Source organism: Streptomyces sp. NPDC001443, assembly GCF_053597355.1.
This window is the reverse complement of sequence record NZ_JBSFIA010000031.1, coordinates 1-56,434: the sequence shown is the minus strand read 5'-3', so window position 1 is coordinate 56,434 and position 56,434 is coordinate 1. Positions and strand designations below refer to the sequence as shown.

Sequence of the window (56,434 nt, the reverse complement as noted above, 5' to 3'; positions counted from 1 at the left end):
CATCGTACGTTCATGCGCCATTACGACGGTTACGACGGTTGTGGCAGTCGCGTCGGTCGCGTCGGCCGCCTCAGTCGCGCAGCGTCAGCACGATCTCGGCGATCTCCTCGCCGCGCGCGTGGGCGAAACCGGTGGCCCGGACGCTGTCGCGGAAGCCGCACTTGCGCAGGACCCGCAGCGACCCCTCGTTGTCGGCCGCGGCTCGCGCGTACAGCGGGCGCTCGCCGACCTCGGCGAGCAGGATCCGCAGCGCGGCCGTGGCGATCCCGCGCCCCCAGTAGGCGCGGTCCACCCAGTACGTCACCTCGCGCTCGCCCGGTTCGCCGTACACCGCGGCGTTGCCGACGACGTCCCCGTCGACCAGGACCGTACGGACCAGGGCGGTGGCCCGGATCTGCTTCCAGCGGGCGTCGAAGCCGTCGCGGTCGGCGGGGTCCTCCGGCGTGAACGCGGCCATCCGCAGTGACTCGGGGTCGTTCAACTGCCGGTAGAAGACCGCCAGATCGCTGTCGTGCACCTTGCGCAGGGCGACTTCCATCGTGGTCAGAGCCTCCGGGTGGCGAGCGTCAGCCGGTCGCGGGCGTCGAACAGGGCGTCCTTCACGAGCTGCTCGTGGGCCGGGGTGAGCCGGGCCACCGGGACCGAGCAGCTGATCGCGTCCCGGGCCGGGGTGCGGTAGGGGATGGCGACGCCGAAACAGCGCAGGCCGAGGGTGTTCTCCTCCCGGTCCACGGCGAAGCCCTGCTCCCGGACCTGGTGCAGTTCCTCGATCAGCTTCTCACGGTCCGTGATCGTGTGCTCGGTCAGCGCCGGGAGCGACTCGGGCAGCAGCTTGCGGACCTGCTCGTCCGTGTACGTGCTCAGCAACGCCTTGCCCAGGGAGGTGGAGTGGGCGGGCAGCCGGCGGCCGACCCGGGTGAAGGGGCGCAGGTAGTGCTGGGACTGACGGGTGGCGAGGTAGACGACGTTCGTGCCGTCCAGGCGGGCCAGGTGGATGGTCTCGGTGGTGTCGTCCGAGAGCCGGTCCAGGGTCGGGCGGGCCGCCGCGACCACCTCGTCGCCGTCGATGTAGGAGGTGCCGACGAGCAGCGCGCGCACCCCGATGCCGTACCGCGTGCCCGTCGCGTCCGTCTCCACCCAGCCCAGTTCCACCAGCGTGCGCAGCAGCATGTACAGGCTGGACTTGGGGTAGCCGACGGCCTCCTGGACCGACGCGAGGGAGTGCATACCGGGCCGTCCGGCGAAGTATTCCAGCAGCTCAACCGTCCGCACCGCGGACTTGACCTGCGCTCCGCCCCCCGTCTCGCCTGCCGACATCGCCCTTGACCCCTTCGTTCGACGGGAAATAGTCTCCGACAGCATATTCATCATCCGAGACGGTGTTCAGTATATCGAACGCCCTGGTGGATGACGTACAAACTGCGGCATTGCATGCGGCATTCGATGTGGAGGGACCCGCGGTGGCAGCAGCACCAGTCTGGAGTGTCGACCCCCGAACCGGGAAGCAGCGTGAACAGGTTGCGGTGGCGGCCACGGCCCAGGAGGTGGACGCGGCCGTCCGCGCGGCACACGACGCGCGCGGCGCGCTCGCCGACCGCACCGTACGCGCGGCCTTCCTGCGCGCCGCCGCCGCGCACCTGGAGGCGGCCCGGGACCAGCTCGTCGAGGCCGCCGACGCCGAGAGCGCGCTCGGCCCGGTCCGGCTGACCGGGGAACTCGCCCGCACCTGCTTCCAGCTGCGGGCCTTCGCGGACATCGTCGACGAGGGCGCCTTCCTCGACGTGGTCATCAACCACCCCGACGACACCGCCACCCCGCCGATCCCGGACCTGCGCCGCTACAAGGTGCCGCTGGGCGTCGTCGCCGTCTACTCGGCGTCCAACTTCCCCTTCGCCTTCTCCGTCGCGGGCGGCGACACCGCGAGTGCGCTGGGCGCGGGCTGCCCGGTCGTGGTCAAGGCCCACCCCGACCACCCGGCGCTGTCCGAACTGGTCGCCAAGGTGGTCCGCCGGGCCGCCGCGGAGCACGGCATCCCGGACGGTGTGCTGGGCCTGGTGCACGGCTTCGAGGCCGGCGTCGAGCTCATCGAGCACCCGCTGGTGTCCGCCGCGGGCTTCACCGGTTCGGTCCGGGGCGGGCGCGCGCTGTTCGACGCGGCGGCCGCCCGGCCGGTGCCGATCCCGTTCCACGGCGAGCTCGGCTCGCTGAACCCGGTCGTGGTGACCGAGGCCGCGGCCGCGGAGCGCGCCGAGGCCATCGGGGCCGGGCTCGCCGGGTCCATGACGCTCGGCGTCGGGCAGTTCTGCGTGAAGCCGGGGCTGGTGCTGGTGCCGGCCGGCGCGGCGGGCGACGGACTGGTCAAGTCCCTCACCGACGCCGTCAGCGCCACCGAGGCCGGGGTCCTCCTCGACCACCGGATGCGCGACAACTTCATCGCCGGGGTGGCCGAGCGGGCCGGGCTGGCGGACGTGGACTCCCCGGTGACCCCCGGCGCGGGCGGCGAGCACACGGTGAGCGCGGGCTTCCTGACCGTACCGGCGGGCAGGCTGACCGCCGAGGGCGAGTACGACCTGCTGCTGGAGGAGTGCTTCGGACCGGTCACCGTGGTGGCCCGCTACGAGGACGACGCCGAGGTGCGCGGAGTGCTGTCGCGGCTGCCGGGCAACCTGACCGCGACGGTCCAGCTTTCCGAGGGCGAGGCGGCGGGCGAGGGGCGCGGCGCGGAGATCCTCGCCGAACTGACCCCGCTCGCCGGTCGCGTCCTGGTCAACGGCTGGCCGACCGGGGTCGCGGTGGCGCCCGCCCAGCACCACGGCGGCCCGTACCCGGCGACGACCTCGACGTCGACGTCGGTCGGCGGCACGGCGATCGAGCGCTGGCTGCGGCCCGTCGCCTACCAGAACGCGCCGGAGGCACTGCTGCCGCCGGAGCTGAAGGACGACAACCCGCTGGGGCTGCCGCGCCGCTTCGACGGACGGCTGGAGCGGTAACGGGGTCCCCTTTTTTCGGGTTCTCCAGTTTCTCTAGTTTCTCCAGTTTTTCCAGGTCCCGCACGGCCGCCGAGGGGGACCGCGTGCCCCCTCGGCGGCCGTCCGGCCCTCGCCGCACGGCCGCCCGCCGGCACGGAGCCGGAACCCCCCTCCGGTTCCTCCGGAGTACCTGAGAGAATCCGCCGATGGACGTCGAACTCCCCGAACTCCCTTTCTCCTTGCGCACCTACGGCCCCGACGGGCACTGGGCCTACGAGGACGGAATGCTCAGCGGATGGGCCGGACCCCGGCAGGACCGGTTCGTGTCGCCCACCGGCGAGGCGCTCGATCCCGCCACCGACGCACCCCGGCTGCTGGGCGCGCCCGAGGGCGACTTCCAGCTGATCGCCCGGGTCACGGTGGGCTTCGCCGCGGCCTTCGACGCCGGGGTGCTCTACGTCCACGTCGGCGAGCGGGCCTGGGCCAAGCTCTGCCTGGAGTACTCCCCGGACGTGCCCACCGTGTGCACGGTGGTCACCCAGGGGCACTCCGACGACGCCAACTCCTTCACTGTGGAAGGCAGTTCGGTCTGGCTGCGGGTGAGCAGGACCGGCCGCGCCTTCGCCTTCCACGCCTCCCGGGACGGCAAGCGCTGGACCTTCGTCCGGCTGTTCACCCTCGGCGGGGAGAAGGAGACGGGTGCCGCCCTGGTCGGCTTCATGTCGCAGTCTCCGATAGGGGAGGGCTGTGTCGTCACCTACGACCACATCGAGTTCCGGCCCGCCTGGCCGGACGACCTGCGGGACGGCAGCTGAGTCCGGTTCCGGCAGTCCGGCCGTCCGGGGATCCGGGCAGCCGGAATCCGGCCGTCCGGGGCGTGCGGGAATAGCGTGGGCTGTTTGAACGTTCACGCATTCGGCGGAGGGAGTCTCCGTACCCGTACGACCCGGAGAGAGCCGAAGACATGCGCGTCGAGATCTGGAGCGACATCGCCTGCCCGTGGTGTTATGTCGGAAAAGCCCGTTTCGAGAAGGCGCTCGCGGCCTTCCCGCACCGTGACCAGGTCGAGGTCGTGCACCGCTCCTTCGAGCTGGACCCCGGACGCGCCAAGGGCGACACCGTGGACGTGCTCACGATGCTCACCAAGAAGTACGGCATGAGCCAGGCCCAGGCCCAGGCCGGGGAGGACAACCTCGGCACCCAGGCCGCCGCCGAGGGACTGGCGTACCGCACCCGGGACCGCGACCACGGCAGCACCTTCGACATGCACCGGCTGCTGCACTTCGCCAAGGAGCAGGGACGCCAGGACGAACTGCTCCAGATCCTGTACCGGGCCAACTTCGCCGAGGAGCGCTCCGTGTACTCCGAGGGCGACGAGCGGCTGGTCGAGCTGGCCGTCGAGGCCGGACTGGACGGCGACGCGGCCCGCGAGGTGCTGGCGGACCCGGACCGCTACGCCGACGAGGTCCGCGCCGACTCGCGCGAGGCCGCCGAGCTCGGCGCGAACGGCGTACCGTTCTTCGTCCTCGACCGCACCTACGGGGTCTCCGGCGCCCAGCCCGCGGAGGTCTTCACCCAGGCGCTGGCCCAGGCGTGGGGCGAGCGTCCGGTGCTGAAGCCGGTCGGCGGCGCCGCCGACACCGACGACGCACAGGCCTGCGGACCCGACGGGTGCGCGCTGCCGCAGTGACGAAAGCCCAGCTCGGGGCCCATCCATAAGCGTTCGTTGGCGGAACCGTCCAAGAACGCGCAATGGACGGTGACTTCACGGGACCGCAGAGTGGTCCCATGGAGAACTTCGAGAGCGTCGTCCGGGCCGAGTTCGAACCGAAGAACACCTTCCTCAACACCGCGAGCAGCGGGCTGCTCCCGGCCCGCACCGTGGCCGCCCTGGCCGAGGCGGCCCGCGTCCGGGCCGAGGGCAGACCGCTGACCTCGCTGCACACGGACGTGGAGGAGTCCCGGGCCGCGTTCGCCCGGCTGGCCGGTGTCCCGGTCACCCGGGTGGCCGCCGGACCTTCGGTCGCCGCGCACACCGCGCTGGTCGCCGCCTCGCTGCCGGCCGGCGCCGAGGTGCTCACCGCCGAGGACGACTTTGCCTCCGTGGTGAACCCCTTCCACGTCCGCGGCGACCTCAAGGTGCGAGCCGTGCCGCTGGAGCGGCTCGCCGAGTCCGTCCGTCCGGGCACCGCGCTCGTCGCGGTCAGCGCCGCCCAGTCCGCCGACGGGCGGATCGCCGACCTGGGCGCGGTCGCCGAGGCGGCCCGGACACACGGGGCACGCACCTGCGTCGACTGGTCCCAGGCCGCCGGCTGGCTCCCGCTGGCCGCCGACGACTTCGACTACAGCGTCTCCATCTGCTTCAAGTGGCTGCTCGGTCCGCACGGGGCGGCGTTCCTCGTCGTGCCGGAGGACTTCGGCGGACTCACCCCGCTGCTGGCCGGCTGGGTCGCGGGGGAGCGGCCCTGGGACAGCTGCTACGGCCCGGTCGCCGAACTCGCCCACTCCGCCCGCCGGTTCGACGTCAGCCCCGCCCTGTTCAGCTACGCGGGACTGCGCCGGTCGCTGGCCCTCGTCGAGGAGCTCGGCGTGGACGCCGTGCACGCCCATGACCTCGCCCTCGCCGACCGCTTCCGCGCGGGTCTCGCCTCACTCGGCCGCGAACCGCTGCCAGCCCCCGGCTCGGCCATCGTGTCCGTGCCCGGACTGGGCCACATGCAAGGCGAGTTGAGCCGCGCGGGCATCGAGGTGTCCGACCGCGCGGGCAACCTGCGAGCGTCCTTCCACCTGTACAACACCACCGCGGATGTGGACCGGCTGCTGGACGTCCTGTCCGGCTGAACCTCCGGAACCGGCCCGGGGCTCGGGACGCCACGTCGGCGCCCCGAGCCCCGGGCCGGGCTCCCGCAGGAGGTGGCTCACCGGACCGGCGTGAAGTCCCGCGCCCCGATGTACTCGGGCCGTCGTACCGGAGCCGCGAACGGTTCCACCGCGGCGTTCTCCACGCTGTTGAACACGATGAAGACGTTGCTGCGCGGGAACGGCGTGATGTTGTCGCCGGAGCCGTGCATGCAGTTGCAGTCGAACCAGGTCGCCGAACCGGCCCGGCCCGTGAACAGCCGGATGCCGTGCCGGTCCGCCAGCGAGGTCAGAGCCTCGTCCGACGGGGTGCCCGCGTCCTGCATCTGGAGGGACTTCTTGTAGTTGTCCCGCGGGGTGGCCCCCGCGCAGCCGAGGAACGTGCGGTGCGAGCCCGGCATGATCATGAGGCCGCCGTTGGTGTCGTGGTTCTCGGTCAGCGCGATCGAGACGGACACCGTGCGCATGTTCGGCAGACCGTCCTCGGCGTGCCAGGTCTCGAAGTCGGAGTGCCAGTAGAAGCCGCCGGCCCCGAACCCCGGTTTGACGTTGATGCGGGACTGGTGGACGTAGACGTCCGAGCCGAGGATCTGCCGGGCCCGGCCGACCACGCGCTCGTCGCGGACGAGCCGCGCGAAGACCTCGCTGATGCGGTGGACCTCGAAGACGGACCGGATCTCCCCGGAGTTCGGCTCCCTGACGGAGCGCGGGTCGGCGCGCACGGCCGGGTCGGCGACCAGCCGCTCCAGCTCCTGCCGGTAGACGGCCACCTCGTCATCGCCGACGAGCCGGTCGACGGTGAGGAAGCCGTCGCGCTCGTAGGCCTGGAGGTCGGCCGTCGGGACCGGTCCCGGGGTGTCCGGGGCGCCCCAGACGACCGGGTCCTGGCGCGGGACGGCGACCTCGCTCGTGCCGCGGCTGGGGTACAGGTCGGTGATCACGGTCATGGACGTCACGCATCCTCGGGCTCGGTGAGCAGGGGGTACACACCGTTCTCGTCGTGGTCCTCCCGGCCCGTGACGGGCGGGTTGAACACGCAGACGCAGTGGAAGTCCTCCTTGACGCGCAGCGTGTGCCGCTCGTGGCCGTCGAGGAGGTACATGGTGCCGGGCGTGATCGTGTAGGTCCGGTCGGCCTCGTGGTCGGTCAGCTCGGCCTCGCCCCTGGTGCAGACGACGGCCTCGATGTGGTTGGCGTACCACATCGACGTCTCGGTCCCGGCGTACAGGATGGTCTCGTGCACCGAGAAGCCGACCCGTTCCTCGGCGAGGACGATCCGCTTGCTCTCCCAGGTGCCGGACTTCGACCTGATGTGCCGGTCGGTTCCTTCGATGTCCTTGAACGATCGGACGATCATGAGTGGTGTGTCTCCTCCTCGTCAGACGGTTTCCCGGACGGCGCGGGCCAGGACGCGCAGGCCCTCGTCGAGTTCCTCGGGGGTGACGGTGAGGGCGGGCAGCAGCTTCACCACCTCGCCCTCCGGGCCGGACGTCTCGATGAGCAGCCCGAGTTCGAAGGCCCGCCGGGCGACCCGCTCGGCGCGGCCCTTGTCGTGGAACTCCAGGCCCCACACGAGTCCCCGGCCCCGGTACTCGCGGACGTCGGCGAGGTTCTCCTCGGTGATCGAGACGAGCGCCTGCTCCACCTGTTCGCCGCGGGTGCGGGTCTGCTTCTCCATGGCGGCCCCGTCGGCCCAGTACGTCTCCAGCGCGGCCGTCGCCGTCACGAACGCCGGGTTGTTGCCGCGGAAGGTGCCGTTGTGCTCGCCGGGCTCCCACACGTCGAGTTCCGGCTTGAACAGGCACAGCGACATCGGCATCCCGTAGCCGCTGATGGACTTCGAGACGGTGACGATGTCGGGGGTGATCCCGGCCTCCTCGAAGGAGAAGAAGGCCCCGGTGCGTCCGCACCCCATCTGGATGTCGTCGACGATCAGCAGCATGTCCTGGCGCTCGCACAGCGCGGCGAGCGCGCGCAGCCACTCCGGGCGGGCGACGTTGATGCCGCCCTCGCCCTGCACGGTCTCCACGATCACGGCGGCGGGCTTGTCCAGACCGGAGCCCTGGTCCTCCAGCAGCCGCTCGAACCACAGGAAGTCCGGCACCCGGCCGTCGAAGTAGTTGTCGAACGGCATGGGCGTGCCGTGCACCAGCGGTATGCCGGCGCCCGCCCGCTTGAACGCGTTGCCGGTCACGGCGAGCGACCCGAGCGACATCCCGTGGAAGGCGTTGGTGAAGGACACGATGGCCTCGCGGCCCTTCACCTTGCGCGCCAGCTTCAGCGCGGACTCGACGGCGTTGGTGCCGGTCGGCCCCGGGAACATGACCTTGTACGGCAGGTCGCGCGGGCGCAGCACCAGGTCCTGGAAGGTCCGCAGGAACGACCGCTTGGCGACGGTCGACATGTCGAGCCCGTGGGTGACCCCGTCGCGCAGCAGATAGTCGATCAACGCCCGTTTGAGTACGGGGTTGTTGTGGCCGTAGTTGAGTGATCCGGCGCCGGCGAAGAAGTCGAGGTGACGGCGGCCGTCCTCGTCGTACATGTGGCTGCCCTGCGCGCGGTCGAAGACGACCGGCCAGCCGCGGCAGTAGCTGCGCACCTCGGACTCCAGGGTCTCGAAGACGCTCAGGTCGGGCTGGGTGATGGTCACGGCGAAACGCTCCTCGGTGCGACGGGTGTCGGTGCGACGGATCTCGGTGCGACGGGTGTCAGTACGACGGGTGGGTCAACGGGCCGATGCGGTAAAGGACTTCGGGCGCGTGCGGACCGTCCGGGAAGTGGTCCGCGGCGAACAGCACCTCACGGGTGACACCCGCCCCGTGCCGGGCCGCGTACGAGGTGAACAGGCGCTCGGAGGCGGTGTTGTCCGGCGTGATGGTGGTCTCGACGCAGGTGAGCGGGTGCTCGGCGGAGATCCGGGCGGTCAGCCCGTCGAGCAGTGCGGCGGCGAGGCCGCGGCCGCGGTGGGCACGGTCGACCGCCACCTGCCAGACGAGCAGGGTGTGCGGGCGCTCGGGCCGGACGTACCCGGTGACGAACCCGACGGGCCGCCCGTCCCCTCCGCGTGCCACCGCCGATGTCCCGGCGAAGTCGCGGCACCACAGCAGATAGCTGTAGGAGGAGTTCAGGTCGAGTGTCCCGGAGTCCTTGGCGATACGCCAGAGATCGGCCCCGTCCGACACCGACGGGCGGTCGATGAGCAGGTCTGCTTGTGCGGCGGTCATGCAAATTCAATTTACCGATGGAAATTGAAAAATGCATGGCTGGCCGGGCTTACTTCCGAGCTCGTGCCGTGTTATCGCGCGGGGGCGCACAGGAGGGAAGAGGTGTGCGGAATGTACGGTTTTAAGCGCCAGAAAAGCCGCAAATCGGGCGCCCTGTGGAACGGGTCACACGAGTGTCGCCTTCACGGAATCCCCGCTGAACACCCGCCCGGATGCACTCGAAATCTTTGCGTTTACCTACGTGATCGGCGGGCAGGAGAATGCGGGGAGCTGCCCGGGATCTGAATTCCAAAAATCCCCGGATCCAGGGATCGGATCCGGGGATTTTCGAATGGCCGCGAATTCGGAATTGTCAGGCGGTGAGCCCTGCGGCTGGATCCGCCGGACAGGTCCTAGCGCCAGGCGTTCTCCACGGCCTGCCGGGCCGCCTCGGGGTCCACGGCCAGGCCCTGCTCGGCCAGTGCGGCGCCCAGGGCCGCCAGGCTCGCGCGCACGGCCTCCGGCGTCGCGTCGGCCCCGTAGTGGTTGACCCGGATCATCTCCTTCGCCAGCGCGCCCCCGCCCGCGGCCAGCGGCAGCGCGGGGTCGGCCGCCAGTGCCCGCGCCACCAGCTCCGACGCCACCACGCCCGAGGTCGTCCGCAGCGTCGTGGCGACCGGCGCCGCGTCCCGCTCCTCGTACACGTACGGCTCCAGACCGCCGCCCAGCGCCACCGCCCCCGCCCGGGTGGCCAGCGCGGCGCTGCGGTGCCGGGCCATCACCGTGTCCAGGCCCACCGTCTCGATCCGCTCCACGCACGCCTCCAGCGCCAGCATCTCCAGCTGGGCCGGCGCGTGCAGCAGCGCCTTGCGGCCGCCGTCGACCCAGCGCTGCTTCCAGTCCAGCAGCGACAGGTACGACCGGCGCGGCGCCCCGGGGTTGGCGGCCATCCGGGCCCAGGCCCGCTCGCTCACCGACACCGCCGACACGCCGGCCGGACCGCCCATCGCCTTCTGCGCGCCGATCACGCACAGGTCGACGCCCCAGGCGTCCGGCAGCACCGGCTCGGCCCCGACGGAGGCGACGGCGTCCAGGTAGAACAGGGCGCCGTGGGCCCGTACCGCTTCGCCGATCTCCGCGACCGGGTTGGTGTTGCCGGTCGCCGCCTCGGCGTGCACCAGCGACACGAAGTCGATCTCCGGGTGCTCGGCGAGGGCCGCGCGCACCTGGTCGGCGGTGACGGCCGTGTGGAAGGGCACGGCCAGGTCGATCACCTTCGCCCCGCAGTCGCGCAGCCAGTCGCCGAAGGTCTGCCCGTACGGGCCGGTGATCACGTTCAGCGCCGTCGTGCCGGGACCGGCGGTCCCGCGGATCGCGCCCTCCAGCGGCAGCAGCGCCTCGCCCTGCATGATCACGACGTCCTGGCGGGTGCCGAGGAGCCGGGCCACCCGGTCCTCGATCGAGGCGAAGCGTGCGGCGCTCAGCGGGGGCAGGTCGAGGAACGGGTGGGTCACGGCGGTGCTCTCTTCGCTCTCTGTCACTCACGGGTGGCCGACCGCTCACGAGTGGTCGACGCTGACGAGGGTATCCGGCGAACGCCGTCCCTCGACGATCGGCGACTTCTTAGGCTGTACGGCCGCTTGGCCATCGGTTTGATTTGGGTAACTCAAACATCTCCTTATAATCGGAACCCACAGCTCACTCACAGCCCCCCATACCCCCCATGGACCCCTTCAGGAGGTCACCCCGTGAACACCCCTCTCGGACGCCGGGCCCGCGTCCTGGCCGCCACCGCGGCGACGGCCGGACTGGTGCTCGCGGCCGGATGCTCCTCCGGCGGCAGCGGCTCCGGCGCCTCGAAGACGGCGGCCGGCGGGGTCGAACTCGTCAAGGCCGGGCAGCTCACCACCTGCACCCACCTGCCGTACCCGCCCTTCCAGTCGGAGATCGACGGCAAGGTGCAGGGCTTCGACGTGTCGATGATCGACCTCGTCGCCAAGAACCTCGGCGTGAAGCAGGCGATCGTCGACACGCCGTTCGAGAACTTCAAGACGGGCGCGTTCCTCAACTCCGAGCAGTGCGACCTCGCCGCCGCCGGTATGACGATCACCGAGGAGCGCAAGAAGAACGTCGACTTCTCCGACCCGTACTTCGACGCCACCCAGGCCGTCCTGGTCGACAGGAAGAGCGGCATCACCTCGCTCGCCGACGTCAAGGCGAAGGGCAGGAAGCTCGGCGCCCAGGCGCAGACCACCGGCGAGGAGTACGCGAAGAAGCAGGGCTTCGACCCGATCTCCTTCGAGTCCTCCGACGCGGTCCTCAACGGGTTGCGCACCGGCCAGGTGCAGGCCGTCATCATCGACTACCCGGTCGTCCAGGGCTGGCTGAAGGACCTGGCCAACGGCGAGGACTTCAAGGTGGTCGACAACCTCAACACCGGTGAGCAGTACGGCTTCACGGTGAAGAAGGGCAACACCAAGCTCCTCGCCGCCATCAACAAGGCGATCGCGGACGCCAAGGCCGACGGCACCTACAAGAAGCTCTACGAGAAGTGGATCGGCCCGTACGAGGCGTCCGCCGCCTCCCCGTCCGCCTCATGAGCGGTGCCGAGACACCCCTCCAGCCCCGCAGGACCGGCCTGAGCCGGCGCCAGAAGCGCCGGATCTCGCGCGGCGCGCAGTACGTCGTCTTCGTGGCCGCCGTGATCGCCTTCGCGGTCGCGGCGGACTGGGGCCGGCTGAAGAACCAGTTCCTCCAGTGGGACCTGGTCAGGCAGATGTTCCCGGACGTCATCACGCTGGCGCTGAAGAACACCGTCCTGTACACCACGTTCGGCTTCGTCGTCGGGCTCGTGCTGGGCATCGTCATCGCCCTGATGCGGCTGTCGTCGGTGGGTCCCTACCGCTGGGCCGCCGGTGTCTACATCGAGGTCTTCCGCGGTCTGCCCGCCCTGCTGATCTTCATCTTCGTGGGTGTCGCGGTGCCGCTCGCGTTCCCGGGCACGGAGATCCCGGGCGGGACGTACGGCAAGGTCGCCATCGCGCTCGGCCTGGTGGGGGCCGCGTACATGGCCGAGACGTTCCGCGCGGGCATCCAGGCCGTGCCCAGGGGGCAGATGGAGGCGGCCCGCTCGCTGGGCTTCTCGCACGCCCGGGCCATGGTCTCGATCATCGTCCCGCAGGCGTTCCGGATCATTCTCCCGCCGCTCACCAACGAACTCGTGACCCTCTTCAAGGACTCCTCGCTGGTGCTGTTCCTCGGTGTCACCCTGGAGGAGCGGGAGCTGTCCAAGTACGGCCGCGACCTGGCCAGCACGACCGCCAACTCCACACCGATCCTGGTCGCGGGCCTGTGCTACCTGCTCGTCACGATCCCGCTCGGTTTCGCCGTACGCCGTCTCGAAGCGAAGTCGGGGGAGGTCGCCAAGTGAGCGCACCCGAGATCCAGGTGAAGGACCTGCACAAGTCCTTCGGCGACAACCAGGTCCTGCGCGGTATCGATCTGGAGATCGGCCAGGGCGAGGTCGTCTGTGTCATCGGCCCGTCCGGCTCCGGCAAGTCGACCCTGCTGCGCTGCGTGAACCTCCTGGAGGAGCCGAGCAAGGGCCAGGTGTTCGTCGGCGGTACCGAGGTCACGCACCCCGACGTCGACATCGACGCCGTACGCCGCCGTATCGGCATGGTGTTCCAGCAGTTCAACCTCTTCCCCCATCTGTCGGTGACCGAGAACCTCACGCTGCCGCAACGCCGGGTGCTCGGCCGGGGCAAGGCGGAGGCGGCCCGGACCGCCGCCGAGAACCTCGCCCGGGTGGGTCTCGCGGAGAAGGCCGACGCCTATCCGGCCGCCCTCTCCGGCGGCCAGCAGCAGCGCGTCGCCATCGCCCGCGCCCTCGCGATGGGGCCCGAGGTGATGCTCTTCGACGAGCCGACCTCGGCACTCGACCCGGAGCTGGTGGGGGACGTCCTCGCCGTCATGCGCATGCTCGCGGACGAGGGCATGACGATGATGGTCGTCACCCACGAGATGACCTTCGCGCGCGAGGTCGCCGACCGGGTCGTCTTCATGGACGGCGGGGTGATCGTCGAGGAGGGCCGCCCGGCCGAGGTCATCGGCAGACCGCGCCACGAACGCACCCGCCACTTCCTCTCCCGCCTCCTCGACCCCGCCATGGCCGAGGTGGAGGAGGAGACCTCGGACCAGGTGGGCGGACCGTCCTGACGCCTCACTAAGGTGCGGTGCATGAGCGATCACGCGGTGCTGCACGTGAAGGGTCGGGTGCTCGTCGGCCCGGACGACACCGACGTCCGGGACGAGCTGTGGGTGGTCGGCGGACGGATTTCCTACGACCGTCCCGCCGGCGCCCGCGACGTCCGTACCGTCGAGGGCTGGGTCCTGCCGGGCCTCGTCGACGCGCACTGCCATGTGGGCCTCGGCGCGCACGGCCCGGTCGACGCGGACGTCGCGGAGAAGCAGGCGCTGACCGACAGGGAGGCGGGCACCCTGCTGATCCGGGACGCGGGTTCGCCCTCCGACACCCGCTGGGTCGACGACCGCGAGGACCTCCCGAAGATCGTCCGGGCCGGCCGGCACATCGCCCGCACCCGGCGCTACATCCGCGGCTACGCGCACGAGATCGAGCCGGACGAACTGGTCGCCTACGTCGACCGGGAGGCCCGGCGCGGCGACGGCTGGGTCAAGCTGGTCGGCGACTGGATCGACCGCGACCTCGGCGACCTGTCGGCCTGCTGGCCGCGCGAGGCGGTCGAGGCGGCGATCGCGCGGGCCCACCGGCTGGGCGCCCGGGTCACCGCCCACTGCTTCGCCGAGGACTCCCTGCGCGACCTCGTCGAGGCCGGTATCGACTGCATCGAACACGCCACCGGCCTGACGGAGGACCTGATCCCCCTGTTCGCGGAACGCGGCGTCGCGATCGTCCCGACCCTCGTCAACATCGCGACCTTCCCGCAGCTCGCCGCGGGCGGCGAGCGCAAGTACCCGCGCTGGTCGGCCCATATGCGGCGGCTGCACGAACGCCGCTACGACACCGTGCGCGCCGCCTACGACGCCGGCGTCCCGGTGTACGTCGGCACCGACGCCGGGGGCAGCCTCGCGCACGGCCTGGTGGCCGCGGAGGTCGCGGAACTGGTGACGGCCGGCCTCCCCGCGGTCGAGGCGCTCTCGGCCACCGCCTGGGGCGCGCGCGGCTGGCTGGGCCGCCCCGGCCTCACGGAGGGGGCGCCGGCGGACCTGGTGGTGTACGAGACGGACCCGCGGGCGGACGTACGGGTGCTGGCCGCTCCGCAGCGGGTGGTGCTGAACGGACACGTCGTCGGCTGAACACCTCGGCGGCCGCCACTTCGGCACACCCGGGCTCGCGCCCCCCTCGCGATGCATCCGGTTGACGACGCGTGACCGGCCGGGGCGGTGGGTCGTTGCGCCCCCTCGTGCGCGCGGTCCGGCGGTCCGTGCGCACGAGGCGTGAGGCATGAGGGTGACCGGGTGGAACGTCCGTGCCGCAAGATTCGAAAAAGTGCACGGAAATCCCACGATGGAGTGAAGTGCCCCGAGATGGCCGCCCGTTCACCCTTGGTGCGTAATCCTTGCCGGGTCCCGAGCACGTCACTTCTGGGGGTCCCACGCCTTGAACGGCAACCACTTCCGCATGCCCGCACGCCGTCTCGCCGCCGTCGCCGCGGCCACGTCCCTGGCCGCCGGTCCCGCGGCCCTCGTCGCGGCGGACACCGCCCACGCGACCGGAGGCCAGGGCCGTGCGAGCGCCGCCGTCCTGCGCACCGGACTCGACGTGGCCCTGCTGAACAAGTCCGCGGGCGTCCCCCTCGCGGTCTCGCTCAACGAGGTCGAGGCGTCGAAGCGGCAGCACGCGCAGCGGACCGCGCTCAGCGCCCGCCTCGACGGCGTCGACGGCGGCAAGCCGTTCAGCGTGCTGAGCGCCGACGTGGCGACGGCGAAGGCGACGGTCACCGACGACAAGGCGGAGGGCTTCACCGAGCTCGCCCATGTCCGGCTGCACGTGCCCGGCCTGCCCCTGCTGTCCGTCATCGAGGTCGACGGCATCACCTCGAAGGCGACCTGCGAGGCCGGGGAGACGCCGGTCGCCTCGGCGAACGTCCTGGGCGCGGTCACCGTCCTCGGCAAGCGGACCAGGCTGACCGCCGGCGGGCCCACGGACGTCAAGGTGCCCGGCGTCGGCGAGGTGCGCCTGGACCTGTCGAAGCGCGAGACCACCTCCCGCACGGCGGCCGCGACCGCGCTCGAACTCACCGTGTCCATCAACCCGTTGAAGCTGAACGTGGCCGAGGTCAAGGGCACCCTGAGTCTCGCGAAGGCGGCCTGTGAGGCCCCCGAGGCCGCCGAGGAGGCCGAGGAGGCCGAGCCCGCCTCCGAGTCGGCCGGGTCCGCCGCGCCGGAGTCCTCCGCGCCCGCGGCGGCCGCCGGGCAGGGCACCTCCGACGTGACGACCAAGGGCGCGCCCGCGCAGGCCGACCTGGCCCAGACCGGCGGGAGTTCGGTGACCCCGTACCTGGTGGGCGGCGCGGCCGCACTCCTGGTGGCGGGCGGGGGAGCGGTGGCGCTGTCCCGACGCCGGGGCTGACCACTCCGGAAGGGGCGGTGCCGCCCGCGCCGGGGCTGACCACCCCGGAAGGGGCGGGGCCGCCTCACCGGGGAACGGGGGGTCGGAACTGCCTCCCCCGGGGGACGGGAGGAGGCAGGGGGCGGGGCGGGGGCCGGGAGGAATCCCCCGCCCCGCCCCGGCCGGGTGCGAAGCTCCCATCCCCACCCCGGGCGGGTGCCGAAGCTCCCGCCTCACCACGCAGGCCCCGCCGCATCAGGCCAATGCCTGCTCCAGCGCCCCCAGGAAGGCGTCCGTCGTCTCCCGGTCCCGTACCGCGAGTCGGATCCACTCCTCGCCCAGCCCCGGGAACGTGTCCCCGCGGCGCACCGCGAACCCCAGCGTCCGCAACCTGCGCCGCACGGCACCCGCCGCCGGCATCCGTACCAGCAGGAACGGGCCCTCGGCCGGCTCCACGACCCGCACCCCCGCCGTCGCGAACCGGGCGAGTCCCGCGACCAGATGCACCCGGTCACCGGCGATCCGGCGGGCCGCCCGGTCCGCCTCCGCGAGGGCCGACGCGCTCACACACGCCTCGGCCGCGGCGAGCGCGGGCGTGGAGACCGGCCACAGCGGCTGGGCCCGCTCCAGGGCGGTGACCGTCTCCGGGGCGGCGAGCGCGTACCCGATCCGCAGCCCGGCCAGCCCCCACGTCTTGGTGAGACTGCGCAGCACCACCAGACCCGGCACGTCGGTCCGCCCGGCCAGCGCCTCCCGCTCACCCGGCACCGCGTCCATGAACGCCTCGTCGACCACCAGCGTCCGCCCGGGACGAGCGAGCCCGGCGATCGCGTCGGCCGGATGCAGCACCGAGGTGGGGTTCGTCGGATTGCCGATCACCACCAGGTCCGCCTCCTCGGGCACCGCCCCCGGAACCAGCCGGAAACCGTCCTCGGCGCGCAGCAGCACCCGGTCGACGGTGTGCCCGGCGTCGCGCAGCGCCGCCTCCGGCTCGGTGAACTGCGGATGCACGACCACCGGCCGGCGCACCTTCAGCGCCCGCGCCAGCAGGACGAACGCCTCCGCCGCACCGGCCGTCAGCAGCACCCGGTCCACCGGCAGCCCGTGCCGTGCCGCCACCGCCGCCCGCGCGGCCCGCCCGTCCGGGTAGGCGGCCAGGGCGTCCAGCGATCCGCCGATCAGCTCCCGCAGCCATGCCGGGGGCGTGTCCGCCCGTACGTTGACGGCCAGGTCGACCAGCTCCGCCCCGTCGTCGCGCACCTCCGCGTCACCGTGGTGCCGCAGATCGGGGCCGCCCCCGGGAACGTCGTCAGTGCGCATGGGAGTGGGTGTGCCCCCCGTGCTGGTGGTGCCCGTGGTGGTGACCGCCGCCGTGGCCGCCCCCGGGACCGTCGTGGTGTCCGTCGTCGTCCGGGTGGAAGTGCGGCTGCTGCGGCAGCCCCACCTTGTCCTCGAAGCCCGGCAGCGCGATGCGGTACACGCACGAGTCGCAGTTCATCCGCAGATCGCCCTTCACGGCCTCCGCGTACCGCTCCATCACCAGGTCCAGCAGCTCCGGTTCGGGCCCGATCACGTCCGCCGAGCGCACCTCGACCTCAGGATGCGCGGCCGCCCAGTCCTCGGTCTGCCGCCGCACCCGGTCCGGCAGGATGCCGGTGAACAGGAAGTACGGCAGCACCACGATCCGACGCGCGCCCAGCCGCACGCACCGGTCGAGACCGCTCGGCACGTCCGGCGCGGCCAGCGACACGAACGCCGTCTCCACACCCGCGTAACCGCGCCCCTCCCACAGCAGCCGCGCCGCCTTGTGCACCTCGGCGTTGGCGTCCGGGTCGGTGGAGCCGCGCCCGACCAGCAGCACGGTCACCTCGGCCCGGTCCCCGGGCGTGCGGCCCGCCTCGCCGAGCGTCTCGTCCAGGCGCCGTTCCAGCACGTCCAGCAGCGACGGGTGCGGGCCCAGCGGACGCCCGTAGGTGTACGAGATCCCGGGGTGGCGTTCCTTCTCCCGGGACAGGGCCGCCGGGATGTCCCCCTTGGCGTGCCCGGCGGACACCAGCATCAGCGGCACCGCGGCGAACCGGCGCACCCCCCGCTCCACCAGCTCGGCCACCGCCTCGCCCAGCGGCGGCGAGGACAGCTCGATGAAGCCGCCCGCGACGGGCAGTTCGGGATGACGGCGCCCCAACTCCCGTACGAAGTCGCGGAACGCCTCGGCTCCGGCCTCGTCCCGGGTGCCATGGCCGGCGATGAGCAGGGCGGGCGGCGGGGTGGTCACGATTGCTCCTCGGATTGCGAAATGCGGTGGTAAAGCAGGGCGTTGAGGGCGGCCGCGGCCACCGCGGAACCGCCCTTCTCGGACACGTTGCTCACGGCGGGCAGCCCGCTCCCGCGCAGCGCGGCCTTCGACTCGGCCGCCCCGACGAAACCGACGGGGAGCCCGATGACGAGCGCGGGGGAGGCGTCCAGCGTCAGCAGCTCCTCCAGGGCGGTCGGCGCACAGCCGATCACCCACAGGGCGCCGGGGCCGACCTCCTCGTACGCCAGCCGGACCGCGTGCGCCGACCGGGTCAGTCCCGGTCCGGACCGCGCGTCCCGCAGCCGGCAGACGGTCTCGCGGCGAGTGATCCCCGCGGCCACCATCTCCACGTCCACGACCACCGGCGCCCCGGCGTGCAGCGCGGTGTACGCCTTCGCCAGGTCGCCCTCGTCCAGGACGAGATCGTCGGCGTAGTCGAGGTCGGCGGCGGAGTGGATCACCCGCTCCACCACCGCCCGTGACAGCGGCGGGAAGTGCGAGGTGTCCAGACGGGCGCGCAGCCGCCGGAAGGACTCCTGCTCGATCGGATGGACGACACGATTCACCGGGCACCCTCCTGCGGGTCTCGCTGCGGGTCCTGCTGCGTCGATTCCTGAGTCCGCGTGTGGGGGACGGTCCGCGGGTTCTCCTGCGGGGTTGCCCCCGGGTCCTGCTGCCAGCGGTAGCCGCGCGGGGTCACCATCCGTCCCGCGATCCGCCGGGTCGCCGTGTTGCCCACGGTCACGACCGTCATCATGTCCACCGTCGCCGGATCCAGCGCGGCCAGCGTCGTCACCCGGCTGGACTCGTCGGCGCGCGAGGCGTTGCGCACGACACCGACCGGCGTCGCCGGCTCCCGGTGCTCCGCGAGGACCGCGAGGGCCTTCGGCAGCTGCCAGTCGCGGCCCCGGCTGCGCGGGTTGTAGAACGTCACGACGAGGTCCGCCTCGGCCGCGGCCCGTACCCGCCGCTCGATGACCTCCCACGGCGTGTGCAGGTCGGACAGGCTGATCGAGACATGGTCGTGGCCCAGCGGCGCGCCCAGGATCGCCCCGGCCGCGAGCGCCGCCGTCACCCCGGGCACCCCGACCACGTCGATGTCGTCGGACGCCTCGGCCAGCGCGGGCGAGGCCATCGCGTACACCCCCGCGTCCCCGCTCCCGATGAGCGCGACCGCCGCGCCGCGCCGCGCCTCGGCGACCGCGGTGCGGGCCCGCTCCTCCTCCGCGCCGAGCCCCGACTCCAGGATCCAGGTGCCGGGCCGCAGCAGATCGCGGATCTGGTCGACGTACTGGTCGAGCCCGACGAGCACCGACGCCCGGCGCAACTCCGCCTCGGCGCGCGGCGTCAGCAGGTCCCGGGCACCGGGCCCGAGCCCGACCACCGCGAGCCGCCCGCGCCCGGGCCGCCGGACGACCGCGCAGGTCGCCATCGCAGGCCGGCCGTCCGCCCGCTGCGACTTCCGCTTGGGGACGAGGAGTTCACCACCGCGTACCAGCGCGGCGGCCTCCGCGACGGACGGGGTGCCGACCGCGGCGAGCGGCGCGCCGGACGGGTTCGGCACCTCCACAGCCGCCAACTCCTCGGCGGAGTACGTCACCAGGGGCACCCCCAGCCGCTCGGCGGCGGCGACGATGCCGGGCTCGTCGGACTTGGCGTCGACGGTGGCCAGTTCGGCGACGGACGCGGCGCTGAGCCCGGCGTCCCGCAGCGCGGCCTCGACCAGCCCCAGCACCTCGTCGGCCGGAGCACCCTTGGACGCGCCGACGCCGACCACCAACGACGGCGGGCGCAACAGAACTTCGCGCTCGGCCTGTTCCACGGCCCGGTCGGTCAGCCGGACCGTGTACGCGCCCCGCGTCCCGAGCGGCAGCGCGGGCAACGGCCAGGGCACCTCCGCGGCCAGCGCGACCGGCTCCCCGTCCAGCAGGGCGCGGGTCACCCCGGCGACATCACCCTCCACGGGCAGACCGAGCGTATCGAGGCCGGGCACGCCCACCGCGTCCGTCGCCGTGGTCACCACCGGCTCCGCACCCAGCAACGCGCCCACCGCACGGGCCAGTTCATTGGCGCCGCCGCCGTGCCCGCCGACCAGTGACACGGCGAACCGGCCGGCCTCGTCGACGCACACCACACCGGGGTCGGTCCGCTTGTCGCCCAGCAGCGGCGCGACCAGCCGTACCACCGCCCCGGCCGCCAGGAAGCACACCAGCTGGCCGCACTCCGCGAACGCCCGCGGTACGGCGTCCGCCACGGGTCCGTCGTACACCCGCGTGCGGTCCGGCCAGGCCGCGGCCAGCCGGTCGCGCGCCGCAGCCCCCGCCGCGGTGGCGGAAATGAGGCCGATCACAGGGCAACTCCTTCGGTACGCGCCGCGGGACGGGTGCCCCACAGCAGGAAAACGGGATTGGTCGCGGCCGGCCGGGTCACGTCCCCCGGCAGCGGGACCAGCCGCGACGACTGCAGCAGCACTCCGTCGCAGTCGAGCCCGGCGCCGATCAGCGCCGCACGTGCCGCCGGCACCCGGTCCAGGGCGGCCATCGCGACGACCACGCTCCGCCGGGCCCGCCGCGCGCACGCGTCGACGATCCCGGGCAGCTCACGGCCCCCGCCACCGACGAACACGGCGTCGGGATCGTCGAGCTGCGCCAGCGCGTCCGGCGCCTCGCCGTGCACCACGTGCACGTCGACGCCGTGCTGAGCGGCGTTGGTACGGATCCGGCCGACCCCGTCCGGGGTCTTCTCCACGGCGCTCACGGCGGCCCCCAGCCGCGCGCACTCCACCGCCACCGACCCGGAGCCCGCGCCGACGTCCCACACCAGGTCGCCGGGGCGCGGACCGAGACGGGCCAGCGCCAGCGCCCGCACCTCGAACTTGGTGATCATCGAGTCGCGGTGCGCGAACGCGGACTCCGCGAGCGCCCAGCCCGCGGGCCCCGGCGCCGCACCGGCCACCGTCCGCGCCCCGCCGCGCGCCGTCCGGGACTCGTCCAGGCACAGCACCACGCTCACCGCCGAACCCCAGTCCCGGGCGGCGGCCTGCGCCGGTGTCACCCGCTCGACGCGTTCGCGCACCGGATCGCCCAGCGCCGAGGCCACCACCAGGACCCGTTCGGCCGAGGCCCGCACGAGCGCCGCGCCCAGCTCGGCGGGACCCGCGCCCGGCCCGGTCAGCACCGCCGTCTTCGGATACGCGCGGCACACATGCACCGCGGTGCGCAGCTCCCGCCCGTGCGCGCTGACCACCACGGCGTCGTCCCAGGTCAGCCCGGTCCTGGCGAACGCGGCCGCGACGGAGGACACGCCGGGCCGTACATCGAGCGCCGCCGCTCCGAACCGCTCCGACAGCACCCGCACGATCCCGAAGAACCCCGGATCCCCAGAGGCCAGCACCAGCACCCGCCGTCCCTTGCCGACGTACTCCGCGACCGTGTCCAGGGCGGGCGCCAGCGCACCCAGGACCACCAGCTCGGCGGTCCCGGGCAGCAGCGGCCGTACGGCGTCCAGGTGCCGCCGGCCGCCCACGACGAGCTCCGCCCCCGCGAGGACGTCCCCCGGCGGCGGCGCACCGGTCCCCGTACCGACGACCGTGATCACGTGCCGGCGCCCCGGGCGCGCAGGGCCTTGCGGGCCTCGGGGTCGGCCTTGCGATAGCCGTGGAAGTGCCCCGGGTGGTACAGGTGCGAGCGCGTCCCGCCGGCGTCCAGCGCCGGGCCGACCAGGAACAGCGTGTGCTTCCAGAGCCTGTGCTCCTTGACCGTCTCCTCCAGCGTGCCGATCGTGCACTTCACGATCAGTTCCTCCGGCCAGGTCGCCTGGTAGGCGACGACGACCGGCGTGGTCGTCGGATAGCCGCCCTCCAGCAGCTCCCGCACCAGCTGGCCGCTGCGCGCCGCCGACAGGAACAGCGCCATGGTCGTGCCGTGCCGGGCGAACTCGCGCACCTCCTCGCCGGGCGGCATCGGCGTCTTGCCGCCGCCGAGCCGGGTCAGGATCACCGACTGCGCGACCTCGGGAATGGTCAGCTCGCGCCCCGCGAGCGCGGCGACCGCCGAGAAGGACGAGACACCGGGCACGATCTCCGTCTCGATGCCGAGCTCGTCGCACCGGTCGAGCTGCTCCTGCGTGCCGCCCCACAGCGCGGGGTCGCCGGAGTGGATCCGGGCGACCCGCAGCCCCTCGGCGCGGGCCCGCCGGTACACGGCCACCACGTCCTCCAGGGACATCGTCGCCGAGTCGAGGATCTCCGCGTCCGCGCGCGCGTGCTCGAGCACCTCGGCCTGGACCAGGCTGGCGGCCCAGATCACGACGTCGGCCTCGGCGATGGCCCGCGCGGCCCGGAACGTCAGCAGGTCGGCGGCGCCGGGGCCGGCACCGACGAAGGTCACCTTGCCGGTGGGGGCATCGGCCATGGGTACGGGTCCTCTCGTACGGATCTTCACTGGGCGGGGGGTCGGAGGTGCGCGACCCGGGTTCGATCGGATAGCAAGGTCACATGGCGGTCCTCGTCGCGCTCGGCGCGTTCCTGATGACGCTGGCCGGCGGCTGGACGGCACAGCGGGTCACCGACCGCCGCCATCTGGTCCTCGGCCTGGCCGGCGGCCTGATGCTCGGCGTGGTCGGCCTGGACCTGCTGCCCGAGGCACTGGAGGTGGCGGGCACCGAGGTCTTCGGCGTACCGGCCGCGCTGCTGCTGTTCGTGGCCGGCTTCCTGCTGGCCCATATGGCCGAACGGCTGCTGGCCGATCTGCCCAGGGACCCCCACTCCGCCCGGACGGAGGAGATCCCCACGGTCGCGCACGGCACCGGGGCGCCCGACGGCCGGGTGCCCGAGGTGGGCCTGACGGCGGCCGCCGCGATGGTCGGCCACAGCGCGATGGACGGCGTGGCGATCGGCGCGGCCTTCCAGGTGGGCGGCGGCATGGGCGCGTCCGTCGCGCTGGCCGTCGTCGCCCACGACTTCGCGGACGGCTTCAACACGTACACGATCACCAGCCTGTACGGGAACGCCCGGCGCAGGGCGGTCGCCATGCTGTTCGCGGACGCGGCGGCACCGGTTCTCGGCGCGGCCTCGACCCTGTTCTTCGTCCTGCCCGAGACGCTGCTCGGCGGCTATCTCGGCCTCTTCGGCGGAGTGCTCCTCTACCTCGCGGCCGCCGAGATCCTGCCCGAGGCCCACCACGAGCACCCCGCCCGCCCGACCCTGCTGTGCACGGTCGCGGGCGCCGCGTTCATCTGGCTGGTGGTGGGCCTGGCCGGCTGAGCGCCCGTACGGCCCGCGGGGCGTCACAGCTTGCCGCCGCGCCCGCCGTCGCGCGGCGCGGGCGCGATCAGCGTCGACAGGTAGGGCAGCGGGCCGTCGCCGAGATCGGCGGCCGGCCGGATCGACTCCTGCGCGAGCCCCAGCGCCGAACCCCACACCGCGGCCTCCAGCCGCCCGGTCTCCCGCAGCGCCTCGGCGACCTCCGCGGCCTGCCGCCCGAACTTGTACGCCACGACCGTGCCCGGTCCGCTCAGCGCGTCCTTGAGCGCGGCGGCCCCCGCGGTGACCGGCACCAGGGTGAGGGGTTCGGTCCCCTCGGTCAGGACCGCCCCGGAGCGCGCCGCGAGCTCCTGCATCGCGGTGATGCCCGGCACCGTCTCGACGACGACACCCGGCACCGACTCGGCCACGGTCTGCGCCAGATAGGTGAACGTCGAGTACACGTTCGGGTCCCCGATGGTCGCGAAGGCGACACAGGCGTGCGCGCCGAGCAGCGCCGCCACCCGCGCCCCCGCCGCGTCCCAGGCGGCCTCGCGCCGGGCCCGGTCGCTGCGCTCGTTGAGCGCGAACACCACCCGGACGACCTTCTCCCGCGGCACGTAGTGCAGCACGGTCGCCTCGGCCCGCCCCGGCTCGCCGCCGTCCGCCCCGTCCGCCGCGGCCATCACGGGCACCACGACGACGTCCGCGGCGCGCAGGGCGTTGACGCCCTTGACGGTCACCAGCTCGGGGTCGCCGGGGCCCACCCCGACACCGATCAGCTTGCTGCTCATGACGTCAGGCACCTCTCGACGAACCGACGGGCCACGCCGGGCTCGGACGCCCAGTGCGTGTGCAGATAACTCGCGTGCACGCCCCGCTGCACGAAACCTTCGACGCGCCGCTCGGGGGCGCGCATCCCCCAGGCGGGAGACGCCCCGGCGCCGGGCTCCACGACCGTCCGGTGGAACTCGTGCCCGCGCATCCGGGTGCCGGCCGCGGCGAGCACGCTGTCGCCGAGCGCCACGGCGTCCCGGTAGCCGAGGGTGAGCCGCTCGTCCATCCGGGCCACGGCGTCGATCACCCCGCACATGGGCCTGCCGTCGAGCTCCCGCGCCAGATACAGCAGTCCGGCGCACTCGGCCGCCACCGGCGCCCCGGCCGACGCCAGCTCCGCCACCGCCCTGCGCAGTGGCTCGTTGGCGGACAGCTCGGGCGCGTAAACCTCGGGGAACCCGCCGCCGATCACCAACCCGTCCGTCCTCTCGGGAAGTCGCTCGTCACGCAGCGGATCGAAGGTGACGACCTCGGCCCCGGCGGCGGCGAGCAGCTCGGCGTGCTCGGCATAGGAGAAGGTGAACGCGGGCCCCCCGGCGACGGTGACCACCGGCACTGTCCGATCCCGGCCGACAACGCCCAGCCCGTCCGGCGCTTGAGGACGAGGCCGTTCGGGCCGAAGCGGGGGGCCGGGGACGGCAGCCCCCAGGGCCTCGGCCGCGTCCCAGGCCGCACCCGACAACACACCGGCACTGCGCGCCAGCGCCGCCAGCGCGTCCAGGTCGCAACCGCCGGAGACCTGCGCCGCCATCGCGGCGACCGCCGCGACCGCCTCGGCCCGCCGCTCGGCGACCGGCACCAGACCGAGGTGCCGGGACGGCGTGTCCACCTGCGGCGCCCGGCGCAGCACCCCGAGCACCGGCACCCCGGCGGAGTCCAGCGCGTCGCGCAGCAGCTCCTCGTGCCGGTCCGAGGCGACCTTGTTCAGGATCACGCCCCCGATCCGCACCTCGGGATCCCACGAGGCGAACCCGTGCACCAGCGCCGCCACCGACCGCGACTGCGACGACGCGTCGACGACCAGCACCACCGGCGCCCGCAGCAGCTTCGCCACGTGGGCCGTGGAGGCGAGCTCCCCCTCGCCCGCCGCCCCGTCGTACAGCCCCATCACGCCCTCGACGACCGCGATGTCGCACCCCCGCGCGCCGTGCGCGAACAGCGGACCGACCAGGTCGGGCCCGCACAGGTACGCGTCGAGGTTGCGGCCTGTGCGCCCGGTGGCGAGCGCGTGGTACCCGGGGTCGATGTAGTCGGGCCCGACCTTGTGCGGGGACACCCGCAGCCCGCGCCCCGCGAACGCGGCCATCAGCCCCGTGGCGACGGTGGTCTTGCCGCTGCCCGAAGAGGGCGCGGCGACGACCAGCCGGGGAACGGACGACATCACCACTCGATGCCCCTCTGGCCCTTCTGGCCCGCGTCCATCGGGTGCTTGACCTTGGACATGTCGGTGACGAGATCGGCGAGGTCGACCAGTTTCTCCGGGGCGTTGCGCCCGGTGATCACGACGTGCTGGGTGCCCGGCCGGTCCCGCAGCACCGCGACGACCTCGTCCGTGTCGATCCAGCCCCAGTGCATCGGGTACGCGAACTCGTCGAGCACGTACAGCTTGTACGTCTCGGCCGCCAGATCCCGCTTGACCTGCTCCCAGCCCTCCCGGGCCTTCTCCTCGTTGGTCGAGTTGTCACCCTGGATGTCGCGCTGGACCCACGACCAGCCCTCGCCCATCTTGTGCCAGTCGACGGACCCGCCCTCGCCGGAGGCGCCCAGCACCCGCAGCGCGTTCTCCTCGCCGACCTTCCACTTCGCCGACTTGACGAACTGGAACACCCCGATGGGCCACCCCTGGTTCCAGGCGCGCAGCGCCAGCCCGAACGCGGCGGTGGACTTCCCCTTGCCGACGCCCGTGTGCACGACGACCAGCGGCCGATTACGTCGCTGACGAGTCGTCAGCCCGTCGTCCGGTACGACACTCGGCTGTCCCTGCGGCACTACGCGGCCCTCCTCTGCGCGTCCTTCACCACGTCCTTCACCAGTCCGGCGATGCTGTCCGCGCGAAGCTCGTCCAACGTCACCGCCGTACCGCCCAGTTCACCCGCGAGCTTCCCGGCCAGCCCCAGCCGCACCGGCCCGGACTCGCAGTCCACGACGACCGAGGCGACCTGCTCGGCCGCGAACAGCCCGGCCGCCCGGGACGCGAGCATCAGCGGCTCGGGACCCCCGGTGGCCCGTCCGTCCGTCACCACGACCACCAGCGGCCGCCGCGCCGCGTCCCGCAGCCGTTCCACCCGCAGCACCTCGTGCGCCTTCAGCAGCCCGGCCGCGAGCGGGGTGCGCCCACCCGTCGGCAGCGACTCCAGCCGCGCCGCCGCCGCGTCCACCGAGGAGGTGGGCGGCAGCGCGACCTCGGCGGCCGACCCGCGGAAGGTCACCAGCCCCACCTTGTCCCGCCGCTGGTACGCGTCGAGCAGCAACGACAGCACGGCACCCTTCACGGCGCCCATCCGCTGCCGGGCCGCCATCGACCCCGAGGCGTCCACGACGAACAGCACGAGGTTGGACTCGCGCCCCTCCCGCACCGCCTGCCGCAGATCGTCCCGGCGCACCAGCAGTCCCGGCCCCGACCGCCCGCGCGCCCGCTGGTGCGGGGCAGCGGCCTGCACGGTCGCGGCGAGATGCAGCTTCGTCAGCGTGCCGCGCGGCCGTCGGGCCCCGGTCGTGCGTCCGTGCTCGGTCCGTGCCCGCGAACGCCGTCCGGCGGCACCCTGGCCGATCCCGGGCACGCTCAGCGCCTTGGCGCGGAACGGTTCGGCGGCCCGCACGGCGGACTGCTCCGCGCTTCCGGAGGCCTGCGGCTCCCCGCCCTCGCCGGCCTCGGGCCGGGCGGACGTGTCACCGTCCTGCGGACCGCTGTCGGGCGTGGGCTGCCCACCGCCGCCACCGGGTCCGTCGGGGTCGGGGTCCTCGTCCTCGGCGGAGCCCCCGAACTCCTCCAGCGTCTCGTCCAGCCTGTCCTCGTCGAGACCGGGCGCGTCGAACGGGTTCCGCCTGCGCCGGTGCGGCAGCGCAAGGAGCGCCGCCTGTCGCACGTCCTCGGCGAGCACCTCGGTACGCCCAGCCCAGGCGGCGAGCGCGGTCGCGGTCCGCGCCATCACGATGTCGGCCCGCATGCCGTCCACCTCGAAGGCCGCGCAGGTCGCCGCGATCTGCCGCAGCGCGCCGTCGCCCAGCCGCACGGCGGGCAGCAACTCGCGTGCCGCGACGATGCGTCGACGTACGGCCGTCTCCTCACCGGCCCAGCGCGCCGCGAAGCCCGCCGGGTCGTCGTCGTACGCGAGCCGCCGCCGTACGACCTCCACCCGCTGGTCGGGCTCCCGCGAGGCGGCCACCTCGACGGTCAGCCCGAACCGGTCCAGCAACTGCGGCCGCAGCTCGCCCTCTTCGGGGTTCATCGTGCCCACGAGCAGGAACCGCGCCGCGTGCCGTACGGAGACGCCCTCGCGCTCCACGTACGAGGCGCCCATCGCGGCCGCGTCCAGCAGCAGGTCGACGAGATGGTCATGGAGGAGGTTGACCTCGTCGACGTACAGGATGCCGCGGTGCGCGTCGGCCAGCAGGCCGGGCTCGAAGGCCTTCACGCCCTCCGCGAGCGCCCGCTCGATGTCCAGGGCGCCCACCAGCCGGTCCTCGGACGCGCCGACGGGCAGCTCGACCATCCGGGCGGGGCGCGGCGCACCCGCCCCCGCCTCGTGCGGCCCGTCCGGGCAGCCGGGGTCGGGGGAGCCGGGGTCGCAGGAGAACCGGCAGCCGGAGACGACGTCGACCTCGGGCAGCAGCGCGGAGAGGGCGCGTACGGCCGTGCTCTTCGCGGTGCCCTTCTCGCCGCGCACCAGCACACCGCCGACCGCCGGCGACACGGCGTTCAGCAGCAGCGCGAGCCGCAGGTCGTCCTGGCCGACGACGGCCGTGAACGGGAACGGGGTACTCACTGGTCGTCGCCCTCCAAGTCGCCTTCGAGCTCCAGATAGGTGGCGCGCAGCCGCTCCAGCGTGTCCGCGTCCGGCTCCGCCCACAGCCCGCGGTCCGCCGCCTCCAGCAGGCGCTCGGTGATGCCGCGCAGGGCCCACGGGTTGGACTTCTTCATGAAGTCCCGGTTCTCCGCGTCGAAGACGTACTCCGCGCTGAGCTTCTCGTACATCCAGTCGTCCACGACCCCGGCCGTGGCGTCGTAGCCGAAGAGGTAGTCGACCGTCGCCGCCATCTCGAAGGCGCCCTTGTAGCCGTGCCGGCGCATCGCCGCCATCCAGCGCGGGTTGACCACCCGGGCCCGGAAGACCCGGTGCGTCTCCTCGCCCAGCGTGCGGGTCTTCACCTGGTCCGGTACGGCGGAGTCGCCGACGTACGCCTCGGGGGAGGCGCCGGTGAGATGGCGGACCATCGCGACCATGCCGCCGTGGTACTGAAAGTAGTCGTCCGCGTCGACGAGGTCGTGCTCGCGCGTGTCGACGTTCTTGGCGGCGACCGCGATCCGCTTGAACGCGGTCTCCATGTCGCCGCGCGCCGCCCGGCCGTCGAGCCCGCGCCCGTAGGCGTAGCCGCCCCAGACGGCGTACACCTCGGCGAGGTCGGCGTCCGAGCGCCAGTTGCGGGCGTCGATCAGCGGCAGCAGACCGGCGCCGTACGCGCCCGGCTTGGAGCCGAAGATGCGGGAGGTGGCGCGCCGCCGGTCGCCGTGCTCGGCGGTGTCCTCGTCGGCGTGCGCGCGGACGAAGTTGCGGTCCGCCGGCTCGTCCAGCTCGGCGACCGCCCGCACCGCGTCGTCGATCAGCCCGACCACGTGCGGGAACGCGTCCCGGAAGAAGCCGGAGATGCGGACCGTGACGTCGATGCGGGGGCGGCCCAGTTCCGCCAGGGGCACGATCTCGAAACCGGTGACCCGGCGCGAGGCGTCGTCCCACACCGGGCGGCAGCCGAGCAGCGCGAGGATCTCCGCGATGTCGTCGCCCTGGGTGCGCATGGCGGACGTGCCCCAGACCGTCAGTCCGACGGACGTCGGGTAGCCGCCGGTGTCCTGGAGGTAGCGCTGGACGAGGGAGTCGGCGAGGGACTGTCCGACCTCCCAACTCAGGCGGGAGGGAATGGCCTTGGGGTCGACGGAGTAGAAGTTGCGGCCGGTCGGCAGGACGTTGACGAGCCCGCGCGTGGGCGAGCCCGACGGGCCCGCCGGGACGTAACCGCCGTCCAGGGCCTTGAGGATGTGCCCGATCTCGTCCGTCGTCCGCGCCAGCCGCGGGACCACCTCGCGGCAGGCGAACTCCAGCACCGCCACGGCGTCGGGGAGTTCGGTGCCGAGGAGGTCCCGTACGAGCGTCGGCACGGCCGCCGCGTCCCAGCCGTGCTCCTCCATGCCGAGGGCCGCCCGGCGGCAGAGCTGCTCCAGCAGGTCGATCGCGTCGGCCGCCGTCCGGGCCGGGCCCTCGACGAGGTCGGTCAGCTCGACCGGGACCTTCACGGGCACGCCCGGTTCGGCGAGCAACTCCTTCTCGACCAGGCCGAAATGTTCGGCGAGGGCGGCGCGCAGACCGGGCAGCGCGTTCGCCGCGCCGCCCCACACCTGCGAGGCGCGCAGCACGGCGAGCACGAGGTTCACCCGCGGCTCGGCCTCCGGTCCGCCGCCCAGGACGTGCAGCCCGTCGCGGATCTGCACGTCCTTGATCTCGCAGAGGTAGCCGTCGATGTGCATCACGAACTCGTCGAAGTCGCCGTCGTCCGGCTGCTCGTCGACGTGCAGGTCGTGGTGGAGCTCGGCGGCCTTGACCAGCGTCCAGATCTGGGCGCGGACGGCCGGGGCCTTGGCCGGGTCCAGGTCGGACACGAGCGCGTACTCGTCGAGGAGCTGCTCCAGCTTGGCGAGGTCGCCGTAGGTGTCGGCGCGGGCCATCGGCGGTACGAGGTGGTCGACGACGGTGGCGTGGCCGCGCCGCTTGGCCTGGGTGCCCTCGCCGGGGTCGTTGACGATGAACGGGTAGACCAGGGGGAGTTCGCCGAGGACGGCGTCGGGCGCGCAACCGCCGCTCAGTCCGAGGCCCTTGCCCGGCAGCCATTCCATCGTGCCGTGCTTGCCCATGTGGACGATCGCGTCGGCGCCGAAACCCCCCTCCGATGTCGCAGCCTCCAGCCAGCGGTAGGCGGCCAGGTAGTGGTGCGACGGGGGCATGTCGGGGTCGTGGTAGATCGCGATCGGGTTCTCGCCGAAGCCGCGCGGCGGCTGGATCATCACGACGACGTTCCCGAACCGGAGGGAGGCGAGGACGATGTCGTCGCCGTCGACGTACAGCGAGCCCGGCGGCTCGCCCCAGGCCTCCAGCATCCCGTCCCTGAGCGCGGGGTCGAGCCGGTCGAACCAGGCCCGGTAGTCGGCCAGCGGCACCCGGGCGGGTGCCGCGGCCAACTGCTCCTCGGTCAGCCACTCGACGTCGTGGCCGCCGGCCGCGATCAGCCGGTGGATCAGCTCGTCGCCGTTGTCGGGGTGCCCCTCGACCGTGTATCCCGCGTCCCTGAGCGCGTCCAGGACCCGGACGGCCGAGGCGGGCGTGTCCAGCCCGACCGCGTTGCCGACCCGCGAGTGCTTGGTGGGGTAGGCGGTGAAGACCAGCGCGAGCTTCTTCTGCGCGTTCGGCTTGTACTTCAGCCGGGCGTGCCGTACGGCGATCCCGGCCACCCGCGCGGCCCGCTCGGGGTCGGCGACGTAGACGGGCACGTCGTCCGGGCCCTGCTCCTTGAAGGAGAACGGCACGGTGATCAGGCGACCGTCGAACTCCGGGATGGCGACCTGCATGGCCGCGTCCATGGGGGAGAGGGCGGCGTCGGACCCGCTCCAGGCGGCGCGCGAGGAGGTCAGACACAGGCCCTGGAGGACGGGTACGTCGAGGGCGGCGAGGGCCCCGATGTCCCACGCCTCCTCGTCCCCGCCCGCGGACGCCCGCGAGGCGTGGGTGCCGCCCGCCGCGAGTACGGTGGCGACGATCGCGTCGGTCCGGCCGAGGATCCCGTACAGCCCGGGGTCGGCGTCGCGCAGCGAACCGCAGTACACGGCGAGCGCGTTGGCGCCGCGTGCCTCGATCGCGTCGCACAGGGTGTCCACGAAGGCGGTGTTGCCGCTGAGTTCGTGGGCGCGGTAGAAGAGCACGCCGACCGTGGGCCGGCCCTCGACGAAGGCACGTTCGCCGTGGACGCCGTACTCGGGCATCTTCCGCGGTCCGTCGAAGCCCTCCCCGGTCAGCAGCACGGTGTCGGACAGGAACCGGGCCAGCTCGGTGAGGTTCGCGGGGCCGCCCTCGACGAGGTAGCGCAGGGCCTCCGCGACCACACCGGCAGGCACCGACGACTCGGCCATCAGCTCGGCGTCCGGCACGGACTCCCCGCCCAGCAGCACGGTCGGGATCCCGGACGCCTTCAGCACGGCCAGCCCGTCCTCCCAGGCCCGCTTCCCGCCCAGCAGTCGTACGACGGCGATGTCCGCGCCCCGGATCAGTGCGGGCAGCTCCTCGGCGACGTCGACCCGGGTCGGGTTGCCGATCCGGTAGGGGGCGTCGCAGGCGCGGGCCGCCAGCAGATCGGTGTCGGCGGTCGACAACAACAACACTGTGCTCATGCGGGCGCTCCCGGGGGGATGAAGGGCAGTCCTTGCGGCGCGCCGGACTCGATGAGCCGCCACAGCGCGTCCGTGTCCGCGTGCTGTTCGATCAGGTCGCCGAGCAGGTCGAGCTGCTCCTCGCGCAGCGCGGCGAACGAGGTGTCGGGGGCCGGTACGAACCGGCGGCCCGCGGCGGCCGCCACCTCGCGCAGGAACGCCCGCCGGAATCCGTCCGACTCCAGCGAGCCGTGCCAGTGGGTGCCCCAGACGGCGCCGACCCGGCAGCCGTCGAGGGGGTGCCCCCCGCCGTCGGAGAAGAACGGCTCGCCGCCGGTGACGTCGGCGACCCCGTGATGGATCTCGTACCCCTCGACGGGCTCGCCGAGGGCCTGGCCGACGGGCCGGGTGAGCGTCTTCTCGCGGGCGAAGCGCACCCGTACGGGCAGCAGGCCGAGCCCGTCGACGTGCCCCGCGCGGCTCTCGACCTCGTCCTCGATGTGCTCGCCGAGGAGCTGGAAGCCGCCGCAGACGCCGAGCACCGGCCGGCCCTCGGCGGCCCGGCGCGCGACGGCGTCCGCGAGGCCGCGCTGCCGCAGCCACTCCAGGGCCTTCACCGTCCCGCGGGTTCCGGGGATCACCACGAGGTCGGCGTCGGCGAGCTCCTCGGGCCGGTCCACGAACCGCACGACGACGCCCGGCTCGGCGGCGAGCGCGTCCACATCCGTGAAGTTGGACATGAGCGGGACCGCGCAGACGGCGACCCGCAGGACGTCCTCGCCGACGGGGGCGGCGACGGCCGACTCCCGGACGGCACCGCGCAGGGAGACGCGCAGTCCGTCCTCCTCGTCGATGCCGAGGCCGTGCCGGAAGGGCAGTACGCCGTACGTCCGCCGCCCGGTGAGGCCGTGCAGCATGTCGAGTCCGGGTTCGAGCAGGGAGACGTCGCCCCGGAACTTGTTGACGAGGAACCCGGCGACCAGTTCCTGGTCCTCGGGCGAGAGCAGGGCGACCGTGCCGAAGAAGGAGGCGAAGACACCGCCGCGGTCGATGTCGCCGACGACGAGGACGGGCAGCCGCGCGTTGCGGGCGACGCCCATGTTCACGATGTCGGTCCGGCGCAGGTTGATCTCGGCCGGACTGCCGGCCCCTTCGCAGATCACCGCGTCGTACGTGCCCCGCAGCTCGGCGAGGCAGTCGAGGACGGTGCCCAGCAGCGCTTCCTGCCGCCCGCCGCGCAGCCGGTTCCCGGGGGACGAGCCGGAGGAGCCTTCGGACCCCCCGAAGAACCCGCGCGCGCTCATCTCGCCCACCGGCCTGCCCATGAGGACGACCTGGCTGCTGCGGTCGCTGCCGGGCTTGAGCAGCACGGGGTTCATCAGCGCGGTCGGCTCGATCCGGCAGGCCTGGGCCTGCATGGCCTGGGCCCGTCCGATCTCCGCGCCCTCGCGGGTCACGAACGAGTTGAGGGACATGTTCTGCGCCTTGAAGGGCGCGACCTTGACGCCCTGGCGCACCAGCCACCGGCAGATCCCCGCGGTGACGACGCTCTTGCCGGCGTCGGAGGTGGTGCCGGCGACCAGGAGACCACCGTTCATGAGTCACGTTCCTTCACGAGGAGCCGCGCGGCGGCGCAGACGCCGAGCGCGAGCCAGCCGACGCGCCGGGACAGCCGTACCGCCCGGTCGATGTCCGAGACACGGACGGCCCGTCCGTGGGCGCCGTTGAGCACGGGCCGGTGCTCGACCCGCCCGGCGTAGGAGAGGGTCCCGCCGAGCCGTACGCCGAGGGACCCGGCGAACGAGGCCTCCACGGGACCGGCGTTGGGACTGGGGTGCCTGGCGGCGTCGGCGCGCCAGGCCCGTACGGCCCCGCGCGGATCGTCGCCGGCCAGGGTCGCGAGGGCGGCCGTGAGGCGGGCCCCCGGCCAGCCGGCGGCGTCGTCGAGCCGGGCCGAGGCCCATCCGTAGCGGCGGTGGCGGGGCGACTTGTGGCCGACCATGGCGTCGAGGGTGTTCACGGCGCGGAAGCCGAGCAGCCCCGGCACCCCGCCGACGGCTCCCCACACCAGCGCGCCGACGACGGCGTCGGAGGTGTTCTCGGCGACCGACTCGACGACCGCTTGGGCTACGCCGTCCGCGTCGAGGGCCTGGGGGTCCCGGCCGCACAGATGCGGCAGCCGGGCGCGGGCGCCCGCGACGTCCCCGGCCTCCAGGGCGCGCCCGATGGCGCGGGCCTCCCGGGCGAGCGAGGTGCCCCCGACGACGGCCCAGGTGGCGGCGGCGGTGAGGGCCACGGAGGCGGCGCCGGAGGTACGTACGGCGCGGGCGGCCACGACCCCGAGCGCCACGGCGCCGCCGGCGCACACCACGGTGTGCAGCGCGCCCTGTCCTCGATGGTCCCGCCACAACGCCTGTTCCACGGCCGCGGCCGCGCGCCCGAACAGCGCGACCGGGTGTCCGCGGCGTGGATCGCCGAGGAACAGGTCGCCCAGGAGGCCCGCGGTGGCGCCGTACGCGAAGACGCGATCGGCACGCACCGGCTCAGCCGATCGTGGCGGTACCGGGCAGTGACCTGGTGCTGAGACTCAATCGGCAGCCGAGCATGGCGACATGTCCTCACTCAGGGTGTCCACGCCCTGGTTCGACGAGACCGACGGCGAGAGTTCCTGGCTCCCGGGGATTGCTACCCCGGTCACAGTGGCGGGACCGCGCCGGATTCGCACCGGCTTCCTCATGTGTCGTCGTAGATGGCTCCGGAAGTCCACCACGGGCCCTGAAGGGCCGTCAACCTGCTCTTGACCTGGGACGGAGGAGTGTGTGAAGCCCCACACACGGCGGGCGGCGGGATGGGCGGGTGACGAGTGGGAAGCGCGGGCGACGGGATGGGCGGGCAACGGCGAGGGCGGGAAGAACCCGTGGGTTCTTCCCGCCCTTGGTGAACGGTGTGCCGGATGGCGGCGGTTCAGGCGACGATCAGCCAGATCCCGTAGCCCACCGCGGCCGCGCAGGCCGCGAAGCACGCGTACGCGCCCGTCACCGCGAGCGCGGCGCCGCCGCCCTGCGCGGAGGCCCGCTCCTGGCGGGAGAGACCCATGATGCCGAGGGTGAACAGGGCCACGAGGCCCACGGTGGCCACGAGGCTGACGCCGAACACGGAGCCCAGGGCTGCCCAGTCGATGTTCATACCGATGCTTCCTTACTTAACCGGGTGCGCGGGGCTCAGGCGGCGGTCGGCGGGACCGACGCCGTCGCCGGGTCGACGGTGACCATCGGGGCGGCGGCCGGGGAGGGGATGGTGGCCGTGAGGTTCTCGGTCACCGTGCCCGTGGGGGGCGGGGCCACCATGGCGATCGCCTGGGTCACCACGCCGGCCGGCTCCTCGGAGGCGGTGACGCTGTTGTGGTCGACGGTCTCGCGCCGGGAGACCTTCCAGATCGCGGCGCTGGCGGCGATCAGGAAGACGGCGACGGCCGCGGTGCCCCAGTCGCCCAGGTTCGTCACGGACTCGGCGAGCGCGCCGACCAGGCCGGCGGCCGGCAGGGTCAGGCCCCAGGCGACGAACATGCGGGTCGCGGTGGACCAGCGAACGACTCCGCCCTTGCGGCCGAGGCCCGCGCCCATCACGGAGCCGGAGACGGCGTGCGTGGTGGAGAGGGAGAAGCCGAGGTGGGAGGAGGCCAGGATGACCGTCGCGGCGCTGGTCTGGGCGGCGAAGCCCTGCTGCGGCTGGAGGTCGGTCAGGCCCTTGCCCATCGTGTGGATGATGCGCCAGCCGCCCAGGGAGGTGCCGAGCGCGATGGCGAGACCGGCGGAGAGGATGACCCAGACCGGCGGGTTGGAGCCGGGCGCGATGGCGCCGCCGGCGACCAGGGCGAGGGTGATGATGCCCATCGTCTTCTGGGCGTCGTTGGTGCCGTGGGCCAGGGAGACCAGGCCGGCCGAGGCGATCTGGCCGGTGCGGTAGCCCTTCGCGGCGGCCTTGCTGTCGGCCTTCTTGCCCAGGGTGTAGGAGAAGCGGGTGGCCAGCATCGAGGCGACGCCCGCCACGATCGGGGCCGCGACGGCGGGGATGAGGACCTTGGTGACCAGCACGTCGCCGTGGACGGCGCCCACGCCGGCCGAGGCGACGGTGGCGCCGATCAGACCGCCCATGAGGGCGTGCGAGGAGCTGGACGGCAGGCCCACCAGCCAGGTCAGCAGATTCCAGAGGATCGCGCCGACCAGGGCGGCGAAGATGACCTCGGGTCGGATGCCGGTCTCGTCGACGAGACCCTTGGAGATCGTGTTGGCGACCTCCACGGAGAGGAAGGCGCCCACGAGGTTGAGGACGGCCGACATGGCCACCGCAACCTTGGGCTTGAGCGCACCGGTCGAGATGGTCGTGGCCATCGCGTTGGCGGTGTCGTGAAAACCGTTCGTGAAATCGAACGCGAGTGCAGTTACCACCACAATCGCGAGGATCAGCGAGAAGTTTTCCATTTACCCAGGCAATCGTTCGAAGTCGTTGGTGCGATGAACGTAAGTAACCTGGGTGAACGGAAGGTGAACTGGGACGGGCTTTGTGGTGTCACCAACAGGAGAATGATCCTCCGCTTGGTGCTACTGATACGTACCCCGCATGACCGGTCACCCCAGGTGAGCGGCCTGGAGCCGCGATCCCGCCGGACCGCTTGCCGGGATTCCGCCTCTCGGCGGGTCGTCACCGCCGTCGTATGCCGACGGGCCCGAAACGGCTACGCTGCGTGACCGGCGGCCGGCCGGTGGCGCGCCTGGCAGGATCGCGGCATGAGTGAGCGACGACACGGCGGGCGGGGCGAGCGAGGCGCCCGGGACATCAAAGGCATACGGAGCGAACCGGGCGGCCGGGGTGTGGGCGAGGACGAGGCGCGTGCCTGGGACGCGCTGGTCGGGACGGCCCGCCGGACCGTCTCCGACGGACTGGTCGTCGGCACCTCGGGCAACGTCTCCGTCCGGGTCGGGGACACCGTGCTGGTCACGCCGTCCGGCGTGCCCTACGACCGGCTGACACCGGACGACATCACCGGGGTCGACCTGGCGGGCCGGCGGGTGCTCGGCAGCCTCGTCCCGACCAGCGAACTGCCCATGCACCTCGCCGTCTACCGCGCCTGCGACGCCCGGGCCGTGGTGCACACCCACGCCGTGCACGCCACGGCCGTCTCCACGCTCGTCCCCGAACTCCCGACGATCCACTACATGGCCGCGGCCCTCGGCGGACCCGTCCGGGTCGCCCCCTACGCGCCCTACGGCTCCGAGCGGCTGGCCGAGAACGTGCGCCTGGCCCTGGTCGACCGCACCGGCTGTCTCCTCCAGAACCACGGCACCCTCACCCACGGCGCCACCCTCGACCAGGCCTACGACCGCACGGCACAGCTGGAGTGGATGTGCCGGCTGTGGCTGACCGCGTCCTCGGTGCCGGGGCTGACGCCGCACCTGCTGACGGCCGAGCAGGTGGCGGAGGCGGGGGAGCGGCTGCGGGGGTACGGGCAGCGGGCTTGACGGCGGCAGCGGGCCTGACGGTGACGGTGGGGCGGGCGGCGCCGTCGGCCCGCGCTGCCCTCATGGCGCGCACGGCGTACGCATGGCGCGCACGGCGTACGCATGGCGCGCACGGCGTACGCATGGCGCGCACGGCGTACGCATGGCGCGCACGGCGCGCACGGCGTGCGGGTGGCGCGCACGGCATGCGGGTGTCAGGGGCGTGCCTCCGACCCCGTTCCGGCACGTCACTCCTTCCCCGTCGTCCGCTGGCCGGTCGCCCGCACCGCCCCGACACTGGACGGGTGCACCCTGTCAAAGCGACGGCCGCCGCCGTCACCGCAGTGGTAGGGGCCGGGGCCGCCGCGGTGGCCGCCGGCCGGCTCGCGAGCGACGCCGCCCTGAAGGCGCCGGCCGGCCGGCCCCTGCCCACCGAACCCAGGCTCACCGTGCACGGCACCGCCGCCGGACGGATCACCCTCACCAGGGATCTGGCCTCGCTGCGCCCCGGCACCTACGGCCTCGCGGGCGACGGCTCCCACGCCGTCGTCGGGCCCGTCGTCGACGCCGCCGCGCTCTCGGCCGACACCGTGGTGCGCCGTCTGGAGCGCGTCACCCACGGCACCCTGAGCCAGGGCGACAAGGTGTGGCTCACCCCGAACGTGTACGTCGGCAACCCGGGCGCCGCGCTCGGCCTGGAGTACGCCGACGTCGACATCCCGGGCGAGCTCGGCCCGCTGCCGGCCTGGTTCGTCCCCGGCGCCCGCGACACCTGGGTGATCGCGGCCCACGGCCTCGGCACCACCCGGGAGCTGGCCCTGAACGTGATGGAGTTCCTGCACCGCCACCGCTTCTCGGTGCTGGCCCTCTCCTACCGCGGCGACCTCGGCGCGCCCCGCCCGCAGGACGGCCTGAACCACCTCGGCGAGAGCGAGTGGCGCGACCTGGACGCCGCGATGCGCTACGCCGTGCGCTACGGCGCCGAGCGCCTCGTGCTGTACGGCTGGTCCACCGGAGCCACCATGGCGCTGCGCGCCGCCGCCCACTCGGGGCTGCGCGAGCGGGCCGTGGGGCTCGTCCTGGACTCCCCGGTGCTGAGCTGGGAGACCACCCTGCGCTCGCTGGCCGCGGCCCGCCGCACCCCGGGGCCGCTGCTGCCGCTGGCCGTGCGTGCCGCCGAGGGCCGCACCGGCATGAACAGCGCGAGCGACGCGGAACCCGCCGACCCCGACCTGCTCCGGATCCCGGCGCTGATCTTCCACGGACCCGAGGACGAGGTGGCCCCCTGGGCCCTCTCCCGTCGCCTCGCCGGGCGCCGGCCCGACCTGGTCACCCTCCAGAGCGTCCCCGGTGCCCCGCACGGAGCCATGTGGAACGCCGACCCGGCCGCCTACGAGGAGGCCCTCCGGCGCTTCCTGGTTCCCCTGATGTGACGGGGCCGGACCCCTGAGGTGACCGGTCCGGACCCCTGGCACGGCCGTCCCGGTCCCCCCGCCGGGACCGGACCGCACACCGGTCGCGGACCGGTCGACCTGCTTCCGTTTAAAGCCGTACCACTGGCCTGATCGCTCCCGTCGATCCCCCTCACGGACGTGTGCGTTGGCCAGTCCCGTAGCCCGCCGTGACATTCCGTTTGGGTTTTCGGACGGTCAACCGGAAGACTGCACCCGTGACGTCCCGTATCCCGCGCGACTCCAGGCTTCGACTCGTCCGCCCCCGACCCCTGGCCGCCGCCCCCAGAGCCGTGAACCAGCGGCGCCCGCGCCGCCCCGCACCCCGACCTCCGGAGGGCACACCGGCCCCCGCGGAGCTGGCCAGAATGGCTCGCTCCGGTCTGGCCGCGGCAGCCCGCGTCGCCCGCTGGGCCGACGCCGCCCTCGGCCCCGGCCGCGACGGCGCGGCCGTCGACGGCAAGGCCACCCTCGCCGACGCGACCGCCGACCGGGCGGCCCTGGAACTCGGCCTGACCGCGACCGAGGTCCGCGCCGACTGGGACACCGCCCGCCTCGCCGGCCTCATCGAGGTGCACGGCGACAGCGCCCGCCCCGGCTGGCGGCTGCGCGCCTGGGACCGCGACGACAGTGCCGTCCTGCGCGGCTGGGTCGCCCTCTTCGACGCGTGGTCGCTGGCGTCCCCGGAACCCGCGGACCATGAGCCCTCGACCGTCGCCGAGGTCGTCTCGGCCATGCCGCAGGTGCTCTCCTTCCTCCAGCTGTCCGCCGGGCCCGTGCCCGTGATCCAGCTCCTCGACCTGCTCGCCCAGCGGGTCACCGAGCTGCGCACCGAACGCTGCGAGATCCCCTACGGCCCGCAGGCCGTGGCCGGCGCCGCCGCCGTTCCCGCGGGGGCCGCCGTGGCCGCCGTGCCCTCCGCCGACGCCGACCCGGCGGAGCCCGCGCAGGAGGCCGAGCTCGCCCCGCTGCTCGACTGGGCCCTGCACGCCCTCGCCTCGGTGGGCGCCCTCACCTGCGGCGCGGGTCAGGCCACGCTCACCCCGCTGGGCAGCTGGGCGGTCTGGGTCAAGCTGGAGCAGATCTGCGTCGCCGCGCAGAGCCCGGCCGGGAACATCGAGCAGGCCGCCGAGGGAATGCTGCGCGGCTGTGCCCAGCTGCGCCCCAACGCGGCCCGCGCCGAGTACCGGGCCTGGCTCGCCGCCCGCCCCGTCGGCCGTGCCGTCACCGACCTGCTGGCCGCCGCCCGCGGTGAGGACGCCCTGCTGCGCGGCCTGGCCTTCGAGGCGCTGCGGGTCGTCGGCGCCCCCGCCGAGCACGACGTCCGCTCGGTCGTGGACGAGCCGGCCCTGCGGCCGTACGCCCTGCTCTGGCTCGCCGAGCACGACGGCGTCGACCCCGAGGACGCGCACGAGGTCCTCACCCGCCGGGAGGCCACCTGGCTGTGGGTCGACACCGCGGCCGCCGTCGCCGACCACGGCGAGGCCCCGATGCTGGTCCGGCATCTGGAGTCCGCGGTGCAGCCGACCGTCCCACAGCTGCTCGACGAGGTACGCGCCGTCGGCCACCCGCGCACCGTGCAGGTCCTCGTCGCGCTCGCCGCCGCCCACCCGGACCCGGCGCTGGCCAAGGCCGTCCGCCGGGCGGCCTTCCAGGTCCACACCGGAGGGAACTGACCCCGCGGGGAATGACCCGCGTGGACTGACCCGTGGGAACGGGGCCCGCGCGACAGGGACCGCGGCGGACCGCGGGGAACGGACCGCGGCGACCCGATCACGGCGAACCGGCGGGAGGCCCGGGCAGAGCCCGGGCCTCCCGCCGACTGCCTGGCCCGGTCGTCAGGACGGCAGCTCGGGAGCGTACGTGCCGAAGCTCCAGATGTTGCCCTCGACGTCCCGGGCCATGTAGTCCCGCGAACCGTAGTCCTGGTCCGTCGGGGGCATCAGGATCTCCGCGCCGTGCTCCACGGCCCGCCGGTGGTGGGCGTCGACGTCGTCCACCAGGACGTACACCCCCGCCGGGCCCGCGCCCTTCATCGCCGTGTCGAAGACGCCGCCACGGCCCTTCGAGCCCAGCATCACCGCACCGTTGCCCTGCACCAGCTCGGCGTGCATCACCACGCCGTCCTCGCCCTCGTACACCGACAGCTCCAGGAACCCGAAGGCCTCCGTGAGCTGCCTGATCGCCGCTTTCGCGTCCGCGTACAGCAGTGTCGGACAGATGCTCGGGCGTCCACCGCTCGTCCCCGTCATACCGGCCTCTCCCTCGTCGTCTCGTCGTCGGCGCCGGAAATCAACCTGCCGCCCAGTCTCGCAGCGGCCACTGACAACGGACCCGCCCCGCCGCACCGGAAGGCGGAGAGGGCCGGATGTGCCGAACGTCACGCCGCGCAGCCGCCGCGCCCGCGGCCCCGGATACGTCCTGGTGGACGACGGCGCCGCCCGCCCGGTCCGCCGCCCGATCGCAGAAAAAGTGGTTGCACGGCCCCGTTAGACTGACGTCATGGCCATTCTCCTCGCGCATTAGACGGCGGGAACGTCCTCAGCCGCCCACCCGCCAACCTTCCTGCCCTGGAGCCTGTCCGTGATCTCCGCCTCCGGTATCGAGCTGCGCGCCGGTGCCCGCATCCTCATCGAGTCCGCCACCTTCCGCATCACCAGGGGCGACCGCATCGGCCTGGTCGGCCGCAACGGCGCGGGCAAGACGACGCTCACCAAGGTCCTCGCGGGCGAGGGCATCCCCGCCGCGGGCAACATCGCCCGCTCCGGCGAGGTCGGCTATCTGCCGCAGGACCCGCGCACCGGCGACCTGGACGTGCTGGCCCGCGACCGCATCCTCTCGGCGCGCGGCCTGGACACCCTGCTCCGCAAGATGCGCGACAACGAGCAGCGCATCGCCAACGGCAGCGGCGCGACCCGCGAGAAGGCCCTGCGGCAGTACGAGCGCCAGGAGACGGAGTTCCTCACCAAGGGCGGGTACGCCGCCGAGGCCGAGGCCGCCACCATCGCCGCCGCGCTCAATCTGCCCGACCGGGTGCTCGGCCAGCCGCTGCACACCCTCTCGGGCGGTCAGCGCCGCCGTATCGAGCTGGCCCGGATCCTGTTCTCGGACGCGGACACCCTGCTGCTCGACGAGCCGACCAACCACCTCGACGCCGACTCGATCGTCTGGCTGCGCGACTACCTGAAGACCTACCGCGGCGGCTTCATCGTGATCTCCCACGACGTCGACCTCGTCGAGACGGTCGTCAACAAGGTCTTCTACCTGGACGCCAACCGTGCCCAGATCGACGTCTACAACATGGGCTGGAAGCTCTACCAGCAGCAGCGCGAGGCCGACGAGAAGCGCCGCAAGCGCGAGCGGCAGAACGCCGAGAAGAAGGCCGCCGCCCTGAACGCGCAGGCCGACAAGATGCGCGCCAAGGCCACCAAGACCGTCGCCGCGCAGAACATGGCCAAGCGGGCCGACAAGCTCCTGTCGGGCCTGGAGGCGGTGCGCCAGCAGGACAAGGTCGCCAAGCTGCGCTTCCCGGAGCCCTCGCCGTGCGGCAGGACCCCGCTGATGGCGGAGGGCCTGTCGAAGTCGTACGGCTCCCTGGAGATCTTCACGGACGTCGACCTGGCCATCGACAAGGGATCCCGCGTGGTGATCCTCGGTCTGAACGGCGCCGGCAAGACGACCCTGCTCAGGCTGCTGGGCGGCGTCGAGATCCCCGACACCGGCCAGGTCGTCCCGGGCCACGGCCTCAAGCTCGGCTACTACGCGCAGGAGCACGAGACCCTCGACCCGGAGCGCACCGTCCTGGAGAACATGCGCTCGGCCGCCCCCGACCTCGACCTCGTCGAGGTGCGCAAGACGCTCGGCAGCTTCCTCTTCTCGGGCGACGACGTCGACAAGCCGGCCGGGGTCCTCTCCGGCGGCGAGAAGACCCGTCTCGCCCTGGCCACCCTCGTGGTGTCCTCGGCGAACGTCCTGCTGCTCGACGAGCCGACCAACAACCTCGACCCGGCCAGCCGCGAGGAGATCCTCGGCGCGCTGCGCACCTACAAGGGCGCGGTGGTCCTGGTCACGCACGACGAGGGCGCGGTCGAGGCGCTCCAGCCGGAGCGGATCATTCTGCTGCCCGACGGTGTCGAGGACCTGTGGGGCTCCGACTACGCGGATCTCGTCGCCCTCGCTTGATCGAATGTCTGATCCACGGCGTATGGATCATTCGGCCGATCCGTGATCCATCATCTGTGTGAGATCTCCTCGTATCGAGGTGCGTCCTACATCCATTTCACGGCCGATCCCTTTGTCGACAAGGGATCGGCCGTCGTGCGTCCCTGACCTGGCATTTCATGAAACAACCCGTTCGGGTGCATGAATGCGACCGGGCAGAATCAGGCATTCCGCATGTGGGGACGCACTCCTGTCGTCACAAGCCTGTCGTACGGACCTTGCCGAATGGGTGGCCATCGGGCCCGGGAGGGGTGATCATGAGGAGACCAGAGCGCACTTCCCATGAGGAGGCACGGGTGGCCGAGACTCTGAAGAAGGGCAGCCGGGTGACCGGCGCCGCGCGCGACAAGCTCGCGGCAGACCTGAAGAAGAAGTACGACTCCGGTGCGAGCATCCGGGCGCTGGCCGAGGAGACCGGCCGCTCGTATGGCTTCGTGCACCGGATGCTCAGTGAGTCGGGCGTCACGCTCCGTGGGCGTGGCGGGGCGACGCGGGGCAAGAAGGCCGCTACGTCCTGACCCGGGCGGCCCACCGGCTTCGATGGTGGCCACCCGGTCGTTCAGCTGATCGACCGGGTGGTTACTGTGCAGTCACTTAGCTGACCGCTGACTGACCGCACTCATCGGAGGCGTCCATGGCTTCGCCCGACCAGGAACTCGTCCCCCTGCTCGACAAGGACGGCGTACGGCTCACCGTCGACGACGCGCTCGCCACGGTGACGCTGACCAACCCGGCCAAACGCAACGCGCAGAGCCCCGCGATGTGGCGTGCGCTCGCCGAGGCCGGCCGGCTGCTGCCGGGCGCCGTCCGTGTCGTCGTGCTGCGCGGCGAGGGCAAGTCCTTCTCCGCCGGTCTCGACCGGCAGATGTTCACGCCGGAGGGCATCGAGGGCGAGCCGTCCTTCATCGACCTCGCACGCGGTGACGACGCCGAACTCGACGACGCCATCGCCGGGTTCCAGGAGGGCTTCACCTGGTGGCGGCGCAACGACATCGTGTCGATCGCCGCCGTGCAGGGCCACGCCATCGGGGCGGGCTTCCAGCTCGCGCTCGCCTGTGACGTGCGCGTCGTCGCCGACGACGTGCAGTTCGCCATGCGCGAGACCTCGCTGGGCCTGGTGCCGGACCTGACCGGCACCCATCCACTGGTGTCCCTGGTCGGCTACGGCCGTGCGGTCGAGATCTGCCTGACCGGCCGGTTCGTGACGGCCGAGGAGGCGGTGAGCTCCGGGCTCGCCAACCTGTCGGTGCCGGTGGCCGACCTCGATGCCGCGGTGGCGGATCTGGCCGCGGCGCTCCTCGCCGCGCCCCGGGACGCGGTGATCGAGACCAAGACCCTGCTGCGCGGGGCCGCCGACCGTACGTACGACGAGCAGCGCGGCGCTGAGCGCGCCGCCCAGGCCCGGCGGCTGCGGGACCTGGCCGGCCTCGGCGAATGAGCCCGAGCGCTCCGGACAGCTCTCAGCCGGCCACGGTCACCAGCACCGTCACCGTGGGGTGATCCGGCAGCGCCTCGCCCACCACCGTGCGGACCGTCCGGGCCACGTCCAGGGCCCGGTGGCCCGCCCGCACCGCGATCTCCACCCGGGCGTGGCGCCGCGGCAGCGCGCCCTCGCGCGGCGGTTCCCCGACCCGCGCAGGGGCGTGCGTCGAGAGCTGCACCGGCGACCGGCCGCCGAGCGCACCGGTCAGCCGTTCCACCCCCGGGACACCGCTCGCGGCCGCCGCGGCCCGTTCCTCGTCGGGCGTCGTGGGACGCCCGGCCGAGGGCGGTTCCGGCGGACGTGCGGAGGAGGGCTCGGGCGCCTCCTCCAGCAGGCCCGTCACCCGCAGGTCCACCTCGGTGACCACAAGGCCGAGGCGCTCGGCCGCCGCGCTCAGCGTCGCCCGTACGAGTGATGCCGTGACGGGCAGCGGCCCGCCCAGCGTGGTCGCGAAGTCCAAGGTGACCCGCAGCGGTCCTGGCGGCACCGCCCCGGGCGGCGGCGGCACGACCGGCTCGGCCGCCTCCCCGGGATCCGCCAGGGAGATCCCCAGCGCACCCGGGTACACCCCCGGAACGCTCTGCGCCGCGCGCCGTAGCCGCACCTCGGCCGCCCGCTGCGTGATCCACGCGCCGTCACCCGGGCCGCCCAGCGGCAGCAGCCTGCCCAGGCTCAGCTGATCCCGTACCGCCCGCCCGATCCGATCCGCCGTCATTGCTCCAGCCTGCCGTATCACCAGGGCGGCGGCGGGCAACCGCGCTTACCGTGGGGGAAGGACGAGGACCGGAAGGACGTGCGGCGATGACCGACATGACGCAGCAGAACCGGACGCAGAGTCCCGAGGGCACGGCCGAGCAGTCGGTCCAGACCCGCAAGGCCACCAGACGCGGCGGCGGCGACCCGGCCACCCGGGGGCGCACCACCATCGCCGACGGGGTCGTGGAGAAGATCGCCGGGATGGCGGCCCGGGACGTCCTCGGCGTGCACGCCATGGGCGGCGGTCTCAGCCGTACCTTCGGCGCCGTACGGGACCGGGTGCCCGGCGGCGGATCGAAGTCCGTGACACGCGGGGTCAAGGCCGAGGTCGGCGAGGTGCAGACCGCACTCGACCTGGAGATCGTCGTCGACTACGGCGTGTCGATCGGCGACGTCGCCAAGGCCGTGCGGGAGAACGTCGTCGCGGCGGTCGAGCGGATGACCGGCCTCGAGGTCGTCGAGGTCAACATCGCCGTGAGCGACGTGAAACTGCCCGAGGAAGAGGACGAGGAGCCGGAGCCCCGGATCCAGTGAGCCAGGGCCGTGAGCTGAGGAGCGCCGCATGAACATGGCCGTGGTCGGCATGATCGCCGGGATGGCGTTGGGCTTCGCCGGGTACTTCGGCGGGTTCGGCGCGTTCCTGCTGGTGGCGGCGCTGGGCGCCATCGGGTTCGTCGTCGGCCGGTTCCTGGAGGGGGACCTGGAGCTCGGCGACTTCTTCCGCCAGCGTGACGACCGGCGACGGTGACGTCGGTGAGCGAAGGGACCGTCGAGGGCGGCGGACGCCCGGCCGTCGTCCCGCCCGGCGAGCGCGGCGCGACCCGGATCGCCGACCGGGTGGTGTCGAAGACGGCCGCGCAGGCGGCCCGCGAGGCCGTCGGACCGCTGCCCGAGGCCGCCGCGCCCCCACAGGCCACCGTCGTCGTCCACCACGACACCGCCCGCGTCCGGATCCATCTCGAACTCGGCTATCCGGGTGATGTCGCCGCCCGCTGTCGCGAGGTGCGTCGTCATGTGGTCGAGCGGGTAGGCGCGTTGGTGGGAATGGAGGTGCCGGAGGTCGCCGTGCACGTGGAACGGCTGCATCTGACCCCGGCACACGACGTGGCACAGGGGAGGACGCGATGAGCGAGCCCCAGGGCTCCGAAGGCACCACACGACGACTACCGGTCATCGAGAAGGACGACCCCGGCGACCCCGGGGGTCCCGGCTACCCCGGCGACCCCGGCACCGGACCCGGCCGGTCCGCCCCGGCGGTCCCCGACCCCCCGCCGCCGACCGACGGCGCGGGCCACCGCTTCTGGTCTGCGCGCCGGATCCCGGCGGCCGTCGTCGCCGTCCTCCTGGTGGTCGTCGCGGGCGCCTTCCTCTACGACATCGCCGCCGTGCGCGCCGGCCGGCCCGGCATGCACTGGCGCCGGACCCTGGCCGAGGAGCTCGCCCGGCGGCCGCTGGACGACACCTGGGTGCTGGCCGGCGCGGGCGTCACCGCGCTGCTCGGCCTCTGGCTGCTGGTCCTGGCCGTCACGCCCGGCCTGCGGGCGGTCCTGCCGATGCGGCAGGACCGCCCCGACGTCCGCGCGGGACTGCACCGGGACGCGGCCGCGCTGGTCCTGCGCGACCGGGCCATGGAGGTCGCGGGCGTGCAGTCGGTACGGGTACGGGCCCACCGCCGACGGGCCGACGTGCGCGCGGTCTCGCACTTCCGCCCGCTGGACGAGGTCCGCGCCGACCTCGACACGGTGCTCGCCGAAGCGGTCGGCGGCCTGGGACTCGTCCGGCCGCCCGCGCTGTCGGTGCGGGTGCGGCGACCGGGCCGGAAGGGGTGAGCGCGATGCTCAGGACCGCCAACCGGGTACTGATCGGTCTCGTCGGCCTCGTCCTGGTGCTGCTCGGCGGCTCGGTGCTCGCCGTCGGGCTGGGCGCCGCGCCGCCCTCCTGGTGGATCCACCAGGGTCCCCACGACGTGCTGCTCAGCGTCGCCGAACGCACCCGCCGGCAGGGCGCCGGCTGGTGGTGGCCGGCGGTTCTGGGGGGCCTCGCCGTCCTGGTCCTGCTCGCCCTGTGGTGGCTGATCGCCGTGCTGCGCCGCCGCCGGCTCACCGAGGTCGTCGTCGACACCGGCGACGGCGAGGAGGCGCTGCTGCGGGGACGGGCCCTGGAAGGGGTGCTGGCCGACGAGTCCGGGAACATGGACGGCGTCCAGCAGGCCCACATCCGGCTGACCGGGCGACGCGGCGCCCCCGCGGTCCGGGTACGTCTGCTGCTGGAGCCGCACGTCGACCCCGGCACCGCCCTGCACCAGCTCACCGGCCAGGCCCTGACCCACGCGCGCGACTCCGCCCACCTCGCGGCCCTGCCCGCCGAGGTACGCCTGCGAGCCGCCAGACACCGCGCCACCAGGGTGAGCTGACCCCCTCCCCGCCCGGTGCGCCCTCCCGACGACGAGGGCACACCGGGCGTACGCGGCAGCGAGCGCGTCGGCGTGCGGGCGACACGGCCCCGAGGCCGACCCGAGCGCGCGACTGCGCGGGTGTACCGGCTGGGAGGCGGCACCGAGGCGACCGGAGCGCGCGTACCCGGGAACGAGGGCGCGCCCGGCGTGCGTCGCCGCGCGGTCGGGCTGAGCGCGCGGCGACGAGGGGCGCCGTACGGCCGTGCCGGGTGCGCGGCCGCGCGGGTGATCCGTGGTCGGGCGTGGGTCAGAAGCCGTGCCGCATCCCGCCGTCGACCGGCAGCATGAGGCCCGTCAGATAGGACGCGGCCGGTGACAGCAGGAATGCCGCCACCCGGCCGAACTCCTCCGGAGTCCCGTACCGCCGCAGGGGGATACGGGACTCGTTCGCCGCCCGGGTCGCCTCCGGGTCCGCCGAGTAGCCGTCCAGCTCGCGCACCCGGTCGGTGTCGATGCGCGACGGCAGCAGCCCGACGACCCGGATGCCGCGCGGCCCCAGCTCGTCGGAGAGGGACTTGGCGAACCCGGCCAGGCCCGGCCGCAGCCCGTTGGAGATGGTCAGCGCCGGGATCGGCTCGTGCACAGAGCCGGACAGCACGAACCCGATGACGCCGCCGGGCTCCAGCTCCGCGGCCGCCGTCCGGGCGAGCCGCACCGCGCCGAGGAACACCGACTCGAACGCCGTACGCCACTGGTCGTCGGTGTTGTCGGCGACGAAGCCGGGCGGCGGGCCGCCGACGCTGACGAGGATGCCGTCGAAGCCGCCGAAGTGCTCGCGCGCGGCGGCGATCAGCTGCGCGGGGGCGTCCGCCTCGGCGTTGTCGACGGCCACCCCGACGGCGTTCGGGCCCAGCTCGGCCGCCGCGTCCGCGACCCGCTTCGCGTCCCGTCCGGTGACGACCACCTTCGCGCCGTCGGCCACCAGCTCGCGCGCGGCGGCGTTGCCCAGTCCGCGGGTGGCGCCGGTGACGACGTACACCCGGTCCTTCAGTCCAAGATCCATGGTCCCTATCCTGCCCCGCCGTCCCCGGACAGGGCGAGGGCGGTGTTCACCAGGCCGATGTGGCTGAACGCCTGCGGGAAGTTGCCGAGCTGACGGTCGGCCACCGGGTCGTACTCCTCGGCCAGCAGCCCCACGTCGTTGGTGAGGCCCAGCAGCCTTTCGAACAGCTCGCGGGCCTCCTGGGTGCGGCCCGTCATGTGCAGCGCGTCCGCGAGCCAGAACGAGCAGGCGAGGAAGGCGCCCTCGCCGCCCGGCAGCCCGTCGACCGGGGTGTCCTCGGCGTCGTAGCGGCGGACGAAGCCGCCGTGGCCCAGCTCCGCGCGGACCGCGTCCACCGTGCCGATCACCCGTGGGTCCTCCGGGGGCAGGAAACCGACGCGCGGGATGAGCAGCAGCGCGGCGTCGAGTTCGCGGGAGCCGTAGTACTGCGTGAAGGTGTTGCGCTCGGGGTCGTAGCCCTTCTCGCACACCTCCCGGTGCACCTCGTCGCGCAGCGCGCGCCAGGCGTCCGGGTCGCCGGGCAGGCCGGGATGCTCTTCCAGCGTGCGCACCGCCCGGTCGGCGGCCACCCACACCATCACCTTCGAGTGCACGAACTGGCGCCGGCCGCCGCGCACCTCCCACAGCCCCTCGTCCGGCTGCCGCCACGCCGACTGCAGGAACTTCAGCAGGGCGCCCTGCATGGCCCACATGTGCGGCTTGGCCGACAGCCCGGAGCGGCGGGCCAGGTACAGCGAGTCCATGACCTCGCCGTAGACGTCGAGCTGAAGCTGGGTCACGGCGTCGTTGCCGGACCGCACGGGCGCCGAGCCGCTGTACCCGGCGAGCCACGGCAGTTCCGTCTCCGGCAGCCGTCGCTCGCCGGCCAGGCCGTACATGATCTGGAGGTCCGCCGGATTGCCCGCGACCGCGCGCAGCAGCCAGTCCCGCCAGGCCGCGGCCTCCTTGTGGTAGCCCGCCGACAGCAGGGCGCCCAAGGTGAGGGTGGAGTCGCGCAGCCAGCAGAAGCGGTAGTCCCAGTTGCGTACCCCGCCCAGCTCCTCCGGCAGCGAGGTGGTGGCCGCGGCGACGATGCCGCCGGTGGGCGCGTAGCTGAGGGCCTTGAGGGTGATCAGGGAGCGTACGACGGCGTCCCGGTAGGGGCCCTTGTAGGTGCAGCGGCCCACCCAGTGGCGCCAGTCGGCGACGCTGCTGCTCAGTGCCTCGTAGGGGTCGACCAGCGGCGGCCGTGCCTCGTGCGAGGGGTGCCAGGTGAGGACGAACGCGACCCGCTCGCCCTCGGCGACGGTGAACTCCGAGTGCGTGCCGAAGTCCTCGCCCCAGGTGTGCACCTCGGGTTCGCTGCGCAGCCAGGCCGAGTCCGGGCCGGCCACGGCGATCCGGTGGCCGTCGGACCGGCGCATCCACGGGACGATCGAGCCGTAGTCGAAGCGCAGCCGCAGCGTGCTGCGCACGGTGACCCGCCCGCTGACCCCTTCCACGATGCGTACGACGTCGGGGGCGCGCTCGCGCTGGGGCATCAGGTCCGTGACCCGGACCGTGCCGTCGGCGGTGTCCCACTCGGTGTCGAGGACGAGCGTGTCGGGTCGGTAGGCACGCCGTGTGCAGGGGCCCTCGACGCCCTTGGGAGCGATCCGCCAGTGACCGTTGTCCTCGTCGCCGAGCAGTCTGGCGAAGCAGGCCGCCGAGTCGAAGCGGGGGACGCACAGCCAGTCGACGGAGCCGTCCCTGCCGACCAGGGCGGCGGTCTGTTCGTCGCCGATGAGGGCGTAGTCCTCGATAGGGGGGTGCACGGATTTCCGGGTTCCCGCTGGGCCGACCGGGCAATCAGCGGATACGGCCGGGCGGGTGAGCGCGGCCCCACGCCGTCGGGCGGGGCGGCGGGTGAGCGCGGCCCTACACCGTCGGGCGGGGCGGCGGGTGAGCGCGGCCCTACACCGTCGCCGGTTCGGCCTCGGCCGCCGTGCTCTCCGCCGCGGCCTCCGCCCGGTCGCGGCGCTCGCGCCGGACCAGCACCCACCAGCCCACCGGGACGCCCGCCGCGAACAGCCACCACTGGATCATGTAGGCGTAGTTCAGCGGCGCGTCCTCCTTGCCCGGGTCGGAGATCTGCTGCGGGCTGCCGCCCTTCGCCTCGGGCGCGGTCTGCTGGATGTAGCCGCCCAGCACCCCGGTGCCGAGCCGCCGGGCCTCCTCCGCGCTGTCGATCAGCATGATCTGGCGGTCGGGCAGACCCTTGATGTCCTTGATGCCGCTGGCCGCGGTCGTCTCGTCCGGCATCAGCCGTCCGGTGACCGTGGTCCGGCCTGCGGGCGGCGCGGGGATCTTCGGGAAGGCGGTCTGCACGCCGTTCGCGGGGATCCAGCCCCGGTTGACCAGCAGCACCCTGCCGTCCGCGAGGACGAACGGGGTCAGCACGTGGAAGCCGACCTCGTCGTCGGAGTTGACGCGGCGCCTGACGACGACCTCCCGGGAGGTGTCGAAGGTGCCCGTCGCGGTGACGGTGCGGTACCGCTCGGCACTGGTCACGGTGTGCCCGGGAGAGGTCAGCCGCTCGACCGGGACCGGCCGGGCGGTCAGCGCGTCGGAGACCAGCTGGTTGCGGGCGGTGCGCATCTCGTACCGGTGCATCTGCCAGATGCCCAGCTCGATCATCGTCGGGATGAGCGCGACGGCGACGAGGGTGACGATCACCCACTGCCGGGACAACAGGAAGCGGTACACCCCACGACCGTACAACTCGGTCGTGGGGCGCGAACGGCCGGGTACCGGGTCAGACCTTGTCGACGATCCCCACCCTCCCCTCGGCGCGGGCGCAGTGACCGCCGCAGTACCAGTGGCCCTCGACCTCGACGCCCTGGCCGATGATCTGCACCCGGCAGTGCTCGCAGATGGGGGCCATGCGATGGATCGCACAGGAGAAGCAGTCGAAGACGTGGACCGCGCCCTGCGCGTGCACCTCGAAGCTCATGCCGTAGTCGTTGCCGCAAACTTCGCATCTCGCCATGCGCCACAGGGTGGGCCGTCACCGCCCGGGGGGCGAGCGGCCGGTGGGCGAGTCGTGCGGCAATCACCCGTCCGTACGGGTCACTCCCCGGCGGGCTCCACATCGCGCAGCAACTGTCCGAAGGCCGCCTCGTCGACGACCGGGGTGCCGAACTGGCGCGCCTTGACCACCTTCGAGGTGCCCGAGTCGGGGTCGTTCGTCACCAGCAGGCTGGTCAGCCGGGACAGGCTGGTGGCCACGTGCAGCCCGGCGTCGGTCGCCCGGTCCTCCAGCAGCTCGCGGTCGGTCGAGGTGTCGCCCGAGAAGGCGACCCTCATGCCCTGCTTGAGCGGTTTGCCGTCTTCGTAACGTCCTGGGTTGGGATGGGGGCATGCGGGCCGTTTCCGGGACGGACGCCAACTGCTCTGCGTGTAGCCGCCGTAGCCGCCGCCCGCGCCGCTCGCCTGCCGGCCGGTCCGGGGCGCGGGCCGGTCCTGCCACTCGGTCAGCGGCAGGCACTCGTGCAGCGGCAGCCGTACCCCGCCCGCCGCCGCGGCCCGCAGGCTGGGCCGGAACGCCTCCGCCAGCACGCGCGCGTCGTCCAGCGCGTGGTGCGCCCGCTGCTGTACGACGCCGAAGTGGGCCGCCAGCGTCGCCAGCTTGTGGTTGGGCAGCGGCAGGCCCAGTTCCTTGGAGAGCGCGATGGTGCACAGCCGCTGTCGCACCGGCGCCTCGCGCTCGGCGCGCGCGTACTCGCGGGCGATCATCTGCCAGTCGAAGACGGCGTTGTGCGCGACCAGCACCCGATCCGCCAGCCGCGCCGCGAACTCCTCGGCGATCTCCGGGAAGAGCGGCGCCCCTTCGAGCACCTCGCTCGTCAGGCCGTGGATCCAGACCGGGCCCGGGTCGCGCTCCGGATTGACCAGCGTGTACCAGTGGTCCTCGACCTCGCCGCGCGCGTCCAGCCGGTACACGGCCGCGGAGATTATCCGGTCGTCCCGGGCCAGGCCCGTGGTCTCCACGTCGACGACCGCGTATCCCTGCGGATACGCGGTCGGCCACGACGGGGGGAACGACGCTGCGGTCGTGCGGTCTTCGAGCATGGTCCATGAGGATACGGGCCTCCACCGACAGCGCGGCGCACCGCCCGGGGGCGACCGGTTGCGCCCCGGGCGCGGCGCACCCCCGGTCGCGCCGGTCGGACCGGGCGTCGGCGCGGCCCGCCGGGGCCTCGGATGGGATCCTCGCGGTGTGACGGAACCGACGCACGACGAGGCCCGCGGCGGCGCGCTGGGCTCCCGGCTCAACTGGCTGCGCGCCGCGGTCCTCGGGGCCAACGACGGCATCGTCTCCACCGCGGGGCTCGTCGTCGGTGTGGCCGGCGCCACCCAGGCGCGCGCGGCGCTGCTGACGGCGGGTCTGGCCGGACTGCTCGCCGGGTCGCTGTCGATGGCGGCGGGGGAGTACGTGTCGGTGTCGACCCAACGGGACTCCGAGAAGGCGGCGCTGGCCGCGGAGAAACAGGAGCTGAGGGAGGAGCCCGAGGCCGAGCTGGAGGAGCTCACCGGGATGCTCCAGGCGCGCGGGCTGTCCCGGGAGGTGGCGCGGGAGGCGGCCGAGCAGCTCACGGAACGGGACGCGTTGAAGGCCCACGCGCGCGTGGAGCTCGGCATCGACCCCGACGCCCTCGCCGACCCCTGGCACGCGGCCTGGGCGAGCTTCGCCGCGTTCACGGTGGGCGCGCTGCTGCCGCTGCTGGCCATCGTCCTGCCCCCGGCGCACTGGCGGCTGCCCGTCACCGTGGTGTCCGTGCTGGCCGCCCTCGTCCTGACCGGCTGGGCCGGCGCCCGGCTCGGGGCGGCGGCCCCGGGGCGCGCGGTGCTGCGCAACGTGGCGGGCGGGGCGGTGGCCATGGCGGTCACCTACGCGGTCGGGACGCTGCTGGGGGTGGCGGGGGCGTGACGGCGGGGCCGCGCCCGGCCGCCCGTCGGATCCTCTGCCTGCTCCCGCCCGGCCACCCGTCGGATCCTCTGCCTGGTCCCGCCCGGCCACCCGTCGGATCCTCTGCCTGGTCCCGCCCGGCCGCCCGTCGGATCCTCTGCCTGGTCCCGCCCCGCCATCCCGGGGACGCTCATTGGCGGAGATCACCAAGAAGCAAGCGCGTACCTCCGGCAATACTTGTGGGTAACGGCATCTGGTCCCCGACGACCAGCGGTTCTACGGTGCGTCCATGCCGAACCTGCCCGACGTCGTGCTGTGGTCGATACCCGCCTTCGTGCTGCTCACCGTGATCGAGATGATCAGCGTCCGCCTCCATCCCGACGAGGACGCGGCCGGCTACGCGGCCAAGGACGCCGCGACGAGCGTCGGCATGGGACTCGGCAGCCTCGTCTTCGACTTCTTCTGGAAGATCCCGATCGTCGCCCTGTACACGGCGGTCTACGCGGTGACCCCGCTGCGGGTGCCCGTCCTGTGGTGGACGATCCCGCTGATGCTGCTCGCCCAGGACTTCTTCTACTACTGGTCCCACCGCGGTCACCACGTCATCCGGCTCCTGTGGGCCTGTCACGTGGTCCACCACTCCAGCCGGAAGTTCAACCTCACCACCGCCCTGCGCCAGCCGTGGACCTCGCTGACGTCCTGGCCGTTCTACCTCCCCCTCGTGGCCGCCGGTGTGCACCCGGCCGCGCTCGCGTTCTGTTCCTCCGTCAATCTCGTCTACCAGTTCTGGATCCACACCGAGCGGATCGACCGGATGCCCCGGTGGTACGAGTTCGTGTTCAACACGCCGTCCCACCACCGGGTGCACCACGCGTCCCAGGGCGGCTACCTCGACCGCAACTTCGGCGGGATCCTGATCGTCTGGGACCGGCTGTTCGGATCGTTCGCGCCGGAGACCGAGCGGCCGGTGTACGGGCTGACGAAGAACATCGCCACCTACAACCCGCTGCGGGTCGCCACCCACGAGTACGTCGCCATCGCCAGGGACCTGAGGACGGCACGCGGCTGGCGCGAGCGTGCCGGACGGGTGTTCGGGGGGCCGGGCTGGCAGCCGGCGCCGGTCACCGTCGTCCCCGCCGTCGCCCCCGTCGAGGAGGCCGGCGCCGCATGAGAGCCGCCCGCTTCCTGCTCGCCGCCTTCGGTCTGGTCGCCGCGGCCGACCTGGTCTTCGTACTGACCGGCGCGGACACCGGGCACACGGTCGCCAAGTCGCTGCTGCTGCCGCTCCTCGCCGCCTGCGCGGTGCTGCGCGGCGCGCCCCGCCCGCTGGTCGCCGCCCTCCTGTGCGGCTGGGCCGGCGACGTCCTGCTGCTGTCCGACGCAGACCCCGCCTTCCTCGCCGGGATGGCCGCCTTCGCCGCCGGGCACGTCTGCTATCTCGTCCTGTTCCGCACGGCGGGCTCCGCACGCGTGCGTGCCGGTCTGCTCGTGCCCGGCTACGCCGTGGTCCTGCTCACCCTCGTGGTGCTGCTGTGGCCGGACCTGCCCGCGGGCCTGCGCGTCCCGGTCGCCGCCTACAGCGCCCTGCTCACCGCCATGGCCTGTGCCGCGGCCGGCCGGTTCGGCCCGGTCGCGGGGCTCGGCGGCGCGCTGTTCATGGTCTCCGACACCCTGATCGCGACCGATCTCGCCGACTGGCCGCAGCCGCCGTACCCCGGCTTCTGGGTGATGCTGACCTATGCCGCCGCGCAGTTCCTGCTGGTCCAGGGCACCCTCGGCGAGCGGCGGGCGCCCGCGGCGACGTACGGTGAAGTGCGCTCGACCACCCCCTGAGCGCACCGCACCGCACGACCCCGCACGAGAAGGACCCTCGACATGCGCGCCACCACCATCCACGCTCCCTACGACATGCGGGTGGAGGACGTGCCCGAGCCGGTGGTGCAACTGCCCACCGACGCCGTGGTCCGGGTGCTGCGCGCCTGCATCTGCGGCAGCGACCTGTGGGCCTACCGCGGCACCGCGGCCCGGCAGCCGGGGCAGCGGATCGGGCACGAGTTCCTCGGTGTGGTCGAGGAGACCGGCGGCGAGGTGACCGGCTTCCGGCGCGGCGACCTCGTCGTCGCCCCCTTCATGTGGTCCGACGGCGTCTGCGACTACTGCCGGGAGGGCCTGACGACGTCCTGCGAGCACGGCGGGTTCTGGGGCGCCGTCGGCCACGACGGCGGCCAGGGCGAGGCCGTGCGCGTCCCCTTCGCCGACGGCACGCTCGTCCGGCTGCCCAAGGAGGCGGCCTCCGACGACCGGCTGCTGACCGCCCTGCTCACCCTCTCCGACGTGCTCGGCACCGGCCACCACGCCGCCCTCGGCGCGGGAGCCCGCCCGGGCGCCACGGTCGCCGTCGTCGGTGACGGGGCCGTCGGCCTGTGCGCGGTGCTGGCCGCCAAGCGGCTCGGCGCGGAGCGGATCATCGCGCTGGGCCGGCACGAGGTCCGCACCGACATCGCCCGCCGCTTCGGCGCCACCGACGTCGTCGCCGAGCGCGGGGAGGCGGCCGTCGCGGCGGTCCGTGAGCTCACCCGCGGCCAGGGCGCGCACTGCGTGGTCGAGGCGGTCGGCACCGAGCAGTCGATGCGGACGGCCGTGGAGGTCACCCGGGACGGCGGCGCGATCGGCTTCGTGGGCGTGCCCCACGGCAGCGGCACCGGACTCGACCTCGGTGTCATGTTCGACCGGAACATCGCCCTGCGCGGCGGCGTGGCACCGGTCCGCACCTACATCCCCGACCTGCTGCCCGACGTCCTCGACGGCACGATCGACCCGTCGCCCGTCTTCGACATGACGGTCGGCATCGAGGGCGTCCCCGACGGCTACAAGGCGATGGACGAACGCACCGCCCTCAAGGTCCTCGTCACCAACGGCTGAGCCCCGGCGCCGTCGGCCGCCCGGCCCAACATCACCACCCTCATCGCCGCCGGCCTGCTGTTCTTCCTCGCCTCCGGACCCGTCCGCGGC

General features: G+C 73.4%; 54 protein-coding genes and 1 riboswitch. Of the genes, 25 read left to right on the top strand and 29 right to left on the bottom strand.

Going from position 1 to position 56,434, the window contains the following annotated elements; all coding sequences use genetic code 11:
• Positions 1–70 precede the first annotated feature (70 nt).
• Together ACWC24_RS28260 and ACWC24_RS28255 are read right to left on the bottom strand one after the other, a co-directional pair.
• Positions 71–538, bottom strand: coding sequence for a GNAT family N-acetyltransferase (locus ACWC24_RS28260; RefSeq protein ID WP_450665706.1), 468 nt, complete (start codon positions 536–538; stop codon positions 71–73).
• A gap of 5 nt (positions 539–543) precedes the next feature.
• Positions 544–1,317 (bottom strand): IclR family transcriptional regulator, encoded by a 774-nt coding sequence (locus ACWC24_RS28255; RefSeq protein WP_152892745.1) that lies wholly within the window; start codon positions 1,315–1,317, stop codon positions 544–546.
• Positions 1,318–1,460: 143 nt separating this feature from the next.
• On the opposite strand from ACWC24_RS28255, the gene ACWC24_RS28250 reads away from it, so the two are divergent.
• The 4 genes from ACWC24_RS28250 (at position 1,461) to ACWC24_RS28235 (ending at position 5,810) form a co-directional block, all read left to right on the top strand.
• A complete protein-coding gene (locus ACWC24_RS28250; protein ID WP_450665705.1) occupies positions 1,461–2,990 on the top strand; it encodes an aldehyde dehydrogenase (NADP(+)) in 1,530 nt (509 codons plus the stop codon).
• A 185-nt stretch (positions 2,991–3,175) separates the two neighbouring features.
• On the top strand, positions 3,176–3,784 hold the full coding sequence (locus tag ACWC24_RS28245) for a DUF1349 domain-containing protein (RefSeq protein WP_450665704.1): 609 nt from the start codon (positions 3,176–3,178) through the stop codon (positions 3,782–3,784).
• Positions 3,785–3,933: 149 nt separating this feature from the next.
• Positions 3,934–4,659: a DsbA family oxidoreductase gene (locus ACWC24_RS28240; protein ID WP_450665703.1), complete on the top strand. Its 726-nt coding sequence runs from the start codon at positions 3,934–3,936 to the stop codon at positions 4,657–4,659.
• Positions 4,660–4,757: 98 nt separating this feature from the next.
• The gene (locus ACWC24_RS28235; RefSeq protein WP_450665702.1) at positions 4,758–5,810 is read left to right on the top strand and encodes an aminotransferase class V-fold PLP-dependent enzyme; all 1,053 of its coding nucleotides are present in this window, start codon (positions 4,758–4,760) and stop codon (positions 5,808–5,810) included.
• A 77-nt stretch (positions 5,811–5,887) separates the two neighbouring features.
• Here ACWC24_RS28235 and thpD read toward each other — a convergent pair whose 3' ends face one another.
• The 5 genes from thpD to ACWC24_RS28210 form a co-directional block, all read right to left on the bottom strand.
• Positions 5,888–6,775: an ectoine hydroxylase gene (gene thpD / locus ACWC24_RS28230; protein ID WP_450665701.1), complete on the bottom strand. Its 888-nt coding sequence runs from the start codon at positions 6,773–6,775 to the stop codon at positions 5,888–5,890.
• Positions 6,776–6,780: 5 nt separating this feature from the next.
• Complete coding sequence (locus ACWC24_RS28225) at positions 6,781–7,185, bottom strand: ectoine synthase (RefSeq protein ID WP_450665700.1); 405 nt, start codon at positions 7,183–7,185, stop codon at positions 6,781–6,783.
• Between the two features lie 21 nt (positions 7,186–7,206).
• On the bottom strand, positions 7,207–8,478 hold the full coding sequence (gene ectB / locus ACWC24_RS28220; protein ID WP_450665699.1) for a diaminobutyrate--2-oxoglutarate transaminase: 1,272 nt from the start codon (positions 8,476–8,478) through the stop codon (positions 7,207–7,209).
• Positions 8,479–8,536: 58 nt separating this feature from the next.
• Positions 8,537–9,052, bottom strand: coding sequence for a diaminobutyrate acetyltransferase (ectA, locus tag ACWC24_RS28215; protein ID WP_450665698.1), 516 nt, complete (start codon positions 9,050–9,052; stop codon positions 8,537–8,539).
• Positions 9,053–9,444: 392 nt separating this feature from the next.
• Positions 9,445–10,545, bottom strand: a complete 1,101-nt coding sequence (locus ACWC24_RS28210) for a pyridoxal-phosphate-dependent aminotransferase family protein (RefSeq protein ID WP_450665697.1) — start codon at positions 10,543–10,545, stop codon at positions 9,445–9,447.
• 234 nt (positions 10,546–10,779) lie between these two features.
• Here ACWC24_RS28210 and ACWC24_RS28205 point away from each other — a divergent pair, with 234 nt between their 5' ends.
• The 5 genes from ACWC24_RS28205 (at position 10,780) to ACWC24_RS28185 (ending at position 15,644) form a co-directional block, all read left to right on the top strand.
• A complete protein-coding gene (locus ACWC24_RS28205) occupies positions 10,780–11,631 on the top strand; it encodes a transporter substrate-binding domain-containing protein (protein WP_450665696.1) in 852 nt (283 codons plus the stop codon).
• A complete protein-coding gene (locus ACWC24_RS28200) occupies positions 11,628–12,461 on the top strand; it encodes an amino acid ABC transporter permease (protein ID WP_450665695.1) in 834 nt (277 codons plus the stop codon). The genes ACWC24_RS28205 and ACWC24_RS28200 overlap by 4 nt, the downstream gene beginning before the upstream one ends.
• A complete protein-coding gene (locus tag ACWC24_RS28195) occupies positions 12,458–13,249 on the top strand; it encodes an amino acid ABC transporter ATP-binding protein (protein WP_450665694.1) in 792 nt (263 codons plus the stop codon). Before ACWC24_RS28200 ends, ACWC24_RS28195 begins: the two co-directional genes overlap by 4 nt.
• Before the next feature lie 21 nt (positions 13,250–13,270).
• On the top strand, positions 13,271–14,368 hold the full coding sequence (locus ACWC24_RS28190) for an amidohydrolase family protein (protein WP_450665693.1): 1,098 nt from the start codon (positions 13,271–13,273) through the stop codon (positions 14,366–14,368).
• A gap of 304 nt (positions 14,369–14,672) precedes the next feature.
• Positions 14,673–15,644: an SCO1860 family LAETG-anchored protein gene (locus tag ACWC24_RS28185; protein ID WP_450665692.1), complete on the top strand. Its 972-nt coding sequence runs from the start codon at positions 14,673–14,675 to the stop codon at positions 15,642–15,644.
• 234 nt (positions 15,645–15,878) lie between these two features.
• Here ACWC24_RS28185 and cobC read toward each other — a convergent pair whose 3' ends face one another.
• Genes cobC through cobM form a run of 6 tightly spaced genes read right to left on the bottom strand, consistent with a single transcriptional unit; the run spans position 15,879 to position 22,331 of the window.
• Entirely contained in the window at positions 15,879–16,943 is a 1,065-nt protein-coding gene (cobC, locus tag ACWC24_RS28180; protein ID WP_450665691.1) for an Rv2231c family pyridoxal phosphate-dependent protein CobC, read from the bottom strand.
• Positions 16,933–17,898, bottom strand: coding sequence for a sirohydrochlorin chelatase (locus ACWC24_RS28175; protein WP_450665690.1), 966 nt, complete (start codon positions 17,896–17,898; stop codon positions 16,933–16,935). The genes cobC and ACWC24_RS28175 overlap by 11 nt, the downstream gene beginning before the upstream one ends.
• Positions 17,895–18,485 (bottom strand): precorrin-8X methylmutase, encoded by a 591-nt coding sequence (locus ACWC24_RS28170; protein ID WP_450665689.1) that lies wholly within the window; start codon positions 18,483–18,485, stop codon positions 17,895–17,897. The genes ACWC24_RS28175 and ACWC24_RS28170 overlap by 4 nt, the downstream gene beginning before the upstream one ends.
• Complete coding sequence (gene cobJ, locus ACWC24_RS28165) at positions 18,482–20,269, bottom strand: precorrin-3B C(17)-methyltransferase (protein ID WP_450665688.1); 1,788 nt, start codon at positions 20,267–20,269, stop codon at positions 18,482–18,484. Before cobJ ends, ACWC24_RS28170 begins: the two co-directional genes overlap by 4 nt.
• Complete coding sequence (gene cbiE / locus ACWC24_RS28160) at positions 20,266–21,516, bottom strand: precorrin-6y C5,15-methyltransferase (decarboxylating) subunit CbiE (protein ID WP_450665687.1); 1,251 nt, start codon at positions 21,514–21,516, stop codon at positions 20,266–20,268. Before cbiE ends, cobJ begins: the two co-directional genes overlap by 4 nt.
• A complete protein-coding gene (gene cobM / locus ACWC24_RS28155) occupies positions 21,513–22,331 on the bottom strand; it encodes a precorrin-4 C(11)-methyltransferase (protein ID WP_450665686.1) in 819 nt (272 codons plus the stop codon). Before cobM ends, cbiE begins: the two co-directional genes overlap by 4 nt.
• A gap of 83 nt (positions 22,332–22,414) precedes the next feature.
• Between cobM and ACWC24_RS28150 the strand changes: the two genes are divergently transcribed.
• Complete coding sequence (locus ACWC24_RS28150) at positions 22,415–23,182, top strand: ZIP family metal transporter (protein WP_450665685.1); 768 nt, start codon at positions 22,415–22,417, stop codon at positions 23,180–23,182.
• Between the two features lie 23 nt (positions 23,183–23,205).
• On the opposite strand, the gene cobI is transcribed toward ACWC24_RS28150, so the two are convergent.
• The 9 genes from cobI to ACWC24_RS28105 all read right to left on the bottom strand — a co-directional run bounded on the left by cobI (position 23,206) and on the right by ACWC24_RS28105 (position 36,109).
• On the bottom strand, positions 23,206–23,955 hold the full coding sequence (cobI, locus tag ACWC24_RS28145; RefSeq protein ID WP_450665684.1) for a precorrin-2 C(20)-methyltransferase: 750 nt from the start codon (positions 23,953–23,955) through the stop codon (positions 23,206–23,208).
• Positions 23,952–25,379, bottom strand: coding sequence for a cobyrinate a,c-diamide synthase (locus ACWC24_RS28140; RefSeq protein ID WP_450665683.1), 1,428 nt, complete (start codon positions 25,377–25,379; stop codon positions 23,952–23,954). Before ACWC24_RS28140 ends, cobI begins: the two co-directional genes overlap by 4 nt.
• A complete protein-coding gene (cobO, locus tag ACWC24_RS28135; protein ID WP_450665682.1) occupies positions 25,379–25,987 on the bottom strand; it encodes a cob(I)yrinic acid a,c-diamide adenosyltransferase in 609 nt (202 codons plus the stop codon). The genes ACWC24_RS28140 and cobO overlap by 1 nt, the downstream gene beginning before the upstream one ends.
• Positions 25,987–27,984, bottom strand: coding sequence for a putative cobaltochelatase (locus tag ACWC24_RS28130; protein WP_450665681.1), 1,998 nt, complete (start codon positions 27,982–27,984; stop codon positions 25,987–25,989). Before ACWC24_RS28130 ends, cobO begins: the two co-directional genes overlap by 1 nt.
• Positions 27,981–31,649 carry a cobaltochelatase subunit CobN gene (gene cobN / locus ACWC24_RS28125; RefSeq protein ID WP_450665680.1) on the bottom strand — a complete coding sequence of 1,223 codons (3,669 nt, stop codon included), beginning with the start codon at positions 31,647–31,649 and terminating at the stop codon, positions 27,981–27,983. Before cobN ends, ACWC24_RS28130 begins: the two co-directional genes overlap by 4 nt.
• Positions 31,646–33,226, bottom strand: a complete 1,581-nt coding sequence (locus tag ACWC24_RS28120) for a cobyric acid synthase (protein ID WP_450665679.1) — start codon at positions 33,224–33,226, stop codon at positions 31,646–31,648. Before ACWC24_RS28120 ends, cobN begins: the two co-directional genes overlap by 4 nt.
• Positions 33,223–34,167, bottom strand: a complete 945-nt coding sequence (locus ACWC24_RS28115; RefSeq protein ID WP_450665678.1) for a cobalamin biosynthesis protein — start codon at positions 34,165–34,167, stop codon at positions 33,223–33,225. Before ACWC24_RS28115 ends, ACWC24_RS28120 begins: the two co-directional genes overlap by 4 nt.
• 101 nt (positions 34,168–34,268) lie before the next feature.
• A riboswitch (cobalamin riboswitch) is annotated at positions 34,269–34,414 on the bottom strand.
• Positions 34,415–34,592: 178 nt separating this feature from the next.
• On the bottom strand, positions 34,593–34,814 hold the full coding sequence (locus ACWC24_RS28110) for a hypothetical protein (RefSeq protein WP_450665677.1): 222 nt from the start codon (positions 34,812–34,814) through the stop codon (positions 34,593–34,595).
• Between the two features lie 35 nt (positions 34,815–34,849).
• Positions 34,850–36,109, bottom strand: a complete 1,260-nt coding sequence (locus ACWC24_RS28105; protein ID WP_450665676.1) for an anion permease — start codon at positions 36,107–36,109, stop codon at positions 34,850–34,852.
• Positions 36,110–36,415: 306 nt separating this feature from the next.
• Here ACWC24_RS28105 and ACWC24_RS28100 point away from each other — a divergent pair, with 306 nt between their 5' ends.
• The 3 genes from ACWC24_RS28100 to ACWC24_RS28090 all read left to right on the top strand — a co-directional run bounded on the left by ACWC24_RS28100 (position 36,416) and on the right by ACWC24_RS28090 (position 40,253).
• Positions 36,416–37,147, top strand: a complete 732-nt coding sequence (locus tag ACWC24_RS28100; RefSeq protein WP_450665675.1) for a class II aldolase/adducin family protein — start codon at positions 36,416–36,418, stop codon at positions 37,145–37,147.
• A 284-nt stretch (positions 37,148–37,431) separates the two neighbouring features.
• Entirely contained in the window at positions 37,432–38,559 is a 1,128-nt protein-coding gene (locus ACWC24_RS28095) for an alpha/beta hydrolase (RefSeq protein WP_450665674.1), read from the top strand.
• 236 nt (positions 38,560–38,795) lie between these two features.
• A complete protein-coding gene (locus ACWC24_RS28090) occupies positions 38,796–40,253 on the top strand; it encodes a hypothetical protein (RefSeq protein WP_450665673.1) in 1,458 nt (485 codons plus the stop codon).
• Positions 40,254–40,415: 162 nt separating this feature from the next.
• Here ACWC24_RS28090 and ACWC24_RS28085 read toward each other — a convergent pair whose 3' ends face one another.
• Positions 40,416–40,829: a VOC family protein gene (locus ACWC24_RS28085; RefSeq protein WP_450665672.1), complete on the bottom strand. Its 414-nt coding sequence runs from the start codon at positions 40,827–40,829 to the stop codon at positions 40,416–40,418.
• A 331-nt stretch (positions 40,830–41,160) separates the two neighbouring features.
• Between ACWC24_RS28085 and ACWC24_RS28080 the strand changes: the two genes are divergently transcribed.
• The 3 genes from ACWC24_RS28080 to ACWC24_RS28070 all read left to right on the top strand — a co-directional run bounded on the left by ACWC24_RS28080 (position 41,161) and on the right by ACWC24_RS28070 (position 44,236).
• Complete coding sequence (locus ACWC24_RS28080) at positions 41,161–42,759, top strand: ABC-F family ATP-binding cassette domain-containing protein (RefSeq protein WP_450665671.1); 1,599 nt, start codon at positions 41,161–41,163, stop codon at positions 42,757–42,759.
• Positions 42,760–43,094: 335 nt separating this feature from the next.
• Complete coding sequence (locus ACWC24_RS28075) at positions 43,095–43,316, top strand: helix-turn-helix domain-containing protein (protein ID WP_010355597.1); 222 nt, start codon at positions 43,095–43,097, stop codon at positions 43,314–43,316.
• A gap of 116 nt (positions 43,317–43,432) precedes the next feature.
• Complete coding sequence (locus ACWC24_RS28070; RefSeq protein ID WP_450665670.1) at positions 43,433–44,236, top strand: enoyl-CoA hydratase/isomerase family protein; 804 nt, start codon at positions 43,433–43,435, stop codon at positions 44,234–44,236.
• Between the two features lie 22 nt (positions 44,237–44,258).
• On the opposite strand, the gene ACWC24_RS28065 is transcribed toward ACWC24_RS28070, so the two are convergent.
• Positions 44,259–44,996 carry a nucleopolyhedrovirus P10 family protein gene (locus ACWC24_RS28065; protein ID WP_450665669.1) on the bottom strand — a complete coding sequence of 246 codons (738 nt, stop codon included), beginning with the start codon at positions 44,994–44,996 and terminating at the stop codon, positions 44,259–44,261.
• 86 nt (positions 44,997–45,082) lie between these two features.
• Here ACWC24_RS28065 and ACWC24_RS28060 point away from each other — a divergent pair, with 86 nt between their 5' ends.
• Genes ACWC24_RS28060 through amaP form a run of 5 tightly spaced genes read left to right on the top strand, consistent with a single transcriptional unit; the run spans position 45,083 to position 47,450 of the window.
• Positions 45,083–45,571, top strand: a complete 489-nt coding sequence (locus tag ACWC24_RS28060; RefSeq protein ID WP_450665668.1) for an Asp23/Gls24 family envelope stress response protein — start codon at positions 45,083–45,085, stop codon at positions 45,569–45,571.
• Between the two features lie 28 nt (positions 45,572–45,599).
• Positions 45,600–45,785, top strand: a complete 186-nt coding sequence (locus ACWC24_RS28055) for a hypothetical protein (protein WP_152894271.1) — start codon at positions 45,600–45,602, stop codon at positions 45,783–45,785.
• Positions 45,782–46,165 carry a hypothetical protein gene (locus tag ACWC24_RS28050; RefSeq protein ID WP_450665667.1) on the top strand — a complete coding sequence of 128 codons (384 nt, stop codon included), beginning with the start codon at positions 45,782–45,784 and terminating at the stop codon, positions 46,163–46,165. Before ACWC24_RS28055 ends, ACWC24_RS28050 begins: the two co-directional genes overlap by 4 nt.
• Positions 46,162–46,866, top strand: a complete 705-nt coding sequence (locus tag ACWC24_RS28045) for a DUF6286 domain-containing protein (RefSeq protein ID WP_450665666.1) — start codon at positions 46,162–46,164, stop codon at positions 46,864–46,866. Before ACWC24_RS28050 ends, ACWC24_RS28045 begins: the two co-directional genes overlap by 4 nt.
• Positions 46,863–47,450 carry an alkaline shock response membrane anchor protein AmaP gene (gene amaP, locus ACWC24_RS28040; protein WP_450665665.1) on the top strand — a complete coding sequence of 196 codons (588 nt, stop codon included), beginning with the start codon at positions 46,863–46,865 and terminating at the stop codon, positions 47,448–47,450. Before ACWC24_RS28045 ends, amaP begins: the two co-directional genes overlap by 4 nt.
• 289 nt (positions 47,451–47,739) lie before the next feature.
• On the opposite strand, the gene ACWC24_RS28035 is transcribed toward amaP, so the two are convergent.
• The 5 genes from ACWC24_RS28035 to ACWC24_RS28015 all read right to left on the bottom strand — a co-directional run bounded on the left by ACWC24_RS28035 (position 47,740) and on the right by ACWC24_RS28015 (position 52,584).
• A complete protein-coding gene (locus ACWC24_RS28035) occupies positions 47,740–48,495 on the bottom strand; it encodes an SDR family oxidoreductase (RefSeq protein ID WP_450665664.1) in 756 nt (251 codons plus the stop codon).
• Between the two features lie 5 nt (positions 48,496–48,500).
• Positions 48,501–50,288, bottom strand: a complete 1,788-nt coding sequence (locus ACWC24_RS28030) for a glycoside hydrolase family 15 protein (RefSeq protein WP_450665663.1) — start codon at positions 50,286–50,288, stop codon at positions 48,501–48,503.
• A 139-nt stretch (positions 50,289–50,427) separates the two neighbouring features.
• Positions 50,428–51,219, bottom strand: a complete 792-nt coding sequence (locus ACWC24_RS28025; protein ID WP_450665662.1) for an SURF1 family cytochrome oxidase biogenesis protein — start codon at positions 51,217–51,219, stop codon at positions 50,428–50,430.
• 49 nt (positions 51,220–51,268) lie between these two features.
• Positions 51,269–51,502: a hypothetical protein gene (locus ACWC24_RS28020; RefSeq protein ID WP_152894276.1), complete on the bottom strand. Its 234-nt coding sequence runs from the start codon at positions 51,500–51,502 to the stop codon at positions 51,269–51,271.
• A gap of 80 nt (positions 51,503–51,582) precedes the next feature.
• Positions 51,583–52,584, bottom strand: a complete 1,002-nt coding sequence (locus tag ACWC24_RS28015; protein ID WP_450665661.1) for a DEDDh family exonuclease — start codon at positions 52,582–52,584, stop codon at positions 51,583–51,585.
• A gap of 148 nt (positions 52,585–52,732) precedes the next feature.
• Here ACWC24_RS28015 and ACWC24_RS28010 point away from each other — a divergent pair, with 148 nt between their 5' ends.
• From ACWC24_RS28010 to ACWC24_RS27995, 4 genes are all read left to right on the top strand, one after another.
• Entirely contained in the window at positions 52,733–53,443 is a 711-nt protein-coding gene (locus ACWC24_RS28010; protein WP_450665660.1) for a VIT1/CCC1 transporter family protein, read from the top strand.
• 268 nt (positions 53,444–53,711) lie between these two features.
• Positions 53,712–54,593 carry a sterol desaturase family protein gene (locus tag ACWC24_RS28005; RefSeq protein WP_450665659.1) on the top strand — a complete coding sequence of 294 codons (882 nt, stop codon included), beginning with the start codon at positions 53,712–53,714 and terminating at the stop codon, positions 54,591–54,593.
• Entirely contained in the window at positions 54,590–55,255 is a 666-nt protein-coding gene (locus ACWC24_RS28000) for a lysoplasmalogenase (RefSeq protein ID WP_450665658.1), read from the top strand. The genes ACWC24_RS28005 and ACWC24_RS28000 overlap by 4 nt, the downstream gene beginning before the upstream one ends.
• Before the next feature lie 42 nt (positions 55,256–55,297).
• Positions 55,298–56,344, top strand: a complete 1,047-nt coding sequence (locus ACWC24_RS27995; protein ID WP_450665657.1) for a zinc-dependent alcohol dehydrogenase family protein — start codon at positions 55,298–55,300, stop codon at positions 56,342–56,344.
• Positions 56,345–56,434 lie beyond the last annotated feature (90 nt).

Excerpts from the sequence above, each read along its gene's own strand:
- ACWC24_RS28260 (WP_450665706.1), bottom strand. The coding sequence starts at position 538 with ATGGAAGTCGCCCTGCGCAAGGTGCACGACAGCGATCTGGCGGTCTTC.
- ACWC24_RS28255 (WP_152892745.1), bottom strand. The coding sequence starts at position 1,317 with ATGTCGGCAGGCGAGACGGGGGGCGGAGCGCAGGTCAAGTCCGCGGTG.
- ACWC24_RS28245 (WP_450665704.1), top strand. The coding sequence starts at position 3,176 with ATGGACGTCGAACTCCCCGAACTCCCTTTCTCCTTGCGCACCTACGGC.
- ACWC24_RS28240 (WP_450665703.1), top strand. The coding sequence starts at position 3,934 with ATGCGCGTCGAGATCTGGAGCGACATCGCCTGCCCGTGGTGTTATGTC.
- ACWC24_RS28235 (WP_450665702.1), top strand. The coding sequence starts at position 4,758 with ATGGAGAACTTCGAGAGCGTCGTCCGGGCCGAGTTCGAACCGAAGAAC.
- thpD (WP_450665701.1), bottom strand. The coding sequence starts at position 6,775 with ATGACCGTGATCACCGACCTGTACCCCAGCCGCGGCACGAGCGAGGTC.
- ACWC24_RS28225 (WP_450665700.1), bottom strand. The coding sequence starts at position 7,185 with ATGATCGTCCGATCGTTCAAGGACATCGAAGGAACCGACCGGCACATC.
- ectA (WP_450665698.1), bottom strand. The coding sequence starts at position 9,052 with ATGACCGCCGCACAAGCAGACCTGCTCATCGACCGCCCGTCGGTGTCG.
- ACWC24_RS28200 (WP_450665695.1), top strand. The coding sequence starts at position 11,628 with ATGAGCGGTGCCGAGACACCCCTCCAGCCCCGCAGGACCGGCCTGAGC.
- ACWC24_RS28190 (WP_450665693.1), top strand. The coding sequence starts at position 13,271 with ATGAGCGATCACGCGGTGCTGCACGTGAAGGGTCGGGTGCTCGTCGGC.
- cobC (WP_450665691.1), bottom strand. The coding sequence starts at position 16,943 with ATGCGCACTGACGACGTTCCCGGGGGCGGCCCCGATCTGCGGCACCAC.
- cobM (WP_450665686.1), bottom strand. The coding sequence starts at position 22,331 with ATGGCCGATGCCCCCACCGGCAAGGTGACCTTCGTCGGTGCCGGCCCC.
- ACWC24_RS28150 (WP_450665685.1), top strand. The coding sequence starts at position 22,415 with ATGGCGGTCCTCGTCGCGCTCGGCGCGTTCCTGATGACGCTGGCCGGC.
- cobI (WP_450665684.1), bottom strand. The coding sequence starts at position 23,955 with ATGAGCAGCAAGCTGATCGGTGTCGGGGTGGGCCCCGGCGACCCCGAG.
- ACWC24_RS28140 (WP_450665683.1), bottom strand. The coding sequence starts at position 25,379 with ATGTCGTCCGTTCCCCGGCTGGTCGTCGCCGCGCCCTCTTCGGGCAGC.
- cobN (WP_450665680.1), bottom strand. The coding sequence starts at position 31,649 with ATGAGCACAGTGTTGTTGTTGTCGACCGCCGACACCGATCTGCTGGCG.
- ACWC24_RS28120 (WP_450665679.1), bottom strand. The coding sequence starts at position 33,226 with ATGAACGGTGGTCTCCTGGTCGCCGGCACCACCTCCGACGCCGGCAAG.
- ACWC24_RS28110 (WP_450665677.1), bottom strand. The coding sequence starts at position 34,814 with ATGAACATCGACTGGGCAGCCCTGGGCTCCGTGTTCGGCGTCAGCCTC.
- ACWC24_RS28105 (WP_450665676.1), bottom strand. The coding sequence starts at position 36,109 with ATGGAAAACTTCTCGCTGATCCTCGCGATTGTGGTGGTAACTGCACTC.
- ACWC24_RS28100 (WP_450665675.1), top strand. The coding sequence starts at position 36,416 with ATGAGTGAGCGACGACACGGCGGGCGGGGCGAGCGAGGCGCCCGGGAC.
- ACWC24_RS28085 (WP_450665672.1), bottom strand. The coding sequence starts at position 40,829 with ATGACGGGGACGAGCGGTGGACGCCCGAGCATCTGTCCGACACTGCTG.
- ACWC24_RS28070 (WP_450665670.1), top strand. The coding sequence starts at position 43,433 with ATGGCTTCGCCCGACCAGGAACTCGTCCCCCTGCTCGACAAGGACGGC.
- ACWC24_RS28065 (WP_450665669.1), bottom strand. The coding sequence starts at position 44,996 with ATGACGGCGGATCGGATCGGGCGGGCGGTACGGGATCAGCTGAGCCTG.
- ACWC24_RS28060 (WP_450665668.1), top strand. The coding sequence starts at position 45,083 with ATGACCGACATGACGCAGCAGAACCGGACGCAGAGTCCCGAGGGCACG.
- ACWC24_RS28055 (WP_152894271.1), top strand. The coding sequence starts at position 45,600 with ATGAACATGGCCGTGGTCGGCATGATCGCCGGGATGGCGTTGGGCTTC.
- ACWC24_RS28045 (WP_450665666.1), top strand. The coding sequence starts at position 46,162 with ATGAGCGAGCCCCAGGGCTCCGAAGGCACCACACGACGACTACCGGTC.
- ACWC24_RS28035 (WP_450665664.1), bottom strand. The coding sequence starts at position 48,495 with ATGGATCTTGGACTGAAGGACCGGGTGTACGTCGTCACCGGCGCCACC.
- ACWC24_RS28020 (WP_152894276.1), bottom strand. The coding sequence starts at position 51,502 with ATGGCGAGATGCGAAGTTTGCGGCAACGACTACGGCATGAGCTTCGAG.
- ACWC24_RS28015 (WP_450665661.1), bottom strand. The coding sequence starts at position 52,584 with ATGCTCGAAGACCGCACGACCGCAGCGTCGTTCCCCCCGTCGTGGCCG.
- ACWC24_RS28005 (WP_450665659.1), top strand. The coding sequence starts at position 53,712 with ATGCCGAACCTGCCCGACGTCGTGCTGTGGTCGATACCCGCCTTCGTG.
- ACWC24_RS28000 (WP_450665658.1), top strand. The coding sequence starts at position 54,590 with ATGAGAGCCGCCCGCTTCCTGCTCGCCGCCTTCGGTCTGGTCGCCGCG.
- ACWC24_RS27995 (WP_450665657.1), top strand. The coding sequence starts at position 55,298 with ATGCGCGCCACCACCATCCACGCTCCCTACGACATGCGGGTGGAGGAC.